The following is a 57671-nucleotide window of genomic DNA, read 5'->3' as shown; positions in this document are numbered from 1 at the left end:
CACACGCGCCCGTGCCGCAGCCGGTTGCCAGCAATGTAATTTTTCCATTTCCCGTTGTGCCATCACCCCAAAGAATACGAACAGACGTTGTTCCCTGTCCGCTTTGAATTGTACCTCCTGCAACTGTCCATAAAATATTCTGACATGTTGCATTCGTTGTATAGGTTTGCTCTGTTCCCGGACAAACAACAGAAACAGTTTCAATAATTGGTGTGTTAACCGTTTTTACTATTATCTGTTTGGATAAAGAATTTGACTGACCGCAAAAGTTTGATGCAGTTAATGTAATCGTATATGTACCTGCCTGCGCATAAGCATAGCTTGGATTGATCAACGTAGACTTCTGGTCGTTGCCATATGTCCATTGATACGTATAGTTAGAAAGGTTTGCTGTAGTATTTACCAGGTTAATTACCTCGTCTTTACAAACGGTTGATGGGACGATAAACGTTGGTGCGGGAATCACATTTGCAAGAGCCGGATCTATGTGCGTCTCGTAAGCGCCTAAATCTATAGTATCGGCAAAAATACGGGCTGTTCCATCCAGGTCAAATAAAGAAACACCTAATGCATTATTTCCTTTATTGATCAATGGTGACTGGCACGACAAGCGATAGTTGCCGCCGATGAAATCAATGAACTTAGGGTTTGCATCATAAATTTTTGTACCGTCTGAAAACCCTCCCTGTACAGATGTATTGGAAATTACCGGAGTTACACTACCCGCGATGATAGGTGCATTTGTTCCGTTGCCCCAGAAGATCGAATTGGCAATGGTTGTAGGTACACTCACAGATAATACACCCGGACCGCCGGTAGTAGTATTTTTTACAAATGTGCTGTTGTATATTTCTGCAGGATACGGACCATACTGTGTGTTGTTTGCTGAGTTATTTATTACACCAAATGTTGCATTTTGTGTTTGGTTATTTTCAAAAAGTGAGTTGCTGACTTTAAACACTACATTTACAGTAGTTATTGCACCGCTTCCATCCCGACATTTGTTATTATTGAAAGAAGATTGATCAACGTACAACGCCGACATGTTACTAGCATAAATGACTGGAGCATCAAATATCGATTCATTTTCACTGAACGAACATTTCTTTATTGTCGTAATGCTTCCCACATATGGGTAAGCAATACCGAACGTTCCTATCACACCACTATTAAAACCGCCGCCCATATATCCCCGGGCCGTTGCGATTGATTTATTCTTTTGGAAAATACAATTTTCAATAATAAGATCTCTTCCGACCCAGTTGATCACACCAAAATTGTAGGCTGAATTATTAATGAATTTTGTGTTGCTAATCTTTGCATCCTCGTTATTATATCCTGTTGAATACAGAACACCCGTACCAACCGTTGAATAACCGAACTGATATTCTGAAACATTATTTTCAAATACACAATTATCGATTTGCAAATTATTCGCTGATGAATAAAATACACCCGCAACATTATTGCTTACATTATCTTTGAAAGTACTGTTTGTTACTTCTAAAGATGTGCTTACAGTAAACAAACCCATACTGTATCCCAGGTTTGATCTTCTGATTTCATTGTTTAAAAATTGCGATTGATCAATAACTACATTTCCTGCCAGGTTAAAAAACATTCCTTTTTGCTCATTAAAGTCCTGTGAATTGTTTTGAAAGATTACATTTTTAATCAGTACATCACTGGTATCTTTATTTTCCATCAACAATGGGCCAACACAATTTTGTATCGTTACATTGTCCAGCTCAACATCAGAATACGCGTCCATGAAGTAATAATTTAGCGTATGGACATTTTCCATTGTTGAGTTTTTTATTTTCAACGGTCCGTTCGCCATTATTCCCTGGTAATTAAAATTGATGTTTGAAAATGTGACATTATCTAATGATAAAGTCTTTAAAATAAAAATCTGACTGCAGGTAGAATTTTTAAAAGTTGTGTTTGAAATATTGAATATGTTAGTATTTGAACTATAAAATATCGGGCCATTATTAAGATTCTCAAACGTACAGTTGTCAATCGTTACCGAAGTGTTATCGTTTGTAAGAATCTGGCTTGAAATATTTTTAAATTCGCAGCCTTTAAATATCACATCCCTGCCGCTCGAGCTGGGGAACATTGTTGAATTAAAATTCGAAAATCTACAATTGATCATATTCAACTGCGCATTCACAGAATACATCAGCGTGTTTGTTCCCTGAACTATTGTGTTTTCAAATGTAACCGTAGAAGGTGCATAAAAATCGTTCAATGAATTGTCTTCCGAGATATAAAAGTTGGATTGGCAATTGTAAATCTGGCTATTAGTAATTTTCAGGTCTACGTGGTGATAAAAAGATGCAGGGGCCTGGCCATTATAGATATTACAATTATTAAGTGTTACCTTAAACCGGTCTCCCGACTGAATATTATAAGCAGTTGCAATTGTATCGTACTGGATAAAAAGAGCAGTACCAAAACTTGTCAGGTCTACCCCATCAATAATAAAATCTTTATTCTGTTTTATATTAAAGATGTTTGAAGTATTTGATGTCTGAATAATCGACTTATTTAAAGCAAGATCTCTGGCAAAAACACTGGTTTCTGTTCCTGCAAAACCGCCATAAATGGTAATGCCATTATTAATGAAGTAACCGGAAGCACTTTTGTAGTTAGGAGTAGTATACGTTCCCTTCGCTACCCAGATCTGGTCACCATCTACCGTTACGGTAAGGGCCTTTTCAATGGTTTTGAATGGCGTAGTCCAGCTGTTACCGTTTTGTGTTGAGCCGGTATAATTTGCATTGACATAATACACTTTAGCCAAAAGTGTATTTGAAAAAATCAATGCTAAAAACAAAATAACGGTTGAAATGAAGTGTCTCATTTTTCTGTGTGTTAAATTTTTCATTCGCTTAAACGCATAGCTAAACTGCGCTTAGGTATTGCCGGTTAGTATTTTACTTTAATGACTGTACTCATTACAGAGATTCTGCCATCAGGCAGTTCTGCAATAATCGCATAGGAATATTCTGTATTGGTAGTTAGCCAGGTATCGTAGTATTCTCTCTTCGTACCTGCAACAAATTCATAGGTTTCAACCTGCGCTCCGTTTTGAGAACGCATGATCTTAAATCCTTTCGCTGGTTTATTAAAGTCCCATGAAAGCTTAACCATTTTATTTTCCCTGCTCATCACCGCGCGCAGATTGGTCACCACAGGAAAGGGATCTTTCTCCGGCTGCTGTATACGCAGGCGCTGTTCATCTTTTGACTGCAGGCCTGAAGAATCTTCCACGACCAGGCGATATTCATACCATACGTTGGATTGTGTAAGCGTATCACGCAATTTTGTCCGCTGCAGTGCATCTGTGCCTGTAAGCTTTGCAACCGGCACCCACTGAAAATCAAATTCGGATTTTTTATAGATATAGGTATACTTCACATCTTTTGAAGGGCTTGGTTTCCACTCCAGCAAAATACCTGAATACGTTGCTTCATAATTGGTGAAGATTCCGTTGATCGGTGGAATTTTATCCGGCAGCGGTACTTCAAAGTAAGGTGAGATATAAGATGCATTATATACCTGATCTACGGCAACTACTGCATAATACATTTTTTTCCAGCCGGCTTTCAAGTCAACGGTTTCTACAAACGTTGTATCAAAGATGGTTGTATCGGTTCTCCGGATCGGCTCATGATGCTTGTAGAATGTGCGGTACACGCGGTAACCGTAGATATCCTTTTCTTTGGATTTTTTCCAATGCAACGTTACCACTCCGTTGGTATCACAAATACCGGTAACAATTGTTGGCGGTGCCGGTGGAATGGAATCGACCAGGAATCCTTCTTTAACCAACGAACAGATGGAATCTTTAAAGTAGCCGTACGAACATACTCTATAGTAATTGAACACTGCTTTGCCCGGTGTCTGGTCAACATATTTATATATCTTTCCGTCTATCGGCTTCGTGTTCACTTTAGTCATCGGTCCAAGCGGTTCGTTTGCGGTCCACACGGAAAATGAAGTAATACTTTCCACATCTGCCGGCGGCACAATCCATTCCAGTTCAATCGCAGAATTATCCGGAGAGAACGAGCTGGTAATCGTAGGCGCTGCCGAAAGAAAGGCGTATGACTTCACCGTTAGCACTTCTGTAAACGGACTCAGTTTTTCAAACCCGTTAATAGCTTGTACTTTGTAGTAGTATGTTTTATTCATTTCCGGAAATGAATCAATATACCGTATGCGTTTTTCATCTGCTGTAATAGCAACCTCACCTATGTATGGGTCTTTGTTTACTTTCTCAAACGTTCCCCCCTTACTTGTTGAACGGTAAATGTTGTAAGCAAAATAACCGGAGTACTTCGGCTGTATCCAGTACAATTCAACAGACTTGTCTGTATTCTTATAATCAAAACCCAGTACCTTGGGTAATACTTCCGGTACACCTGTATTTACTACGGTTCGAGCTTTTATTTTTTTTGCATTGTTTAATGTTACTTCATAAAAATAAATTTTACCTGTTATGGCTGTTTTATCTTCATAGTATAAACCCATTGCTTCAGAAGATTTATTTTTAAGCAAACTCCCCAGCAAGGATATTACGTGCAGGTAATCCTTTTGAGACTGCAGCTCAGATGTAGCAGAGAGAGATGTTGCAGGTTTTGCATTTTCTTCCATGATGCGTGTGGCAATCACAATCTTTGCATTCTCCACATCCCGATTGGTTTTTGCTTCTTCCGTTATTCTTTCAGACGACCATGGTTTCAATGGTTCTGCAGTAAGCGTTTCTTTCTGTACAATTACCCACTTACCGTTTACTGCCTTTACCTCCGTACGCTCAATCATATATCCGTTATTAATACCTTCTACCCAGGTTTTATAATTTGAAGGCAGCCATTTTAATTGAACTTTATCAGCTGAAACATTTGAGATCAAACCAATACTGTCCAAACCCTGCGCAAATGAAGCGGAAGCAAAGACAAGTAATAAAAGTACTCCTATTAATTTTTTCATTTCTATTTATTGAACCGTAACATCATTTGGTAATGTGAAGCTAAGAACTACTTCAGACGTTTTAATATCTTTCCCTGGTAAGAAATATCCTAACCTGTAATAATAAGTTGATCCTTTAGGGAATGTTGAAGAGCCGCCGCCGGCACTGCAATTTGCCTGGCTTTGCTGCACGGTACAAACGATACCCGCAGCTCTGTTTTGATCATTAAGGCGTTTAAGCTCACTGAACACATCGTACTGCACGCGAAGTTTGTTTGAGAAATAACTGTAGTCAATACTATCCGGTAATTGCTGGCCGCTTAAAAAGCCTTGTGATAAGTCAGCACCAATGCCCCGCACCAATTCACGCGAGTAGGTTACGTTTAAAACCTTTTTACCGTTTGTTTCCAGCGTCGAAAGCCCTTCCGCGCTGCCTGCATCAACATCTTTCTGATTCGGGGCAAGTGTATGCACAACATTTAATCCGGATGCTTCTATCAATGGCTGGTTGTAGTAAGCAATCTTTTGTGCGAATGAACTGAATTTACTTGTTGTGAAGTCATACTCCAGAATAATAGTATCTTCCGGAGTCTGCGCATAAGTACCTATTGTTTTCGTATCGTCACCTTCCACTCCGGTATCCCTGGTTTGTTCGGTGTTCCATATTTTTTTCAGCTGGAACGTGTATGATTTGCTGTTCTGGAAAACACCGTTCGGAATCATGTAAGTAAAGTTATCACTCCCGGGCGTCTTATCCATCGTGACATTTGCTACGGATGCGACTTCCTTGCCACTTTCAAGGAATACAATCTTGTATGAAAAATTCGGAGCAAGGCGCATCGGCTTGTTCGGCACAGACAATAATTTTATATATCCATTATTACTTTCGCTTTTGTAATAGTTCTCCATGCCCACCATTGGATAGGCATATTCCACATTGGCTACTTCAATCTTATACGGTTCAAACTTCGTTTTAAAGATTGAAGTATCTACCTCCACTTTAGTTGATGGAGTCCACTGTCCGTTCGCATAGTATTGCAGGTCCACTTTTACGATTACTTCAACCGTAGCATTTTCAGCATAAGTTTTGGAAGGAACAATCGTAAGGTTTGTTTTTGAACTGTTCCATTTAAATGTGAATGGAACGGGTATTCCATTTGATTTCAGGGTTACATTATTCGGCCCAACGAAGCCTCTGTACTGTACCATTTTGGATCCGTCATTTTCATCAGGCAACGAGAACTTGAAGTTCTCAATCGGTTTGACAAAATTTACCACTACATTATCTGTAACCGCAATATTGGATGAGCCGCTGGTTGGGGTTATCGATTCTATGAATACAATGTTTTTATCATTTTCAGGTTTGGTGCATTCGTCACCAAACTTAACTTTGAATGTTGCACTACCGCCAACGATATCCAATAATTCAAATTCGATTGTAACAGAACCAACCATATAACTTGGTTTTGGTAATTGCGCAAATACATATGCAGAAAGAGAAGCCGAAACCAATGTGAAATCACCGGACTTAATCGTACAGTCATATTTACAACCTACATTGATTCCACCCATGATGAATGCCTGTCCGGTCGCATACCAATTGTTTACCCCTCTCGGACCATCCTGGCATTGAACCGGGTTTGATGTTTGTGTCAACAGAATATCAAAGCCGGCCTTTAACCATAGTTCAGCATAAGGTTCTACCGAACAGCCCAAAAAGTCAGCACTACCACCAAATTTACCATCAATGCTTACACGCGCTCCAAAAGAAAGACCTGCTCCGGTTTCCATCGCATTGTAATCGATTGGTGCCGGACCAAACTCGTCTGGCAACGGCATGATCGGTGGTTTTGGCAATACGTTCCCCGCACAGAAATATGCCTGGCATTCGAACAGATCAATTACTTCAATGGAAGCAGGATCTGACGGAGTTCCCATGTATACATACTTTCCTTGAGGAGAGAATAAGACAGCAATATGTGCCGCCCTGTTATCAGGGCCTCCACCTTTAACAACACTTGCTACATCTACAAAAACATCAAAATCCCCGATGAAGGTCTCTGTTCTGAAATCATATTGTGTAAACCATTTTACTCTTACAGAACCGGTCGACTCTGATGGCTTTTCATCTTTAATTGCTTTCTGGTTCGCTGGTGTTGACAGACCACTCAGTTTATCAGGCTGCATTTTCCCTTTCATATCCGCTACTGCAGGGGCCTGTACCGGAGGTGTTAAAATAGTAACTTCCCCGAAGAATGAGAATGTAAGCAAACCACCACTGTTGTTAAATTCCATACCAAGGTTGATCTTACCATTAAATACTGCATCAGTAGGCACAGACTGCAGACCAATACCAGCAAGTAAACCTAGATGGACACCATCATCCGGAAGGTAGTATAATCCCGAAGTTGTTTTACATTCTACGTCCGTATCCGGAGCCGGACTCGTTGGTGTCTGCATAGCCATGTGGTGATACAATCCCCCTGTAAAGCCGTTGATCCCGACAAACGGCCCTACCGGAATCACCGGCAGTGTAACACCCGCATCTACAAACCAGTATCGGTAACTGTCGGTGGCATCAGTCAATGCCGCAGGATTTATGTTTGTATTAATATCCGGTACGGCTTCATTTCCTGTTCTTCCAAAGATAGCGGCCACTTCTACTTTCAGTTTACCTTTCATGATGGTCAGGCTTATATATCCGCAGAAACCTGTTCCATATACTTTAGCGTTTTTGAAGTTTGTTAGCTCTCCATATAGTTTAAAGGCATCGTTGTCAACTTTGATAACGATCTTGTCCAGAGAAAAATCATCATATTCCCACTTACCTGTAGAAGCATTCCGTTTTGTCCATATGGTAAATGTTGCAGTACCGCCAAAACCATCACCGCCGGTTTCACTTGACTGTGCTGCAGGAGCCGCAGGCGGAGGTGAGCTAGGAGCTGTTCCTGTACTGGCTGTAGCTGCAGGTGGTGCCGAGTCTCCGCTGCCGGATTTCTGGAACTGAACAACCAGCGTTATTCTCAAGCCCAAACGTTGACCACCCGGTTCGGTAATAAGTTTTGCAGCGGTAATCTTAACAGGGAAATTAGACAAAGCCTGTCCGGAGGAAGACATCTGGCAATAACCGCCATTGGCTGTATCAATGCTTATATAAGGAGCTTTGGAACCAATCACTAAGTTTGCAAAATCCAATCCAAAGCCTGCCGTAGGTTTGGCACCATCGGATTCACCTTTTTTCTTAGGAGTAAGCCGCAGGTTACCTGTTATGGTTACAGTAGGTGTAAATTGTTTCTGGTAGTAATTAAAATTTATTAGTGTATGATCCAGTCGTATTTTAGCGACGCCGAATGCCTGCGCGTCAATCGTACCAACTCCCACATAACCGGAATAACGGATGTCGCTGTCGGCAATATTCTTTGTCAGTAAAAGTCCGAAGTCTACCTGCGTTTCTTTTTTACTGATCGGCAATGTTATACCTCCATAAAAACCCGCTGAAGAAAGGCTGCTCGCAATTAAATTCAGGCGCAGTGAATCAATCCGGTATTCCCAGCTCTTGATTGTTCCGTCATAAAAAGGTGTGTTGTTTTTTCCTTTCGCACTTGTAAGCGCGGTAAACCCGTTCCCATCAATGATAAGATCTCTTGAATCAATGACTACAACCTCATTCGGACTTTTTTCCTTAAAGGCCTTCGGTATGTCAATGGTAATACTGGGTATATAGATGCCCTGCCACTGCGGACCATCAACGGCATTACTCGTAGATAAGTCTGCAGCAGCGCCGCCGCTGTTTTTATTAATGATCGCTGTTACTGAATCTTTGTACCAGGTTGGTAATGTAAAGGACGGAGCATTTTTCAGATCACTGTGATCAAGTGTAAATTTGGGCACAGAGCATTTAAAACCCGGCAGGTTTGTAAACTCAAATGTCGGTATCTGATCTACCTGAATAATTAAGTTTGAAAACTTGTCTACGTTTACATAATACAAGACAGACAATTTCCCTTTGGTATCCTGATCTGTTACAATGGTTCTCTGATCAAAGTTGATTGCACCTGCCAGTGTAGCTTCTTTAAATCCCTTACAGTTAAATGTTACTGAACAGCTTTTGTCTTCGCCAGCTTTCTCTAATCCGTCAAACTGTACATTATATCCCTTACCAACCTGAAAGGAATCTGTTTTTAATAAATACAATTTCAGGTCACCCGCAAAACCTCCTGTACGGCTATACGGCACACGGTCCGCTAAAAAATATAATTGTTTATCTGATGAAACAGGAACTTTCAAAAATACTTCCGCATACATGCCATCCGGATCCATAAAAACTTTGTTGATCACGATCGCATAGTTCTTATCTCCCGAAGGCGGAATAATCGCTATTGGAAAAGTAAATTCTTTACCGTCGACTAATGCTTTATAAAGATTATTGTCTTTTACTTTCTGAACAGCGCCATCGATGATACCAACATAATCCTGGGCCTTACTTACTACAGTCTGCGCAGAAGAAAGCGTGCGCTGCGTTTTTGCTAATGCATTTATCTGGGCTGAGGAGATGTTTGATGAAAAACAAACAAATAAGATTATTGCAACTTTGAGAATATATTCCGCTTTATTATCAAAAGTAAAAAAACGCAATAACAGCATTGAACCAGTAGTAAAATTCATTCGTGTTTTTGATTAAAATAAGGCACGTTCGAAGGCCTGTATTAAAATTATAGTTTATGAATTAAATACAAATGTATGATATTATACCCAATTTTTTTAGATCTATGAACAAAATATGTTGAAAAATACCATGCCTCTTTATGTAATAAATTATAATTAGTTATTTAACAGTTATTTATTTCTAAAGCACCTATTTCTAAGTATGCTTATAACCTAATAACATATTTTCATGATACATGTAAGTTTGAACATGCTATTTTCACTTTATATGAAGTTCGATCAAAGTGTTCTTTATAAAATCCTATTTAAACAATTAAAAATTCTTTCGCGGTTTCATCATAATATCATTCCTTCTTATTAATTTATCGCTTCCCACTTTTCATAGATTAACCCATCCGGTGCTTAGTTCCCGGCGGCGAAGAGGTATAGCTTTTTGAACTTTTCCTTGCAAAAACATCTTCCGTTTAGCCCTTATTTATTGTATTTTTGTGTTCAAACTAGCATTCCCGTTTTGAAGGTTACTGAGCTGTTGAGTGTTTATGAGAACGACTCTCATTTCCAGCTACTGAAGCAAAAGCTTCAGGAAAGGGGTATTAACAATCTCTTTTTAAAAGGACTATCCGGCAGTCTGGATGCTGTTACTGCTGCTGCGATTTCCAAAACAGACAAGCGGTCGCATCTCTTTATTTTAAATGATAAAGACGAAGCTTATTTTTTCCAAAACGATCTGCAGCAATTATTAGGACAGCCGGTTTTTGTTTTTCCGGCCTCTTATAAAAAGCCATATCACTATGAGCAGGTTGAAAATGCAAATATTTTACAACGTGCCGAAACACTCAACTATATTGTCAACAACCAGGACAAGCCTTGTTTCATTGTTACCTATCCCCTGGCACTTTCTGAAAAAGTAATCAACAAACGCTCGCTGGTTGAAAATACTTTCATTGCAAAAGTTGGCGAAAAGCTTAATCGCGAATTCATGGAAGAGTTTTTACAAAGCTATTCCTTTGAGCGCAACGACTTTGCCTATGAAGCCGGGCAGTATGCCATCCGCGGCGGGATCATCGATATCTTTTCTTATTCGAACGAGCTTCCTTACCGCATCGAATTGTTTGGGGATGAAATCGAAAGCATCCGAACATTCAACCCCGAATCGCAGCTCTCCGTAGATACAATCCCTGTTTTATCTATAACACCTAACGTACAGACACGCCTGCTGAAAGAAGAACGTGAAGCACTCTTTACCTTTCTTCCTTCCGACGCGGCGATCTGGATAAAAGATTACGCACTTACCTGTGAGATCATTGAAGAATCATTTTCAAAAGTTGAAGTTCAATTTGACACGATACTTGCGTCAAGCGGCAGCAGCGCGCTGATCACATCTCCCGACGCCTTGTTTGAAGATAAAACATCTTTTGAAAAAAGTATCGCCGCGTTTTCAATCATAGAATTTGGTTCACAAACCTACTTACCCAATAACGAACGTTTTGAATTCGAGGCAAAACCGCAACCATCCTTCAATAAAGAATTCAACCTATTGTTAGATGATTTGCGCCTGCGTGTAAACCAGGGCTACAAGATCATCATTGCGTCCGAATCGCATCAGCAGATCCAGCGTATCCATTCTATATTAGAAGAGCTTGATCCGTATATCCGTTTCGATGAACTGAATATTTCGCTGCGTGAAGGATTTATAGATCTGCAACGCAACATACTCTGCTATACCGATCACCAGATCTTCGACCGTTTTCATAAATACAAAACGAAAGAACGGTATTCAAAATCAAAATCCATTACCTTAAAAGAATTGCGTACCCTGCAGCCGGGCGATTTTGTTGCCCATGCGGATTTTGGTATTGCACGCTTTGCGGGCCTGGAACGGATTGAAAACAATGGCCATGTGCAGGAAGCCATCCGACTGGTATTCCGCGATGATGACCTGATGGTTGTATCCATTCACGCCTTACACAAAATTTCGAGGTATAGCGGTAAAGACGGACAAATGCCTGTTATGTCCAAGCTTGGTTCAGGTGACTGGGAAAACAAAAAAGGAAAAGTCAAGCGCCAGGTAAAAGACATTGCCAAAGAATTGATCCAGCTGTACGCCAAGCGTAAAGCGGCACCGGGCTTTGCTTACTCTCCTGATTCTTTCCTGCAGGTAGAGCTGGAATCTTCTTTCATGTATGAAGATACACCCGACCAGACCAAGGCTACTGCGGATGTAAAAAAAGACATGGAGTCTCCACACCCTATGGACAGACTGGTGTGCGGAGATGTTGGCTTTGGTAAAACAGAAATTGCTGTACGTGCGGCCTTCAAAGCGGTGTGTGATGGTAAACAGGTTGCTGTTCTGGTACCAACAACCATTCTGGCCATGCAGCATTACAAAACCTTCAGAGACCGCTTGTCGCGCTTCCCTTGTGTGGTTGAATACATCAACCGCTTTAAGACTGCCGGCCAGGTAAAGGAAACACTGAAACGGGTAAAAGAAGGTAAGACCAATATCCTGATCGGTACACAACGCGCGATCAGCAAAGATGTTGAATTCCAAAACGTAGGTTTACTGATCATAGACGAAGAACAGAAGTTTGGCGTGAAGGTAAAGGAAAAGCTACGGGAATTTAAAATCAATATTGATACACTTACGCTTACCGCAACACCAATACCAAGAACACTGCATTTTTCGCTGATGGGTGCTCGTGACCTTTCAATCATCGCTACACCACCACCAAACAGACAGCCCGTTACCACAGAGATTCATGTATTTGATGAAGCCTTTATCCGTGATGCTGTTTCATTTGAATTAAAACGTGGCGGACAGGTATTCTTTGTATACAACCGCGTGAAGGACATTGAAGGCATGGCATTCCTGATCAAGAAACTTGTACCGGATGCGCGTGTTACATTTGCCCACGGACAAATGGAAGGTGATAAGCTGGAAGAAGTGATGCTGAAATTTGTGGAAGGCGAGTACGATGTTCTTGTATCAACAAATATTATCGAGTCTGGTTTGGATATACCAAATGCCAACACCATCATTATCAACGGCGCACATATGTTTGGTTTGTCTGACTTGCACCAGATGCGCGGCCGGGTAGGGCGAAGCAATAAAAAAGCGTTCTGCTATCTGCTGACACCTTCAGTATCCGCTTTAACAGGTGATTCCAGAAAACGCCTGAGTGTGCTGGAAGAATTCTCAGACCTGGGCGACGGCTTTAAGGTTGCCATGCGCGACCTGGATATCCGCGGTGCCGGTAACATGCTGGGCGCTGAACAAAGCGGCTTTATAACCGACCTGGGTTTTGACATGTATCATAAAATTTTAGATGAAGCCATTCAGGAGTTAAAGGAAACTGAATTTGCTGATTTGTTCAAAGATGAACTGGATCAGCAGCGTTTAAAAAATCTTGTTCAGGATTGTGTGATCGAAACCGATCTGTCGATTCTCATTCCTGAAAATTATGTGAACAATATTTCTGAAAGACTTTCATTATATTCTACCATTGATAATATTAAAAATGAAGATGAACTGGCAGGCTTCGTAAGTTCATTAAAAGACCGGTTCGGACCGTTGCCTAAAGAAGTAATTGACCTTACAGAAACCATCAGGCTACGTTGGCTCGCACAGGAATTAGGCTTTGAAAAACTAACCATCAAAAGTGATGTGATGCGTTGTCAGTTTGTACCATCAGAGCGCACAAGCTATTATACTTCAGATGTATTTGGTAATATCTTAACATATGTTCAGTCACACCATAACATTTGTAAAATGAAAGAGATCAACAAAAAGTTAATTCTTATTATCTCTGATATTAAATCTATTGAAAAAGCTTTGCATTTGCTGAAGGAAATGCAAATCCCCGCAATTGTATCACGGTAAAAGGTTGGAGATGTAAAAAAGTTTGTTGAACTTAGAGAACATAATTTTTAATCTGATCTACCTTGGAAACAACTTTCAAAGACCCGATAATAGAGAGTTACAAAAAGCGTCAACGGCTTTTGGATTATCTGATTAAAGGGGCTTCATTCATTGTTTTTGTTGCAACCATTCCTGAAATTATTTATTGGGTTACTGATACTTTATTAATGGTATCGCTTATTCTTGTCATTTTTGCTTTTTGCTTTTTTTTAAATAAAAAAGGACATACCAACATAGCTGCTAATCTAATCGTCCTGACGGTTTCTTTTCTTGTATTCGTGCAGTGCATTCAGACGGGCTTGTCTTCATTGGTATTTTGCTTTTATATGCCCCTGCTGATTGGTATTCCTTTTATTATCGATAACAGAAATATTGTGCTTATTCTGTTTCATATGTTCCTGCCTATTACACTCTGCTCTTATTTGCTTTTTGTAAACCAGCCTGCAACTGAAGCCACCAGGCAATTGGCCGAAGGCTTTACAAACACCAATGGCAAGATCAATTTTTTATGTGCTTTATCACAATGCGGTTTCTTTGCATGGTTCATCATCCGCGATCATTCGATCTCTCAAAAACTGATTTTGATTTCAAAATCAAAAATTGAAAATAAAAACGCTGAGTTGCTGAAAACAAATAGTGAAATGGATCATCTGGTGTACAGCATCAGTCACGACTTGCGTGCACCGATCGCTTCAGCCCTGGGGCTCATTGAGATCAGTAAACTGGAAACGGACCAGGAAAAATTAAGGTATTATGAAATATTGAAAGAAGCCTGCCTGCGCAGGCTTGACAACTTTATTTATGATATTCTGAATTATTTAAAGAACAACCGATTAGGCGTAGAAATCTCACCCCTTTCCATCAAAGACGAGATCTACAATTCCATTGAAATGAATTCCATCTACAATGAGAATGTTAAAGTTGTTGTAGAGTGCGAATACGATGGCGAAATCTATACGGATAAGAATCGCTTACGCATGATCCTGAATAACATTATTTCAAATGCCTTCCGTTATGCCAAGCCGAACATACTGGATAAAACGATTCATATTCGTGTAAAAAATAACTACCCTTCCATAGAAGTATCCATTACCGATAACGGCGTGGGTATCAATAAAGAATACATGGAAAAGATTTTTGACATGTTCTTTAAGACTGATGAAAAGACCAAAGGCAGCGGACTTGGCTTGTACATTACCAAAGAAGCCATTAGTAAAATCAAAGGTTCTATCACCGTTTGGTCTGAAAAAGGGGTCGGTTCTATTTTTACCATTGTCATTCCGGATCTGAAAGATTCCAAAGAATTCCCGCTTGCCGCCGACAGTCCGCTTGATTAATAAATAACCGCTATCGAAGCGTTCGTCAGCCAGTTCAGCACCAGGGTATCATTCGCCGTTAAACTTCCCGTCACATATACGTTCGAATTTTTTAATACCGGAGATGTCTCTGCTCGTTCAGAAATTACACACACATCTCCCACAAACGTTGAATGGATAAACGTTACTTCATTATCCTTTTTTGAAATAAAACCTACGTGATTATCAAGTCCTACAACGTAGAGCTGATCAGGCATGCCTGAAACGTAAGCAATGAGCTCATCAACCGATGTGATCCGCTTTACATCCGAACAAAGCGTTTTAACAATCGAATGCGAATATTGCTGGGCGACTTTATACCGGTTCAGGTTACAGCCTGCATGTTTTAAGGTAGTTGAAACAAAATATCCGCAGGCTATTTGTCCGCGTTGCGGCTCATTGCTGGTACCATTAAAATCCCAGGCGGTGCCATACCAGAATGGAAAAACATTATTTACGAGGGCGGCATGTAAAAATATCCGTGCAGAGTCAAGCGCCTGTTTCCTGGCGGTTTGTGAAGCAGCGGAGAGATAGCATTGATAGAGCTGTGTCCGCTTTGATGTAATTTTCGTTTTTAATTTCTGATATAAAATTAAAAAATTACTGTCAGACGAATCCGGAATATTCTGCTTCAGTATCGGCGCATAAGCGATTGGCTTAGCTGCCAGTGTATCTGCTGCTTTATGCGCAGCTGTATGGTCTGTTTGGGCCGGAGCATTGCAGCTTATGCATAGTACCAGCAGCACGAAAAAGTTTTTCATGAATGTTCTTTTTCTGACATAATGCAGAAAAGAAAAAAAGATACAGGCCATTGGAAAAAATCAAATAACAAATTCCAAAAAAAAATTTCTCACCGTGGTCTGTGGCACACAGACCGCGGAAAGAAGTTCGGTCGTCACTCTCACCGGGGCCCGGAAAAATTACCGGCTATGAACCACCTTCTTTAAAATAGCCGTATTCACTTCCGTAAGATAAGCCGCATTATACGGACCATGCCAGTTCATATCCATGGTTTCGCCGCGCGGCCAGTCGTAACAGGCGTCATCTGTAATGTAACCTATATAGCCGCCGTTAAAACCACTCAGCATAAAATTCATGTGTTGCTTTTCACACAGCTGTTCAAGCGGGGGCATCAGCTCGCCCGAATAATCACAGGGCATGCCCAGGATGATCGTTTCACCTAATTGCAGCAATTGTATATCGGGCTGGTCAGCACCAATCAATGCTCTGAAAACCCATGGCCGGATACGAATATTTTTTTCAAGACGCAGGTGCGGTTCCCGCAGGTACAAGGGAAAACGATGGTAATACAAATTATTTGCTGCTGTATAGGTAATCGTTGCATGCGCCAGTTTTTCCGAAAGTACAACCGCCATGCTATCGGCTTCTTTCTCACCATTATTCACTTCAGCAAACGCAGGGCCATGGCTGCCTACCGCGCCCGCTGCATAACTAACAAAAGAAGCCCATCCCTTTTTCTCCAGTATTTTTGAAATCCTTGCCGGGTAATCACCTGAGATATAATCAATATCCGATTCCAGGCAATTGGCATGTGCCGCAAACGTAAACAGACAAGCTTCTTCACCACGTGCATTGCGGAATTTCAAACCACGAATAAAAGGATCTTCCGGACCAGTCGGTCCTTTAAGTCTGTTGTGTACCGCTTCAGGCGCCGATATGCGGATGTAGGCCTGTTCTACCGGCTGCAGATTGGGCAATGCCTGAGCAATTGATTTTTCAATGGCATTAAAAAGTACTGCTACATACTCTTCCGAATAAGAACCTGCAAGAACTTTGCCTGCGAGTTTGGGCTCCCAGCCGCCCGGTGCGCTGTGCGTGTGTGTAGCTGTTAAGAAAACATGCAGAGCATATTTTTTTTCCAGTTGTTCTCTCACCTGATCTTTAAGATCCGGTGGAAAAATTAACAGATCAAGACAGATATAGGCAACACGTGTTTTGCGATTGTCAAAAACGAATGTACGTACATAGGTGGTATCCTTAACAGAGACGGCCGGTTTGCGCAGGCCATAACCTGCCAGCGGATGCGGAAAAGATGCCGGTGTTAATGCAACCCTCGACCATGCCGCTTTCAGCGAATCTCCTTTTTTTTCTTCCGCTGAAACATGGAACGAATCTATTTGCTGCATCATGGAAGTATAGTAAGGCATTTCCTTATAAGGTGTGCGGTCAACCGTTGTAAAGACACAAAGCGCCAATACACACAAGGCAATCACAATACCCAACATCCATTTTAGAAACTTTTTCAAGGCGGTTATTTCTCTCTGTAAATGATTGTACAAGGTACGTCAATGCACAGACAAACTCAAATTGAAAAAAGCACTTATATAGTTTATTGAATTAATTTGTTTCAGTATTTATTTTTTGTGTATTTGCAAATCAATATGTTACTGGTTTTCTCATGACACATGTACTTGCTTCTGTTATCATTCCCACCTTTAATGGTAAAGATAAAGTAATACAGTTATTGAAATCGCTGGAAAAACAAACGGTCTCCGCCTTTGAAATCATTATTGTGATTGATGGTTCTACGGATGGAAGTCTGCAGTACATTCAATCGTTTGGGTGGAAGCTGAATGAGCTCCGGCTTATTGAGCAAACAAACAAGGGTCGGGCCGGAGCCCGTAATACCGGAGCACGCGAAGCAAAAACACCCCTGTTGATTTTTTTTGATGACGACATGCTTCTTGATCCTGTATGTATAGAGAAGCATATACAATTTCACCAACAACACTCTTCGTGCATTGCCATGGGCAAGATCATTGAGCCTGCCCTTGTGGGTGACAAAGAGATTGTGCAGTATAAAGATTTTCTGAATAAGAACTGGAACCAAAGCCTGGAACCCTACAAACAGCAAGCCCTTCCCGCGGAGTGGGCCATTTTATCTGCGGCAAATTTTTCCATAGCCCGATCAGACTTTGATACACTGAATGGTTTTGATGAACTATTAAAGGATATTGAAGATTATGATTTTGCGCTGCGCGTAAAGCAGCACGGCACAAAGATTTATTACCTCCATGATGCCGAGAGTGTACACAAAGATCCGTTTACTTTTCAGAAATATGCCGCACGATCCCGTTCCTATCTGAAGAACAGAAAGTATGCCGCGCAGTTAAAACCAGACTTGTATGAAAATGATCCTATCCTGAATCATAAAAACAGCCTACTGCAAAAGCTGGTTTATACCATTTTTAAATATCCCTTCTGGCTGCACCTGTTAGATCATTACAATATTTTTATTGTGTTGCCTAAAAAGCTGCGGTATAAAATTTATGGGATCATATTTACAGCATTCATTCATAATCAATAGTAAAGACCTGAATACAAGGAGAGAGCATGGGGAGGCCAGTTTCAGGGATTATTCATTTTTTAAGGTTCTGCTTACTTGATTGTTGGCTTTTTTGTACCTTTGTACCTCAATAAATGAATCCACATGCTTAGTTGTTCTAATATCTCTCTTAAATACGGCAAGAGAACTCTTTTCGAAGAAGTTTCCATCCGCTTTGCCTCAGGCAATTGCTATGGTTTAATTGGTGCGAATGGTGCCGGAAAATCAACGTTCTTAAAAATTCTTTCAGGTGAAATCGATCCTACTACGGGTAAGGTTGAGATGTCGCCGGGAGAACGTATGGCGATATTAAAACAGAACCACTACGAGTTCGATGAATTCCCGATCCTGGAAACAGTGATGATGGGCCACAAGCGTCTGTACCAGATCATGAAAGAGCGTGAGGCGATTTACGCAAATCCTGATTTTTCCGAAGAAGATGGTATTAAGGCTTCTGAGCTGGAATCTGAATTTGCCGATCTGAACGGCTGGAACGCAGAAGCGGAAGCAGCAGAATTGCTGAGCGGTTTGGGCGTGAAAGAAGAGAACCATTACACGCTCATGAAAGATGTGGATGGTAAAATCAAAGTACGTGTATTGCTTGCACAGGCGATCTTCGGTAACCCCGATGTATTATTACTGGATGAACCTACCAACGACCTGGATGTAGACTCTGTATTGTGGCTTGAAAACTTCCTGGCAGATTTTAAAAACACCGTAATTGTAATCTCCCACGACCGTCACTTCCTGGATACGGTTTGTACACACGTAGCAGATATTGACTACGCAAAAATTAAATTATATACCGGTAACTATACCTTCTGGTACGAGTCTTCTCAATTGGCTGCTAAGCAAAAAGCTGATCAGAATAAAAAGGTTGAAGAAAAACGTAAAGAATTACAGGATTTCGTTGAACGTTTCTCTGCCAATGCTTCTAAATCCAAGCAGGCGACTTCACGTAAAAAATTACTGGAGAAATTGGTTATTGATGAGATACAGGCATCCAGCAGAAAGTACCCGGGTATTCAGTTCCGCTCTGAGCGCGAAGCCGGCGACCAACTGTTAACCGTTGAAGGCCTGAGCAAAAAAGGACCCGATGGCAATTACCTTTTCAGGGATCTTACCTTCACCATACATAAAAATGATAAAGTTTCTGTATTAAGCAAAGAACCGTTATCTATCTCGGCATTGTTTGATGTGCTGATGGGTATTGAACAACCGGATACAGGTACGTTCAAATGGGGTGTTACCACTTCACAATCATATTTCCCGAGAGATAACTCTGAATTCTTTTCAGATGGAAATTTAAACCTGGTAGATTGGTTAAGACAATATTCCAAAGATAAAGACGAAAGCTATATCCGTGGTTTCCTTGGCCGTATGTTGTTTACAGGTGAAGAATCGCTTAAAAAGTGTACGGTCCTTTCAGGAGGAGAGAAAGTGCGCTGCATGCTTTCCAAAATGATGATGGAAGCTTCAAACGTACTGATCATGGACGATCCGACCAACCACCTGGATCTTGAATCGATCACGGCATTGAACAATGCGCTGATGGAATTCAAAGGTACCATGTTGTTCTATTCACACGATTATCAATTTATCAATACCATAGCCAACCGCATCATTGAATTAGGACCAAACGGCTTCCTTGACAAGACCATGACGTATGAAGAATATCTGGAAGATGAAAAAGTAAAAACTCAGAAGCTGGCGGTGTATTGATTAGTTGCCAGGTTCTAGTTACTGGTTTCCAGACGAGAGTATAGAGTACGGAGAGTACAAGTATAAAGTACGGAGTATAGAGTACAGAGACTAAAGAAATTACCTATAATAAAAAAACCCAAAGAGATATCTCTTCGGGTTTTTTTATTATTATTCATTGGGTGGTTGGCCGAAAAGGTACAACTATGGCAGGAGTAGCGTTACTTCTTACTGTTCAACTTCCTGCCATTTCTACAAATCGAAATCCTGTTTTCCTGAAATCATTTAATCGTGTCCAGGTATGTATAAAAAAGAGTCCCGCTGAAATGAATCAACAGGACTCTTTTATATTAAGCCTTAGGCTTTAAGCATTTCGCATTCAGCTTCTGATTACTTAACAACCAATGTCGTTGTACCGATCAGGTTGCCATCCTGCCAGATTTTTAATGTATATGTACCAATCTTGTATTCAGATCCTTTAGCATACACAAATGTAACTGACTGGTTTGTATTGTTGAAATCGATGTTTTGTTTTTCAGTGTAAGGAATTTCTTTTCCTTCAGAAGTTTTGAAGAAACCACCACCTAATGAGCTATCGAACAACGGAGCACCACTTGGTTCGATTACCTGAAGGTAAAGAGTCTTCGTATTTTTAGGAGCCACTTTGTTATCAGCAAGGTTGAATGTAAGCTTGATTTTATCAATCGTTTTTGCTTTGTATTCATCACTTGTCAATTCTTTTGCTTTAGCATTGATCACGGTAACTTTGATGTTCTCAGCTTTCAGGATTGAAGCCAGTTCATATTTCTGCTGAAGATCAGAACGTACAGAACGAAGGTTGTTGATTGAATCATTCATTACTGCTTTATCCTGTTTCAATGTATCAATAGAAGAGCTTAAGTTCTTGTTTTCTTCACGCAGTTTGATAATCTCTGCTTCTTTCTCTTCCAGATCCTTTTTGTAAGAAGCGATCTGTGCATTCAATTTGTTGATGTTAACAGCATTTCCTTTTTTCAGGTTTGCAATGGCATTATCCAATTCAGCAATTTTAGCATTCAATGAATCGTTTGACTGACCTAACTGAGCAGCCTGAGCCTGTAAGCTGTGGTACTGTAATTGTAAGCCTTCAAGTTCTTCAACTTTCATTTTTAAAGAATCGTTTGTCAATACGATTTCTTTTTCCTGCTCAACAATTTTCTCAGACTTCTGATTGTTATTGAACAATAAGTATCCGATCACCCCTAACAACGCCAGGATGATAATGATAAAAATCAGATTATTGTTCTTTTTTGTTTCTTCTTGTGCCATAATAGTTGTTGGTTAATTTAAAAGTATAATGGTTATAGTTATAGTATTTAATAAAGTTAGGAAATATTCTCAGATAATAAAGAAAGGCTTTAAATTTTTATCTTATTTTTTACCATCAAAAACGACATTCATCCAATCTTCTGGTACGCTATCCAATGCTTTTTTCAATTGTGTATCCCAGGTGCTCGAAATAATTTCCATGTCTTTTTTCTCAAACCGATGTTCAATCATTTTGAAAGAACCGCTATTATATACAACTACATCCAGCGGAAAATCAACGTCGTTTGCTGAAACACGGGTTGAGTCAAAAGATAAGAATCCAGCTTTCAATACCTCCTGTAAAGTAGATTCATATTTAACGGTTCTGTTTAGAATAGGCTTGCCGTAGCCGCTGTTACCGATGATCATAAATGGTGAAGTCTGGGTCATTTCAATCCAGTTTCCTTCCGGATATAATAAAAATAATTTCGGTTCGGAATCATGTTTTAATTGGCCGCCTACAATTGTATGCAGGTTGAATGCAAAGCCGGCCATGTTTAATGCAGCCCGGTCCTCTTCTGCGACTTTACGCAGCTGCATACCAAAAGCATTTACTGCTTCATACAGCTGGTTGTAAACAACATGTTCATCTTTAAGAACTTCATTAAAATACGTAACTGCTTTATCGCGTACAGAACGTAAGCCGCTTGTCATTAAAAATAAACAGCCTTGCTCGTTTTGGTGTACGAACAATTTCTTTGCTGTTGTAGTATCGGTACCTGAGGTAATTCGTGTGTCGGCGATGGCAACTAAGCCATCTTTTAATTTTACGCCTAAACAATACGTCATATTTAATTTGCATTATAGAAATTCGAGTCGAAATATACGTATTTTATCAGAGCTAAAATACTTTCCGGAACCCTGCTTACGGATATTGTATCAATACTGGAGATATTTCTTCTCCAGCATATCAGCAAGTTTGGCCACCCTGTTCAGCAGATCATGATAAAACGCCAGTGGCTCTTTCTCGATTTCCTGCAGAGAGGTATATTGTATCATGGCCAGCAGTTTACTTGCATAAAACTCCAGTGAGTCTGTCTGGTGCCGCGATACATTTGTGATACGCATCAGACAATTTTCTATATGACGTAAATTGTATACGATGGAATTCGGGAAGTTTCTGTTCAACGTTAGAAACTCAAGGCTATGGCTTATACTCGGTACTTCCCGGTAATAGATCTTGCACATATCATATGCCTGTGTACTTTTCAATAAATTTATATTTTCAAAAAGTTCAAGCATGTTGTAGTATTCCTTTTTAGGAATACGGTTGATATCATTGATCTTGGTAACGATCATGCGGATCACCTGTGTGGCGCGCTCAATGTGCTGACCCAGATGAATGATGGACCAAACTTCATCATGCAGCAATGAATTATCAATATTAGCTTTGATTACAGAGATGTCTTCCAAAACCTTTTTAGAAAATTCATAAATACCGATCTGTGCGAAGGTTGCCTTATCCATGGAGTTCACATAGTGGTAATAGGTATTTACAGATTGCCACAATTCACTGGATATAGAATCTTTCGCACCTCTGGCATTTTCGCGCGCTTTCATGACAGAGTGTTTGATTGACCCTGCGTTAAACTCATTCAGGCCAATAAAATGGGCTACTTCAAGCGTTTCCATCTTGCCATGGCCATCAAGATATTCTACATAGGATCCGGCCATATTCAGAACAGATTCAAGTATGTGATCTTTTTCTACTGACTTCGGTGCATCAATGCTGAAGAAATAATGTGTCTGCGCATATCGGCTGATATGTTCTGTCCGCTCAAGGTAACGACCCATCCAGAACAGATTTCCTGCGATTCTCGATAACATACTCAATTCAATTTAATAATTTTCTATAACCCACGTATCTTTTGATCCTCCGCCCTGCGAAGAGTTAACAATAAGATTACCTTTCTGTAACGCAACCCGGGTCAGGCCGCCGTCCAGTACGTAAGTTTCTTCTTTGCCCATCAACGCAAATGCCCGCAGGTCTATGTGGCGTTGTTCAGACTCTTTGGTTTCTTCAATGAATGTTGATAAAACCGAGAGTGACATGATCGGCTGGGCAATGTATTTACGCGGGTTCGCATGAATCAGCTGTTTGTATTCTTCGATCTCTTCTTTTGTTTTTCTGTTCCCGATGAATACACCATATCCGCCGGATTCGTCTACCGGTTTTACAACCAGGTTATGCATGTTCTCCAGCACATACTTCAGTTCATCCGGACGTTCGCACCGATAAGTCGGTACGTTGTTCAGAATCGGTTCTTCATCCAGGTAATATTTAATGATGTCTGGTACATACGTATACACAGCCTTATCATCGGCCACACCTGTGCCAGGCGCATTGATGATATTAACGTTGCCGGCCTGGTAAGCGGCCATTAAACCCGGAACGCCCAATACTGATTTTGGATTAAATACCAGGGGATCAATAAAGTCATCGTCTACACGGCGGTAGATCACATCTACACGCTTCGGCCCATGGATCGTTTTCATATAAACAAAATTCTTTTCTACAAATAAATCACGGCCTTCCACCAGTTGTATACCCATTTGATGGGCAAGAAAAGAATGTTCGAAATAAGCGGAGTTATAGGTACCCGGTGTAAGTACAACACATATCGGGTTATCAATGCGGTCGGGGGCCACAGAGCGGATCGTTGAAAGAAGCTTCTCTGTATACTGCATCACCGGCTTTACATGGTACCTGCTGAAAAGATTGGAAAAAATCTTCTTCATCGTCTCCCTGTTTGATAAGACATAACTTACACCCGACGGACAACGAAGGTTATCTTCCAGTACATAGTATTTACCATCACTGTGCTTGATGATATCTGTACCGGTAATGTGTATATAAATGCCACCCGGAGGATCAATACCTATCATTTCCTTTTTATAGAACTGCGAACTGAAAAGTAATTCTTTAGGTACGATTTTATCTTTCAGAATTTTTTGCTCATGATAAATATCCCAAAGAAATAAATTAATCGCTTTATTGCGTTGCTTGATTCCCTGTTCAATGGTTTGCCATTCTTCAGCAGGTATCATTCTGGGAAAAAGATCAAAAGGAAACAATCGTTCTACGCCTTCAGCCTTTTCAGAATATACATTGAACGTAACACCCTGGTTGAATAAATTACTTTTTGCAATCTGGTCAACTTTAAGATATTCTTCGTATTCCAGACGTTTAAAGGCTTCCATTAAATGCCTGTAATGTGTTCGAACATCTCCCGACGGAGTCCATGCCTCATCAAAATGGGCAGGGTCTATCTTGTAAGAATTAAATATTCCGCTCTGAAATGTCATAAGATTGCCCTTTCTATTTATATAATTAAATTTATATTAGCCAATATATAGGTATATTCTGTATTCGCAAAATATTTACTATATATATTTATTTTAGAACGTATATAGCATTTTTAACTGGTTATTTTACCCAGATTCTAACATTGTGTCACAACTCAAATAATATAATTAATCTAATATAAATCGTGACAAATTAGGTTTTTATATAAAAAGTATATGAGAAATATCAATTTTATTACAAATTGGTTCATTTTTTAACTTAAAATTGTAATCTATGTATATTTAATGCCTATATGAGGTCATTTTTTAATCGATATTGTTTTTTTAATGTCAAAAACATAAAAATTACCTGTGATTTTTAACTTATTAAAAAAGTACAAAATTAAACCCCTTGAAAAGAAAGATTGGCAACTGTTCATTTTTTTTGCAATTTGTGATGTAAACGAGATGATGCATGAAGTATGATGTTTGTATTATAGGTGCTGGACCAGCAGGATATGCTGCAGCAATAAGGGCTCTGGATTTAGACAAATCTGTTATTTTAATTGAAAAAGATAAAGTAGGCGGCGCCGGCCTATACAATGGTGCCATATCATCCAAGACCTTTTGGGAACTTGCAAAGGATATCCAGACAGCCCGCAAACGTTTAGCCCAATACAGTCCTGACCAACATTTCGCAGTAACCTATCAGCAGGTGTTGCGCCAGGTACGTGAAGGGATCGCTAATCGCCGCTTCCACCTGGAAGGACAGATCGAATCACTTGCCAAGCAACAGACAAACCGTTTCAGATATATTAAAGGTACTGCAAGGTTGCTGAGCCAGCACACGGTTGAAGTACTTACCGGTACGCAGGAGGAGGTTTTTGAAGCAGAGAATTTTGTTATCGCTACCGGTAGCAAGCCGCGCAAACTGCCAAACATACCTATCGATGAAAAGATTATTGTTACCAGCGATGGCGTTGAAAATTTTGAGAACTTCCCCAAAAGCCTCGTAATCCTTGGTGCCGGCGTTATTGGTTGTGAATGGGCAACCATCTTCTCCAACTTTGGTTATACTTCTGTAAATATCATTGATAAAGCTGCCCGCATTCTTCCGTTTGAAGATGATGACGTGACCGATGTGGTGGAAGCCAACATGAAAAAGCAGGGCATCACCGTACATAAAAAATCAAACCTGCTGAGCATGCGTATTGTCGATGGTGAAGTTGAATACATCATCGAATATACCGACGGCAGAAAAGAAATGCACCGCGTTGAAAAAGTTCTGGTATCTGTAGGACGTGTGCCGAATACACAGAACCTGGGCCTTGAGCAGGTTGGTGTAAATGTATTACCAAACGGGCATATTGAAAATAGTGACGGACAAACAAATATCTCCAACATTTATGTTGCCGGTGATATCTCTTCTGATGTAGCATTGGTAAATGTAGCTGAGCTTGAAGGCAGGCATGTGATTGAAAAAATGTTTGGCCTGAGCCACGATGCTATTACCTACAACAACGTATCAACAATTATGTTTGTGCAGCCTGAAGTTGCAGGTGTGGGCATGAATGAACAGCGTGCGCTTGAAAATAAAATTTCCTACAAAGTTGTAAAAATCCGTTACGACATGATACCGCGTGCCATTGCCATGCGCAACAACGACGGGTTCTTTAAAATCCTTGTGACCAACGACTCGGAAATGAAGATCCTGGGCATGCGTGCCGTTGGCGTGCATGCATCCAGCGCCATCCAGGCGGTTGCGCTTTTGATTTCCATGGATAAAGGCGTTGAAGAACTGGCAGACATGATTCATCCGCACCCATCTATTATTGAAGGAATCCAGGAATGTATCCGTATGCTGCTTGGCAAATCAGTACTGAAGCCTGAATTCTTCAAGGGCATGCTTTCCTGCAAGTCCTGTGATGAAAACGGCTGCAGCAGCGATATCATTTACTTAAAGTAAACGGCTTATGAAGTACGTCTCTTCCAGACTTTCTTCGGGTAATAAATTATTCCCGACCGAAATACATATTGAACCAAATGGAATAAAGATCAAAGAGCCGGGCGTATTCAACAGCCGGTCAACGTTCATAAGCTATGTAGATATTGTATCTGTAAGCATTGATAACCCGCTGGTTGGTTTCAGCACACTTACATTCTTTACTAACAGCACTTCTGTTCAGGTAAATGGGTTTACAAAAAAACAATCTGAAGAAATCAACGCCCTGATCATTCAAGGCAAGAATTAATGCTACCTCATGATAAAAGATTTCTTTAATAACATCGGGCTCATAACCTTATTTATATTTACACTCTTTTTTATAAAATTACAGCTGGTTAATAATGCCGCATACGCATCTTTCCAAAGGAGCTTTGCCTTTTTAATTGATGTACTGATTGTTATGGCTTTCCTTTATACCAGCTACCGGCTTTACGTGCATTTTAAGAAAAAAAACAGGCAGGATAAACCTTAAAAATGATCGTTTCATTGGAACTTAATAAGCCTTTTATTAGTTTTGGAAACAGAACATTATTTTGAATTGTCAAATTCTAATTTAAAAATCAGAATATTATTCTTTTATTTGTTGAAAAATTAACCATTAAACACTTACGATCATGAGTTTACGATTAGGCGATATTGCTCCGGATTTTACAGCAGAAACTACCGAAGGGCCAATTTCTTTCCACCAATGGCTGGGCGATAAATGGGGTGTTTTATTTTCACACCCGGCAGATTATACACCGGTTTGTACGACAGAATTAGGTGCAACTGCAAAACTGAAAGAAGAGTTTGAAAAACGTAATGTTAAAGTTGCTGCTTTAAGTGTTGATGGTTTAGAATCACACAAAGGCTGGATCAAAGACATCAACGAAACACAAAACACAACGGTCAACTTTCCGATCATTGCAGATGAAAACAGAAAAGTTGCTGAGCTGTATGATATGATCCACCCAAACGCAAGTGAAAAATTCACTGTACGTTCTTTATTCATTATCGGTAACGATAAAAAAATAAAACTGATCATTACATACCCTGCTTCTACAGGCCGTAATTTTACAGAGATCCTGCGTGTAATTGATTCTCTTCAGTTAACAGCCAACTACAGCGTTGCAACACCTGCAAACTGGAAAGACGGTGAAGATGTTGTGATTACTCCTGCCATCAAAGACGAAGAAATCGCAGCGAAATTTCCTAAAGGTTATACCCGTGTGAAACCTTATTTGAGAACTACGCCACAACCGAATAAGTAATTATTTACTTATTCTAAAATGAAAGAGTCGCCCCGATAGCTATCAGGGCGACTCTTTCATTTTAGAAGAGCGTCGCTATTTAACTTAATTATTCTGATCTTCTTTTTTCAGGATAACAGTTTGAACAGGAAAAGGAATGTCTATTTTTTCAAGTATAAACCGTTTATGAATCGCACGAATCAGTTTGTCTGTTAAAACAAACTGGCGGTTGTAATCCGGCGCTTTGGCAATGATCACAAAGTTGATGCTGCTTGGGTTGAAGGCCGTATACCGGAAGACGGGTTCAAAATATTCTTTTTCACCCAACACTTCGTCCTGCACTTTTACCGCTTCTTCAAGCACCGCCCGTGTTACCAGTTCCAGATCCGAACCATAAGCGATTCCCACAGGCAGCTTCACTAAAATATGCTCTTCTGTTAACGAATAGTTGGTAATAATAGCCGAGGCTATTTTCTGGTTGGGAACAATAATGCGGTTGGCATTTGATTCTCTTAACACCGTACTTCTCCAGCTTATATCTTCTATGATGCCTTCCTGTCCTGATTCCAGTTTTACATAGCTGCCCGGTTTTAATCTTTTACCCGCAATCACGCTGATGCCGGAAAACAAATTGCCCAGTGTATCCTGCAAGGCCAGCGCGACCGCCAGGGAAGCTACACCCAAAGCCGTGAGCATAGGCGTAATGGATATATCCAGCGTGCGCAATATGATCAGCAAACCGATGCAAAAGAAAACGATCCGCACCAGGTTGATGATGATGGAATACGTTTTTACAGCACCCGTGGTGTCTTCATTCGCATTTTTGATGGCGTTGATCACAATTTGCGAAAACACCCGCGTGAACAGCATGATCAAAATAATCACACATACGGATGCAGTATATTTAATAGCAATCGGACTGAGGGGGGATATTTCTAAGGCGATATACAGACCGATAAAAAATACAATGAATGTTACCTTGCCTCTCAATACACAGAGAACAACCTGCGCTATTGAATCCTTCTCTTTAAACCGGTTTAAAAAAATCCGTAATACGAAACGGTCTAAAATAAAACCAAACAACAAACTGCTTCCCAATATTATTAAAAAAGGTATGTACCCTTCATGCAAATAATCGGCGAAGACCATGTGTTGTTTGGTTTTTTATATCAACAAATTTATTTCTTCTTGTATTGGGCATTCAATCCATTAATCACCTGCGTAGAAATATTCAATGAATCTTTCGCATAAACAATATTTGCCGGACCACCTTTGGTATAAGTGAATACATAGGCATAGTTTTTTTCCTTGCTTAATACTTTCAGGTATTCATCCAGTTTGGTTAACAGGTTTTTTGCAAAAGTCTGTTGTTTGTCAGACCATTCTTTATCCAGTTTGTCTGCATATTCTCTTAACTTCTGATCTTCCTCCATCAGCATGCGTTCTCTTTTTTCTCTTACATCAGGCGTTAAACCTCCGGCTACCTGTTGGTAGTTGGCTGCATTCTGCTCTAATGTTTCCTGTCTTTTCATCAGGTCCTGCTGCTTCTTTTTATAATCGCTCTCAAGATTAGCAACGCCATCTTTATAAAACTGATACTTGGTTGTTAATTGCTCATAGTCTATATAGGCAATGGCACCATTACCGGAAACGATGTTCGGCAGGCTGTCAATGATTAATGGAGCTTCTGCTGTTTGTGTAGAATCAGTAGCTTCAACATCCGGACTAGCTTTCTGACCTTTAAAATGCAATACATAAAGAACGATAACGGCAATAGCCAGCACACCGTTTAAAATTAGAGAAATACGTTGATTCACAGTAGTAATTATTTATTTTACTGTCAATATTCGTGAATATTTAATAAAGAAAAAAGGGATTCTTCAGATAACTATCCTAAAAGTAGTGCCTTTATTTATCTCTGTTTCAACCTGAATTCTGCCGCCGATTTTGTTAACTGCTGTTTTAACCAGGTATAAACCAAGGCCGGTGCCACCCGCAATTTCGCTGGCTCTGAAAAACATGTCAAATACTTTATCTTTTAAACCTTTATCTATACCCAATCCGTTGTCAATAAACTCGATCAGCGATTTCTGTTTATCTACTTCTATGCGGATATATAAAGATGACTTGCGCTTATTATTATCGCGGTAGTTGAACGCGTTCTCTATTAAATTCTGAAAAATAGAATAGATCATTTGTTCATCGGAATAAAAATCTCTGTCCTGTTTGATTTCTACATCAATATAGAAATCCGAAAAAGATTCAATGTTTGTAAAGCCTTCTTTTATTTCGTTGATGATTTTATTGAAATCAATCAGCGTAGATTCTATGACAACATTTTTAATTTTTGAAACCTGCAGCAAATCCTGCAACAGCGCGTCGAGACGGGAAGTGCTTTTCTCAATGTGCCTGAAATATTCTTTTGCTCCTTCATCATTTATATCAATTAACCCAAGCTTCGCTAAACCGATAATTGATTTCAACGGACCTTTGATATCGTGCGATGCCTTGTAAACAAAGGCGTCCAGTTGCTGGTTCTTATATTCCAGTTCTTTTGTTCTTTCTTTAACTTTTTCTTCCAGTTCCTGTGTAACCTTATCTTTCAGTGCTTCATTTTCTTTCAACTGGTTAATCAGTTTCAACTGTGCATCGCGGGTCTGGTTATTTACAATGCGCACGCGGTCGGCAAGCGCGAATGAGAACAGAAACAATTGAAAGAACGTGCCAAAATTCATGGCATAAACAGTGAACATATTATTTCTGGCAATGCCCAGTACCATCAGGATATGAGTTGTGAAGCCTATGAATAAAGCAGCATAAGCCAATATGAAAAAACGGGCCGCAATATAATCTTTGAAATAAATATCAATGGCAACATAAAAAATGAATACCAGCACAGCGATATCAATCTGGTACATGCGTAACAATGGTTCATAAAAGAGAAGTCCGGTTACAAACAACAATACACGTGCGATCATGAGTGAGCGCAGTATGATGATATAGGCTCGGGATATTTTTTTGATTTGAAGGAAAGCCGAGGTATAGAGCAGTGATGTTACAGAAAACAATACCACAGAAAAGCATTGAAGATACCCGTTCAATACCATCTGATGCGGCCAGAAATACTGGAAGCCTAATCCATCATTTGATAAGCTGTACAATACAACGCTAACGACATTAAGCGCGAAATAGAAATAAGTTATTTCGAATGTAGCCGCAAAGAGACTTACACAATAAACGAACATCAATAACAGGAAGCCGTAATAAATGGATAGTATCAGATACTCCTTATTGGAATACTCGAGCAGATCCTGGTGAGTACGTATGGCGCCGAATGCCGCAACGGATTCTTTGCTTTGTACACGAATGAAAATCGTATACTGCGTGTTGGGGTTAAACACAACCTCATTCAGAAAATTCTTGTGTGCTATTTTCCGGTGTTCAAACGCAAACGAATCCCCGCCCTGAAAATGATAATAAAGCGAGTCACCGTTCAGCACATAAATATCATATTCATCAATATGAAAGTCATATAATTCGATCAGGTATTTTCTGGTGCTTCTGGCTACGTGCTGGACATCAATGTATGCCCACATTTCATGGTGGTGGGAAAAAAGCCGCTGATCATCCGTTATGGTTCTTGTAAATAATCCTTTACGTTGAATGGCCCGGATTTCATCAAAGGATTTTGAATGGATGGAATCAAAATAAACCGAATAGTAACCAGCGCGCCAGACAAAACGTTCTGTTGAATCTTTTAAAAGCACTGGATCAGGTTCTGCTCCTGCGCCCAAAGCGCTGTAAGCAAATAACAGCAGTATACTTCCTATAAGATTCCTGAGAAATTGGTTCATCTAGTCATTACGAGTAGATGAGGCCTACCCGTTGGTTAGTTATATTTTATCGTTGGATCTGATTTGCCCAGGTACTGACATGCAGCAAGTTTATGCATGGATTCGAAGCGCACAGGTACCTTGTTGTACTTATACGCATCAACAAGCGGCATGGTTAGGTTGTTGTCTCCCATGCTGATATCAATATCAGTCATGGTCATTTGAGCAGGGTGCTCATAACCGCAGGCATGTGTAATTTCCAATACTTCTTTGCGCAGGTTCTTAATGTAATTGTACAGGCGGTCTGCCTTCAATGGCACGTCTATGCCGGATTGCAGCCATTTGTTTTGTGTGGCAACACCCGATGGACATGTATTATTGTGGCATACCTGCGCCTGAATACAGCCAATAGACATCATGGCTTCACGTGCAACGTGAATAACGTCGGCGCCCATGGCAAATGCCATTAATGTGCTTTCCGGAAAGCCTAATTTACCCGATGCTGCAAACACAATGCGATCGGTTAACCCTCTTTCAGCAAAAATTTTATATACGTTACTGAATGCATATACAAATGGCAGTGATACGTGATCGGCAAATGCCGGCGGCGCAGCACCTGTTCCTCCTTCACCTCCGTCAATGGTAATGAAATCGGGACCATAGCCTTTTTTCACCATCAGGTCGGCAAGTTCCACCCACATTTCCATCTTACCTACAGCGGATTTAAAACCAACCGGTAAGCCTGTTTCCTGGGCAATGCTTTCTATAAAATCCATCATCTCAGGCACATTTGAAAATGCGCTGTGGTATGCAGGGGAGATTACATCTTTACCCATAGGCAAGCCGCGGATGTCCGCAATTTCCTGTGTGATCTTGGATGCCGGTAAAACCCCGCCTTTCCCTGGTTTCGCTCCCTGCGACAATTTCAAATCAATGGCACGGATGCATGGGTTGGCCTCAACCAATTCCTTTAATTTAGACATGGAGAAATTTCCATGTTCATCACGTACACCAAAATAACCTGTACCGAAATGGAACATGATATCTGCACCATGTTTGTGATGAGGTGCCAGCGAACCTTCACCTGTATTCTGGTAACAGCCTGCTTTTAACGCACCTTTGTTCAATGATTCAACAGCACGGGCAGACAGCGAGCCGTAGCTCATACCGGAGATATTGACGATGGAGTAGGGCCTGTAAGGTTTTCTTCTTTTATTATATTCACCCATGATCTTTGCACAGGGAACAAAATCAGGTTTCGCTTTATTCGGATGGCCTTCCTTTACAGCATAAGAAAACATGGAAGGTTTTATAAAAACAAAACCCGGACTATTCTGATCCTGATCGGTACCAAAGCCCTGGTAATTGTTTTGCTGCTTGGAAGAAGCATAGATCCAGGAACGTTGTCTGCGGTTGAACGGCAGTTCCTCTCTGTTGTTCGCAACAATATATTGACGCAGTTCAGGACCAATCTTTTCCAGCAGGTAGCGGAAATGACCAACAATCGGGAAGTTGTGCTTGATTGTATGTCTTCTGTTAAAGAATATATCTCTAACCGCTACAAAACCTAAAAATAATATGAAATAAGCCCACCACGGGATCAATGCAACAGCTTCCAGTATCTCCTTCATTTCTATAAATAGTTTTAGGTATTTTTAAATTTGCTGCGCCTGTTTTATTCAGGTGCTACTTCTTCTTCTACGGGTTCTTCAGGAACTTGTTCTTCTTCTGTCTGCTCTCCGTCAATATTTTCATCCGTATTCTCGCCATCACCATCTGTATTTTCAGGAACATATTCTTCCTGCGGACGAGCGTTATTTTGCTGTTCCTCTTTTTTCTTTGTCTTCCATGTATCTGTTCCTTTCGGGCCATCATACTGGGCCGGTGGTGGCAGAGAAAGTTTTTTCTTACGCTTAGGTGCTGAAGGTGCAAACTGAAATTTGCATTGGAACGTGCCATAACCATCGTTACGCGAACCACTGTAAGTCAGATTATCCAGATAGTCTGTTGTTGTAAAACGGTATACATATTCCACGCATAATGAACTTCTTTGCGTAATGGTAAACTGTAAACCGAAACCTGCCGGAATTGCCAGCGCTATTGTAGAAGGGCTTTTTAATTCCACATTGGAAACCGCTGCATTATTAATGGTTGTTGTTGAATTAAACATCATTGCACCCACACCCAAATGAATGTATGGTTTACAGAATGTATAATGAGATTCCTTTTTTCTGTCAGGAGCAATGCGCACAATTTCATCAATGAGATATAATCTGCCATATGCCTGCAACTCATAGCCATGGGCAACAAAAGAAGCATTCCGTTCGGGCTTGAAATCATTAGACTGAAAATTCAGGTAAGACAGTTCGGCGCCAAACACAAGGTGTGGCCAAAGCTTGTAATTTGCACCCACTGACATTCCAAAACTTAACCCGTTTGTACCAAAGCCTTCTGTAAGATCTCCCCTGTAAGTAGTCATACCCGCACCTAATGTAAATGTCAGGGGACCTCTATAATAGTACGTATCAAAAAAACCGGAATATTCTCTCTGTCTTTTAAATTGACCAAATGAAACCGTTGCAGTGATTAGGAATAACGAAAGGACTACAAGAAGCTTTTTCACAAATTATATGTTAATGTTTGGGGTAAATTTACTTAATAATTGCAGTAATGCCAGCCGGATAACCAGATATGGGGCTATTGTTGCTTCATTTATGTCTTAAATATAAATTTTAAAAATATAAATTTTAACATTTTGTGGCGGAATTGATTTGTATATCCTATTTTTGTTTGAGTTGAAATAAAAACATTCACAGGTTTCGTTTCAATCTTCAATAAGACATATCATCTTAACTTATATAATTCTATGGGTGCACTAGGTACTATCTTAATCGTTGTTGGTTTTATTGTTGGTAATTTCAGCGGATACATGCTTTCAAATGGGAATGTGATGAAAGATGCCAGCGGCAATGTTATAAAATCAAAAGAAACTTTATACGCACTTGTTATTGCATTTTCTGCAATAATGATCCTCGTAGGTCAATACATCGTGGTTGCTCCAAACAGCTACGCTCACCCTTATTGATCTGGGCTCAAAAAACATTTTCTTAAACCTGTCCTGATAGCTTCGGGACAGGTTTTTTTTTGCCTTTACTTATTCCGCTTTTATTAAATAACTATTCTTTTTATATTTATCATAATTATAATAAAATTCTATTAATATGAGTGATATAAAATATAATAACAAATGGTTTAAATCAGGACTGGAAATACTGAATGAAGTTCTATATGGCAAATGGAAGTTTATTATTATTTGGAATTTGATTGATAAACCGCTCAGGTTCTCTGATTTAAGAAAAAATATTCCATCAATTACCGATCGTATGCTTTCTCTCCAGTTGAAGGAATTGGAAGAAGAAAGTTTTGTTGAACGTGTTGTTACTGAAGGAAATCCACCAAAAATTGATTACAAATTAACTGATAAAGCCCAGGGGTTGATCCCTGCCTTGCATGCTTTGGATACTTTTGGCCGTGAGTTAGTCCTAACCAAAACTACAACCCAGGTTCAAGCAACAAAAGATACTTCCCTTCCTTTGAGCGAAGATCAGGAATCATTCTTTGATCAATTGTAATTCTTGTCTTATTCCAGATAAAAGCCTTTGGCTTTTGCCTTACTCATAATCACTTCCTGCACCGATTTGCCTTCGATTTTACTTTCCAGCCAGGAGATGATATCAAAATAAATAAAGGCCCGTTTTTCATAATCACTGTTTTCAATAGGCACCAGCTGATTTTTCAGGTTGCTGAACCGGCTGACAAGCTCTGCTACATCCACATCATTATTCAGATCCTTCAGGAATTTCAGGATATATTTCTGGAACATCCGTAAATCGTCCCGCTTCCATAAAAAGCGATAGGTTGAAATAATATAGTATTTGATCACATCAAAATTACCCAGTTCATAGTGACAGATCAGGTTAATGATCCGGGCAAAGCAATGGATATCTTCCCGGATATCCACGTTTGGAATATTGATGATCCGGTTAAGCCATCTCAAACAATGGTTGTATAAACCTGCTCCGAAATACAAACAGGCTATCTTATACATCAGGATCAATGCAGAGTGCGAATCGAGTTTTTTCAGCAAGTCATCGATATCCTCTTTCCGGTCAATAAATAACTTCTTTACACCTGCATTAAACTCGCCCGTGAGGAAAAAAAGGTTCAATTCATGAATAAAATAATATTTTAATAAGCTGATTTTAAGTCGTTCATTAAAATAAACAGTACTATCATTTGTAAAGTTAATCAGCTTATGTTTATGTAAAACAAACTCTTCAAAATAATTCAACTTAAATTGTGCTATCATTAAGTTGTTCAATGCCTTAACATAATTTTCCGGAGAAAATTTGATTCGGTCAGGGTTTTCTTCGTACAAATGTACTAACCTGTTGGCATACAGGTAACCATTGGAAAAATCCTGCAAAAAATAGTAATAACCAATATATAAAAGATACAATGTGATTTTTTCTCCCAAAGAAAGTTCTTCCTCCTTATAATCAGGCAAATTGCTTATAAAATATTCTTTTACCCGTATGGAGTCTTCTTCATCACGAATAAACCCGATCCGGGTATAATAGGAGTTCAATTTAATGCTCAAATTGGAAAACATATTGATGTTATGGATCTGGGAATTGATTTTCCGTACATCTTCAATGATGGTATCAACGGTTTCTTCGATATCCTCGTCGATGGTCAGCATCAGGATGCTTTTTTCCAGCTTGATAATCTCCAGGGTCAGTTCCAGGTTCTCATGTACCTGTGAAAGCCGACGGGCTTTTTTCAGGCAGGATTTCCCCTGCGGGTATAATCGGCGCTCAAATAAAAGCTGGGCAAAATCGATCTGCTCCCGGATCTGCAGATCCAGAATTTTAGGCAAATTATATTGGCGCAGGGAAAGCAGAATTTTTTCATATAAATATGCCTTCAGGTTTGAAAGCTGGGAAGATTTAATGGCCGGAATTACTTCCGACACACGTTCTTCATTAAATGATTTTTGCTTGTTCAGATAATCAAACAAGAGGAGCATTTTCTTATCATCCGGGTCGCCGCTGGCAGAATGATTGATTTTAAAGTGCCTTTTTTCATTCGGACTCAGTGAATGAATAAGATCAAATAAGCTCTTGGATTTAACCCTGGACATAGTAAATATATTTGCCTGAATGATTTAATAATCAGAATCTAGTGCAATATATATATTTACCGGAAAACGTAGGTGTGATTTTTATAATAAAAAATGCAAATACTTGTTTTGTCTAGCCCAGAGTTACTTGGCTGACAAAAACATAATTAAACAATTGAGCTTTTCTCAAGAAGGTCTATCAACCGCGAATTGAAAACCATAATTTGATTCATTTTACGTCTTCTCCTTTCATTTATAAAAAAATATAAGGCAATGCCTCCAATAATGAATACCCATATGAAGAATATTAAATAGAACTGAAATATATAGAGATATAAAAAAAGTGGTAAAATGATCATAAGCTTCCAAAATGGAAATTCTGAGGTTGGAATTTTTGGTGCTTTCTGAATATGTTCCTTAATTTCTTTTGTTTCAAAATGCAGCTCTTTTAAATAACAGAGATAATCGCAGTATTGATCAAAAAAATCAGGATAGCCATTCCTTTTTTCTTTAAGCAAACGTTCTGCTCTGCTTGAAAAGTTATCAAGGTTCGAGATAATCAGGTTTATTGTTTTTATATCGTTTTCAAGCCTGCTCATTTATACAGCTTTCTGTAATTCATTTTTCCTTCTTCCAGAAAATCAATGTATGCATCAACACTTCTTTCAAAATTTATATGTTGAGTAAGCTCCTTTTCAGTATGAGGGTCTAAAATTACATAAAGTGGTTGGCCTATATAATTAAATCGACTCTCCTGAAAGTCATTATTTTGAGCCCCAATATTTTTTTTAACTTTATTGTCCAATTTAGATGTATACCATTCATTTTCAGGAAGCATTGTTCTATCATCAGTATACAAAGCAACAATTACAAAGTCTTCTTTAAGACGTTTAAGAACAGATGAATCAGCCCAAACATTTCGCTCCATTTCTCTACAGTTTACACAACCATGCCCGGTGAAATCGATGAACAATGGTTTACCTTGCTGTTTGGCACAAGCCAATGCTTCTTTGTAATCAAAGTAACCCTGCAAGCCCAATGGCAAATGTAAAAAATTGTTGTATTTAGGTGTACCACAAATTTTGTCTGTTTCTGTTGTATAATCTTCAAGCGGCGGCAAATAACCTGATAGCGGTTTTAAAGGATTTCCAGCAATCCCTACACTTAAATAAGTTGCAAAAACGAAACTCAGAATTGCAAGTGATTTTCTTATTCGGCCAATCGGTCCTTTATCGTGTTCACTTAATTTAATCACACCTAACAAATATAGACCTAAAGAAAACAAAATTAGAATCCATAATAATAAATATGTGTTTCTGTTCAATATATTCCAGTGTTCTACCAGATCAGCCATGCTCAGGAACTTTAGTGCGAGACCTAATTCGATAAAGCCGAGGCTCACTTTTACAGTATTGAGCCATCCTCCGGATTTAGGTAATGATTTTAACCAACTTGGAAATAATGCAAATAAAGTAAAAGGTAATGCAAAGGCGGATGAATAAGCAATCATACCAATAACAGGTTTAATAATTTCGCCTCCTGCAGCAGACAAGAGAATTGTACTCACAATTGGGCCCGTACATGAGAAAGATACGAGTACAATAGTAAAAGCCATAAAAAAGATACCTATATGCCCCCCTTTATCTGATTGTTTATCAACCTTATTAATGAAATTACTCGGTAATGTGATCTCAAACAGACCAAAGAAAGAAAGTGCAAAGACAATAAATATCAATGTAAAAACTATATTCGGAAGCCAATGTGTGCTAATAAAATGTCCGAAATCTTTCCCAAGAGTAGATGCAATTACAACTCCTATTAAAGTATAAATCAAAACAATTGACAGGCCATAGATAATTGCTTTCCGGACAGATTGCTTCTTTGAAGCAGAGGTGTTTGTAAAAAATGAAACCGTCATCGGCACCATTGGAAAAACACAAGGTGTAATAATCGATAAAAATCCGGCCGCAAATGCAAGCAAGGCAAAGATCAACAAAGAAGTATTTTGTGTAACACCGCCACGATCTTTGATTGTAATCTGTTTACTTGAAACAGCGGTGGTCTTTTCCGCTGAATCAGAAATAACGGCTGTTGCTGAGTTACTGTCAATTGGACTTACTACTGCCGGATCTGCGGCAGTTGAAGGATTAACAGGAGTCGTTGCTTTAGCAATTTTTCTTGCCGGCAGAATTATCAAACCGCTAAATGTAAATTCTTCATCGCCCGGAATACAACGGCCGATCACATCATTACATGTCTGGAAGTTAACAGACATTGCTATTTTCATTTCTGCAGACAGGACAACTATTTTCTGTCTGAATTCGGCATGTTCCACAAAGTAGGTAACATCGCCTTCCCAGATATCACTGTATTTTTTCTTCGGTTTGATCGCCTTCGTTTTTCCCAGTAAGGAATATCCTTTGTCGGCAACGAAATCAAATGTTGTTATGGTTGGACCAAGATTGGGATCAAAATCATTGGAATAGAGATACCAGTCAGGAATAATGGCTGCTGTTGCAATGACTTCAATGGTATCGCCAATGTGTATCTCTTTGGAAGACAATGCAAAAGACCATTTTATAGGATCATTATTCTCTGCCTGCACCATGGCAGAAAATAAACAAAAAACAACTGCTATAATCTGTTTTATCATATTATACTATACAAAATCCGAAACCATTAAGTTTCTAACGATAAATTAGTCGTTTGCATATTCATTTCCTGACAGTCTCCGACAGACAAGTTGTAAGACGAATAATAAATTTTCACTGAAGAAAGTGAAAATTAAAACCCCAATTAACAAGACAATTCCCCGCGGCGAACCACGGGTAGAAACTGCGCTGACACAAACATTTATTTATGACGACTTTGAATTTCTTTGAAACCCTGTTTAATCTTTAAATCCGGTAAATCCTGATTCAGACTACTTCCCCGCGAAATACTTATGGAACAGCACAATCGTTTCAATTCCTTTCAGGTAATTAAATACCCTGTAGTGCTCATTAGGTGAGTGGATCGCATCTGAATCCAGTCCAAAACCCATCAATACGGTTTTCAAACCCAAAACTTTTTCAAACAAGGCAACAATCGGAATACTGCCGCCTTCACGCATCGGAATTGGTTTTTTGTTCCAGGCTTCAGCAAATGCTGCTTCAGCTGCCTTATAGCCGGCACTGTCGGTTGGTGTAATTGCCGGTTCACCGCCGTGATGCGGCGTAACTTCTACTTTTACCGATGCCGGTGCGATACTTTTGAAATAGTCCGTAAACAACTGCGTAATCTTTTCCGGTGTCTGGTTCGGTACCAAACGCATGGAAATCTTCGCCTGTGCGATGGATGGCAATACTGTTTTTGCGCCTTCACCAATGTAACCGCCCCAGATGCCGTTAACATCCAGCGTTGGACGGATGGAGGTTCTTTCTAAGGTAGTGAAGCCTTTTTCACCTTCCACATCGGCAATGTCCAATGCTTTTTTATAATTATCTAAATTGAACGGTGCACTGTTCAACGCTTTACGGTCTGCATCACTCAGCTCAAGCACAGCATCATAGAAGCCAGGAATTACAATGTGATTGTTTTCATCTTTCATGCCCGCGATCATTTCACATAAAATATTGATCGGGTTGGCAACCGCACCGCCATATACACCGGAATGCAGGTCTCGGTTGGGACCGGTAACTTTTACTTCCAGGTAACTTAAGCCTCTCAAACCAATCGTTATCGAAGGCGTATCGACAGAGAAGATTGCTGTGTCTGAAACCAGGATCACATCGGCTTTCAACTTTTCTTTATTTTTTTCCAGGAACGGACCAAGGTTATCAGAACCAACTTCTTCTTCGCCTTCAATCATGAATTTGATGTTGCATGGCACATCCTTCATCGCTGTTAAAATCTCCAGCGCTTTGATGTGCATGTATACCTGGCCTTTGTCGTCGCAGGCACCGCGGGCATAAATGTTTCCATCTTTAATAACCGGTTCGAAGGGAGGTGAAGTCCACAGTTCATATGGATCTGCCGGCTGCACATCATAGTGACCATAAACCAGAATTGTCGGTTTTGCCGGATCAACCATTTTCTCTGCATACACAACCGGATTGCCGCCTGTTTCACAAAGCTCTGCTTTATCTGCACCGGCTTTTAAAAATTGTTCTTTCGCAAATTCTGCTGCACGGATCACGTCTGCTTTGAATTTCTTGTCGGCACTGACAGAAGGAATCTTCAGCCAGTCGCACAGTTCACCAATAAAACGATCTTTGTTTTGTTCCACATAAGCAGAAACAGCAGCAGCAGTAAGTTGAGACATAGTATTTGGTTATGAGTGTAGTATGTAAATATAGAAAGCGAAGTGTAAAGTAAAAAGTGTAAAGTGTAAATCGTTTCATATTACCCCCACTTTGCCTTGCGGCGATGCAAGTTAATTTGTTTCAGGTCTTCAGCCTGATGATTTTTCTTTGACTTGTATAGTAGTTTTGTTCGCTGCGAATGCCAACCACTTACTGAATTTATCATCTCAGAACAGTGGGTTGTTGGCCGGTGGCACAACAACGGGTTGAGTCGTGGGTTGGTTAGATTTGTCTCCGTTTGGAATTTGTTTTTTGGAATTTCCCCCAGCTTTAAGTCTTTAGCTCTATGCTTCCAAAGCCTCTCCATGCCTGCACACCACCTGTATGCAGCGCTACTATTACTGAGCCTTTTTTAAAATACCCGTTTGCAATTTTATCCAGCAAGCCGAACATCATTTTTCCATTGTAGACCGGATCAAGTAAAATACCTGTTTGTTGTTCAAAATCTTTTACAAAGTCAACAAGTTCCGGTTTCACCTTTCCATAGCCACCAAAAACATAATCCGAAGTGAACAGCGCTAGCTTGCTGCGGTCAAAATCTTCTTTCAATAAAGCAGCAACTTCATCAATAATATAATCACCATTCTTCAAGGCTGAAAAAACAAGCAGCTTACAATCAAGATCTTTAATGCCTTTCATCAAACCGCCGAATGTTCCGCCCGTGCCGCAAGGGGTTGTGATATAATCAAATGGCACATCAATCTCCTGCACCAGCTCAGCAACTCCTTCAACCGCAAATGCATTTGTTCCTCCTTCGGGAACAAAATAAAATTCTTTACTGCTTGAATCACTTGCTTCAAACGCCAGTTTCGGATTTTCACGAATGCTTCTATATACTTCCCTCGAAACAAAAACGAACTCCATGCCAAGAGCAGCGGCATCTTTCAGTGTCGGGTTTTCAATCAGCAGTTCCTCACCACGAATCAATGCTTTGATTTTCAAACCCTGCTCTTTAGCATACGCCGCCGTTGCAAGTATGTGGTTGGAATACGCACCACCGCAAGTAAGCAATCCGCTTTTCCTTTCCTTCACACATTGCATTACATTGTATTTCAGCTTCCGGATCTTATTTCCACCATATAAGGGATGGATTAAGTCCTCACGTTTCAGGTACAATTGAACGTCTGCTGCTTCAAGAAGTGGTAATTGAATACGCTCAAGGTTACTATGTAATAGCATAATTCGTGTAGAAATTCCAAATTACAAAAAACAAATTCCAAACTACTCAACAAGCCACACAAATAACTTAAACAAATTGCTGGCAAGAAAAGTAAATGCTAATAACTAACTTTACGGCTGTTTGGAATTTGTTTTTTGAATTTTGGAATTTTACCAATAAATGCCCTAAAGCTCAAATCATCAAACATGTCGTTTCTTATCGAAGGTTTCCGTACCTTTACAGTTATGGCAGAAAATCAACTACCGGAAGAATTAGAAGACGGGTTCGCGGAAGACGAATTGTTTGAACACCACCGTGTGGTTTGCGACCCCGGACAAACGTTGCTGCGCATCGATAAATTTCTGATGTCGCGTATTCAAAATGCGACGCGCTCCCGTATTCAATATGGTATTGAAGCAGAAGCTGTTCGTGTAAACGATAAGCCAACCAAAGCCAGTTATAAGGTAAAGCCGGGTGACGTGATTACTATTTCGCTACCGCATCCGCCGCGTGAAAATGTATTGATCCCGGAAAACATTCCGCTGGATATTGTGTATGAAGATGATCAGATACTGATTGTAAATAAAAAACCGGGCATGGTGGTGCACCCCGCACACGGCAACTGGACCGGCACCCTTGTTAACGCACTCGCGTACCATTTTGAAAATCTGCCGACGCACCGCAACGGAGAAATCCGGCCGGGCCTGGTACACCGCATTGATAAAGATACTTCAGGCTTATTGGTAATTGCAAAAACAGATTATGCCATGACCTTCATGGCAAAACAGTTTGCGGACCATACCATAGAACGCACTTATTATGCCATCACCTGGGGTACACCACAACCCAAAGACGGAACCATCCGCAATTACCTGGGAAGAAGTACGAAAGACCGCAAGATTGTTGCTACCTACGACAACGAAGAAGATGGCAAGCTGGCCATCACACATTATAAAACCCTGAACGCCTATCATTATGTTGCATTGGTGCAATGTAATCTGGAGACCGGGCGTACACACCAGATCCGTGCACACATGCGGTCGATCGGCCACCCGTTATTTAATGACATGAGTTATGGAGGTGATGCAGTGGTGAAAGGAACAGTAACAGGTAAGTACAAACAGTTTGTTGAGAATTGTTTCAAACTATTACCACGCCAGGCACTGCATGCCAAAACGCTGGGCTTCGTACATCCCACCACAAAGGAATTTATGCAGTTCGACAGCAAGTTGCCGGATGATATGCAGGCCGTACTCGATAAATGGGAACGCTATGTGGGCGAAGAAGTATAGAGTACAGTATACAAAAAATTCTATTTTGAAACCCTTTCCATTATTATAATTTATTTCTCATACTCTGTACTCCGTACTTAGTACTTTGTACTCATGACGCTCGGTATCCGCTACATGCTTATCTCCATTGTCTCCTTTTCACTCATGCATTTGTGTGTGAAAGCGATTCCGGAGATTCCCGTTGTACAAACAATTTTTATCCGGTCTGTCTTTTCCATTATATTCTGCTACATCGCAATCCGGCAAGCCAGGGTTCCGGTGTGGGGAAACAACAAACCATTTCTGGTGCTGCGTGGTTTGGTCGGCATGTTTTCGCTGATCTGTTTCTTTTATTCCATACAACTGCTGCCACTGGGAACAGCAGTAACCATCGGCAATCTCGTTCCTTTCTTTACCTTATTTCTGGCTTTCTTATTTCTGAAAGAAAAGATCCCGCATTTGAAATGGTTGTTTTTCGGCATCTCTTTTCTGGGTGTGTTTTTAATGAAAGGGTTGGATAAAGACCTGTCAACCGTAGGAATCATCCTTGGTTTGTGTGCAGCCTTCTTTACGGCCACAGCGCACTTCGTTGTACGTACACTGCGCGACACCGACGATACCGCCGTGATCATGTTTTACTTTCCGTTCATTACCATTCCTTGTATGCTGCCCTTTATCTTTACAGAATGGAAAACACCGGATGCACGGGAATGGTTGTTTCTATTGTTGATTGGAATTACCACACATGTGGGACAGCTTTTCCTGACCAAAGCCTATAAACACGAAGAGGTGAAAAATATTTCCTACGTGTATTATCTGGGTATTGTACTTTCTTTTTTCTACGGCATCACGTTCTTCGGCGAGTACATCAGCCTGAAATCCTCGGTTGGCGTGGGTTTGGTGATGCTGGGGATGGTGCTGAATATTATAGCTTAAAGCGAAAAGCTAAGGCCTTAAGCTTATTACAATCTTTCTCGTTCAGCCTTAATTCGCTCCAATTCCAACACATCGATTTTATCCTTTGGCCTGTCGCAGGCTTTTTTGCTTTCAATCAGGTGATTGATATGCAAGAACTTTATTGGTATGTCAAAAATAACAGCTGTTGATGCTGATTGATAGCATGCATCAAATGTTTCCTGTTCGAAGCCTTTTATATAAGACATTAGATCCAGTTCCATGCCTGAGTTAAGTCTAATGGAAGACCAGCCGGGAATAAAATCCATCCGCTCCATTTGCGGCAAATCACCAAGACCCATTTGTGCCAGAGAATCTTTGAGATGTATTCTATTTTGTGGAGTATCTTTTAACCATATATCAATATCTGCAGTTGTTCTTGAAAAGCCATTCAGATTGGTTGCGAAACCTCCAACCATAATATATTGAAATTTGTTTTTGTGAAACGCCTTCCAGAGATTTAAAACCTCTTCATCAAAAATATCCATTATTTCTTTGGTTTATTTTCCGAATGGATAATCGTTGCGTTGCGCAGCATTCGATCAATTTTCATTAATTTCATTAATAACAAAAAACGTTCCTCATAAACATTTAACTGCTTATTGGCCGAAGATTTGCTTTGAGTATTAATAGGTTTCATGTGAAGATTAAAACGATAGTAATACTAAGATAAAGAAAAAAGCTTAATGTGAAAAGCTTTAAGCCTTCGGCGTTCCGCCTTATGCTTTACGTCTACAAAAGATCCTTCTTATATTTAACCTTATAATACAAACCGATACCTAACACGGAAACAAACAGTGATAAAGAAGTCCAGCCGATGATATTCATTTTATGCTGATCTGCTTTACTGACATAATACGTTTTTCCATGGCTCGTAATGGCTTCTGTTTTATCCGGAGTTTTTATATCTGAATAGGTTTCGCCATACTGATACAACGAATAAAAGAAAAAAAGAAACAGTACGATATTCAAATAGAAAGCGGCTTTGTATATTTTTTTAAATGTTTCCATGGGTGTTAAACCTAAGGCGAAATGCTTAAAGCCTAAGGCTTGTCATTTCTTTATTTTTAACTTCAGTACTTTAAAGATGAGAATAAAATTTACAAACTAAAATGATTAATGAAACGCAAAAGCATTAAGCCTTAGGCATTCCGCCTTAAGCCTTCTTCGCTGCATTCCAGTATTCATCCATTTCGGCCAGGCTCATGGTGTTTAATTGCTTGCCATCTTTTCTGGATTCTCTTTCCAGATACTGAAAACGTTTGATGAATTTTTTATTGGTGCGCTCCAGTGCATCTTCGGGGTTGATGTTCAGGAAGCGGGCGTAATTAATCAGGGAGAAAAATAAATCACCGAGTTCGCCTTCGGCTTTAAATGCGTCAATCTTTTTATCGTCTTCTATGTTAAATTCCCGCTTGAATTCTGCAAGTTCTTCTTCCACCTTTTCCCAGACCTGTTTTTTTTCTTCCCAGTCGAAACCGGCGCCACGGGCTTTCTCCTGTATACGGGTAGCTTTGATCATAGCCGGCAGTGATTTGGGAACACCGCTTAAAATAGATTCTTCCTTCGGCTTTTCCGTCATCTTGATCTGCTCCCAGTTTTTCTTTACGGCTTCTTCGTCTTCTGCCTTTACATCGCCATAGATATGCGGGTGGCGGCGGATCATCTTTTCCGAGAGGGCATTCAGTACATCTCCAATATCAAAATCATTAGTCTCTGAAGCGATCCGGGCATAAAAAACCAGATGTAGCATGATATCGCCCAACTCCTTTTTGATCTCATCCATGTTCTTGTCGACAATGGCATCCGAGAGTTCAAACGTTTCTTCAATGGTTAAATAGCGCAAACTTTCAATGGTTTGTTTTTTATCCCACGGACATTGTTCCCGCAATTCATCCATGATCGTCAACAAACGGTCAAATGCTTTTAATTGCTCTGCTCTTGAATTCATAACAAAAAGACGTTTATATAACAAATAACCATATTCTATTTACTAATGCTTGTTTTCATAAAGAAATTTTAGCCGGATGTTGATAAAATATTTGTTTGTATAATTTTAAAAAGAAAAGATTGTATATGGTTTCTGTTTTGTAAATTTGGTTACACAATAAATCTTTTTAACTGTGACTTTAATTAAATCTATTTCCGGAATCCGCGGAACTATCGGCGGTAAACCCGGCGACTCGTTAACACCGATCGATGTGGCGAAATTTGCTGCAGCATACGGAACGTGGGCAAGAAGTGCTTCAAATAATAATAAGATCGTTATCGGCCGTGATGCCCGTTTATCGGGACCATGGATTTCTTCCATCGTTACAGAAACGTTACGGTGCCTTGGATTTGATGTAGTGGATTTAGGTCTATCAACGACACCAACCGTAGAAATGGCTGTTGTGTGGGAGCAGGCAGCCGGCGGTATCATCATTACTGCCAGTCATAACCCGGGCCAATGGAATGCCTTGAAGTTACTGAACGCTAATGGAGAATTTGTTTCAGAGCGCGACGGTAAAAAAATTCTGGTTCTTGCTAAAAAAGAAAATATTGAATTTGTAGATGTAAAACATTTCGGTTCATACCGCAAAGACGACAGCTACATTCAAAAACATATTGACGCTATTTTAAAATTACCATTGGTAGATGTGGCAGCGATCCAGGCAAAGGATTTTTCCGTTGCCATTGACTGTGTAAATTCTACGGGTGGTATTGCACTACCCTTACTGCTGAAAGCATTGGGCGTTAAAAAAGTTTCTGCGTTCTACTGCGAACCCGACGGACACTTCCCGCACAACCCGGAACCGCTGCCGGAAAACCTTTCATTCATTTCCAATGAAATCGAAAAAGGTCATTACGATTTAGGCATCGTGGTAGATCCGGATGTTGACCGTTTGTGTTTTGTGAACGAAGACGGAAGTATGTTCGGCGAAGAGTACACACTGGTTGCCATTGCTGATTATGTATTGAAAAATACACCGGGCAATACGGTTTCAAACCTGTCCTCAACACGGGCATTAAAAGATGTAACGGAGAAACATGGTAAAAACTATATCGCTTCTGCCGTTGGTGAAGTGAACGTAGTTACGGCCATGAAGAAGAATAAAGCTGTGATCGGCGGTGAAGGCAACGGCGGTGTGATCTATCCTGAACTGCATTACGGCAGAGACGCCTTAGTAGGTATTGCCTTGTTCCTTTCTCATCTGGCGAAATACGGAAAGTCTATTTCCATGATGCGTGCCAGCTACCCGAACTATGTTATTTCAAAAAATAAAATTGAATTGACTCCGGAAATTGACGTGGATTGTGTGATCGAAAAAATAAAGGAGCATTACGCAAAAACACCTATGATCACAGTCGACGGAGTACGTTTTGACTTTGAAGCAGGCTGGGTACACTTACGTAAATCCAACACCGAGCCGATCATTCGTATCTATGCGGAAGCAGACACCCATGCAACTGCAGACAATTTGGCTCATAAAATTATCAACGATATAAAAGAAGTGCTTGAAACCAATGCGTGTTTACTTAGATAATGCAGCAACAACGGCTTTAGATCCGCAGGTTCTCGAAGCCATGATGCCTTATTTAACGGACCGCTTTGGCAATGCTTCTTCCATACACGGACATGGCCGTGAAACGCGGTCGGCCATTGAGATTGCGCGCAAGAAAATTGCAGACCTGCTGAACACCACGGCAGCGGAGATCTTTTTTACCTCCGGCGGAACCGAAGCAGATAATACTGCGATCATCGGTGCGGTTGAAAAACACAACATCAAACACATCATTACCAGCCGGCTTGAACACCATGCGGTACTGCATACCGTGCAGTATCTGGAAAAACTGAACCGCGTTACTGTCCACTATGTAGATGTAAATGAGCAGGGTGTTATTAGCCTGGCTCATCTTGAATCGTTGCTCAGGGCAAACACACCGGCGTTGGTCAGTCTGATGCACGGCAACAACGAGATCGGCAATATCCTGGATCTGAAAAAGACCGGTGAACTTTGCCAGCAGTACAGCGCTTTTTTTCACAGCGATACGGTACAGACCATTGGTCATTATCCTTTGCATTTATTATCTCTGCCGGTTGATTTCATTGCCGGCTCTGCGCATAAATTCCACGGACCAAAAGGCATTGGTTTGTTATACTTAAAAGCCGGCTCAACGATCTATCCTTATATGCATGGCGGCGCGCAGGAGCGCAACATGCGCGGCGGAACAGAAAACACGGCCGCCATCGTAGGTATGGCCAAAGCTTTGGAACTTGCCTACCAGCGCATGGATGAAGATCGCATGCATATCATAGAGCTGAAAAAATACATGATTGAAGAGCTGAATAAAATTCCCGGCTTATTATTCAATGGCGAATCTGCTGATATCGATAAAAGCCTGGTGCATGTGCTGAACGTAAGTCTGCCGCCATCAGAAAATAACGAGATGCTGGTGATGAACCTGGACATTGCAAAAATTTCTGCATCTGCCGGCAGCGCCTGCACCAGCGGCACGAATATTGGTTCGCATGTATTGGAAGCCATTGGCGCCAAAGACGATTGGGGCTATGTGCGTTTTTCTTTCGGAAGATATAATACCAAAGACGAAATAGATTATTGCATTCAAACGTTAGTAAAGAGTATCAAGTAACCGTACCACTATGAAAAAAATCATCGTATTCCTTTTATTCACGGCTGTATCAACAGCTTGTGCTGTTGCGCAGACAGGTTCGGCATTCCCGGATATTGCAACGAAAAAATTAAGCGGACAATCATTCCCCGTTCCCGACAGTGTGAAAGGGAAATACAGCATCGTTGGTATTGCTTTTTCTAAAAAAGCGGAAGAAAGCCTGAAGACCTGGTACCAGCCTGCATATCAAACGTTCATTCAAAAAAAGAAAACTGTATTTGCGGCAGAGGTGTATAATGTAAACACCTATTTCGTTGCGGTTGTTACCGGAACAAATAAAGTTGCTGCCGGCGATATTATAAAAGCCATACAAACCCAAACACAAAAAGAATTACAACCTTATGTGTTAACCTATGTGGGTGAATTTGCTTCATACAAAAAAACGTTGGACATCGTAGAAAATGATGAGCCTTATTTCTTTGTACTGGATGATAAAGGCGTGATCACGCATGTAACGAAAGGCGCGTATACAGCACAGAAACTGGCGGAAGTCGAAGCAGCGCTGACTGCGGGTGAATAAATAAATGAATGAAACAATATAGTTATGTCTTTGTTGAAAAGAACTGCTGCTTTTATAGGTATTTTGTCAATTTGGTTTGTTTTCTGCTATTACGTCAATTCATCTTATACAGACGCAATTGAGCAGTCAGAAAATTTGAAATTACTCTGGATCTTATCTACACTATTCGCAGCAGTTCTTGCTAACTTTTGTTTCAGGAAGAAGAAATCATGATTCATCAACAGGCTGCTTTTTCACAATCGTATGAAAAGAATTTTTTCCAATCTTACCTTCTGGGTGCTGACAGCTATTGTGCTTGGTGTGTGGCTCGGACATGTTTATCCGCAGACCGCATTAATGCCCGTATTGGATAAGCCTTTCAAATTAAATCTTTACCTGACCGATATAGAAATTAAAACAACCTTTACCGAATTTCTCAGCAGTCTGTTTATTTCACTGGTTAAAATATTCATCAACCCAATCATCTTCTTAACGATCACGCTGGGCATTGCTTCCATGAGTGATTTGAAAAAGGCAGGTAAGGTAGGTGCGAAAGCCTTGTTGTATTTTGAAATTGTAACAACCTTTGCCTTGCTGATCGGCGTTGGCGCAGCCTGGGTCATTCGTCCGGGTGACGGCGTGGTAACATCTTCCGTTGCGGGCGGAGACATCAGTACCTACACCAAGCGTGCCGAAGATTTCAGCTGGTTCCATTTTTTAAAAGACAATGTAACGCTGCAGGTTGTATTGATCGCCATTGTTTCGGGAATCATGCTCAGCAGATATCATAAGCGACAACAATTAATTGACTGGCTGCAACCCATTTCCAAAAAACTTTTTAAAGCCCTGCATTATGTCATGCTGCTTGCACCCATCGGGGCCTTCGGCGGTATGGCATTCACCATTTCCAAATACGGACTTACAACCTTGCTGCCACTAGGCAAACTCATGCTGACCGTGTACATCACCATGGCACTTTTTATTTTTGTCGTTCTCGGTCTGATCTTGTGGTACTACAAAATCCGTTTGTTGTCGTTGTTGAAATATATTCGTGAAGAACTATTGATCGTATTGGGAACTTCTTCTTCCGAAGCGGCGCTGCCTTCGCTCATGGAAAAGCTTGAACGCATGGGCTGTTCCAAACCGGTTGTTGGTTTGGTTGTGCCTGCCGGTTACTCCTTCAACCTCGATGGTACCACAATCTATCTCTCGATGTCGGTATTATTTCTGGCGCAGGTATTTCATGTACACCTGGCTCTCTCACAGATCCTGTCTATCATCGGCATTTTGCTGATCACCTCTAAAGGCGCGGCCGGCGTAACAGGCAGCGGGTTCATTGTACTCGCATCCACTTTAACAGCGGTTAAAGTTATTCCGGTTGAAGGCCTGGCGCTGCTGCTAGCTGTTGACCGCTTCATGTCGGAGGCCAGAGCAATCACCAATTTTATCGGCAATAGCGTGGCAACCGTTTTTCTGGCAAATAATGAAAACGAATTCGACCGGAGAAAAATGGATGGGGCCTTTAACAAATAAAACCTATAAGGTTTTGATTCATAAAGGTTCGTTGATTAACAAAGAAAATCTTATAGGTTTGGTTCGTTCCGCTAACGAATCCTCCAAGGCCTTGCTCTAATTTAGAATGGCATAAACTTAATTAAGTACTGCACCCTGGTCTGTGACACACAGACCAGCATTTCGTACTGTATGCCATACAGATTTCTTAACAACCGATAATAAAAACTTTGGTTACCATTTAGTAACCTCGCTTAAGGAACTAATAATACTTCTTAGCACTTATATTGTCTCAACACACTTTTACCCACGATATCTTTTTATCCCATGACAACATCTAAATTATTTGAACCTCAAAAGATCGGTTCTATTTCCCTGGCAAACAGTATTATAATGGCACCGATGACACGCAGCCGCGCAATCGGTAACATACCAAACGATTTAATGGCAACGTATTACGGACAGCGCGCCGGCGCCGGACTGATCGTTACCGAAGGAACATCGCCTTCACCAAACGGTTTGGGTTACGCACGCATCCCCGGCATCTTCAGCAAAGAGCAGGTTGAAGGCTGGAAGAAAGTAACGAAAGCCGTGCATGACAAAGGCGGGAAAATCGTGATACAATTAATGCACACCGGCCGCATCTCGCACCCGGCTAACATGGCAGCAGGTACAAAGATTCTTGCGCCTTCAGCCGTGAAGCCCGCCGGACAAATGTGGACGGACTCCTTACAGATGCAGGATTTCCCGGTACCAAACGCCATGACTGCGGAAGAACTTGTTTCTACAAAAGCGGAGTTTGTAACGGCTGCAAAGAATGCAATCGAAGCTGGTTTCGATGGAGTGGAACTGCACAGCGCAAACGGTTACTTGTTAGAGCAGTTCCTTTCTCCGGTAAGCAATGTACGTACCGACGAGTATGGCGGCAGCATTGAGAAGCGTGCTAAGTTTGTGCTGGAAGTGACTGAAGCGGTAGCTGCTGCGATCGGTAAAGACAAAACCGGGATCCGTCTTTCTCCATATGGTGTAGCGAGTGACATGCCGCATTATCCGGAGATCGATGCAGAATATGATTATCTTTCAAAAGAACTGAACAAGTTGGGTATTGCTTACATTCACCTGGTGGACCACTCAGCGATTGGTGCGCCGGCAGTACCAATTGAGATCAAACAAAAGATCCGTAACAATTTCAAAAACACGATTATTCTTTGCGGCGGCTTTACAAAAGAAACCGCTGAAGCAGCGATAGAGAGCGGCTTGACAAATGCTACAGGTTTCGGCCGGCCGTTCATCAACAATCCGGATCTGGTTGAACGTTTCAAAAAGGACCAACCCATTTCACATGATTTGAACATGGAACTGTTCTATACCCCCGGTGAACATGGTTATACGGATTTTGCAGTGTATGGCGCGTAAGTGAATTAAAGAAATTAAAGGTCACGGATTCGTAATCTTTAATTTCTCTTATATTTTTAAACCCGTCGAATCCGACGGGTTTAAACAGAAAGGCTCATCGTTTGATGAGCTTTTTTTGTTTATAGCAGGAATCGTTTTTAAATACTTACTTGATTAGTTTAACTAGTTCATCAATATAATTTATTGTTAAATTAAGTAATTCAGTCGCCATCTCTTGCCTAATAGGCTTTCCCGAATCATGTGATAGTTCATTAGAAAATCTAACTATTTTATTTAAATTTTCCATTTGATCTTTTTGTTTTACAAATTTTAGAATAGAAATTAAGTCTCCTAAATTTAAATCTGAGTAATGTTTTTTAAAAAGAAATTTATTAAACATTTCTTCCAAAGATAAGCTGTAATTAAATTTAGAATGAAAACAACATTCAATCTTTAAAACGTATTCGAAAATTCTCCTAATTGTATTTGCCTTCTCACAAATTTCGTCTTCGCTTAATTTCTTAGTTGACAATGTTGTTTCCACTTTTTCTAACCTTTCTAAGCAATCACTATAATTGTATAAAAAAAGTATTTTTTGAGATAAACTTGAACCTTGCTCTTTATCTTTTGGAATGATTAAAATCGAATAAATTGGAGTATCATGACAAAAACAATCTTCAAAATAATTCCCTCTATCAACTGAATAGAGTGAACAAAAATTTTCATTACGTATTTCCAAAGTAGAATTTGATTGACCTATAGACGTTAAATATTTTAATACCTCCTTTTCTTTTAAAGCAAAACCTCTAATTCCTACAAAAGGTAAATCTTTAATATTATCCATTCTTAATTCTTTGAAATGAATCATCAAAGTATAAATGTTAGGTTTAAATCCAGCATCATCAATATAATTTTCAATTAATGGACCAATTTTATATTGATGCCAATGCAGAAATACATAACCAGTAGAATAATCAATATGATAACTACCTAAACAATCCCAATTCCCTTGATCTAAAAAATCAACTATAATTAGACCTTCTGTTTCAGTAATAAGTTTATTTAAAAAAATATCTAAAGCTGGTAAATCTGTAATAGTATTATTGTTTGAATTTTTAAATAAATTAAAAAATATTTTACTTCCATTATTAATTGGGTCAATTCTTTCCATTTGAAAATATATTAAAATAAGAAAGGCGCATATAAAATGCGCCTTCCAAAATATAATTTATTAATCTTTACACCTTCTCCAATATCGTTCTCCAGCTTGTCTCTTTACGAATCTTCAGGCGTAATTCGCTGATCGCAACTCTTTCCTGTTCCATCGAATCTCGGTGACGGATCGTTACCGTATTATCTTCTAAAGTCTGGTGATCTACTGCAATACAGAATGGTGTTCCGATCAGGTCGTTACGCGTGTAACGTTTACCGATCGAATCTTTATCTTCATACGTTACCTTGATATCGTATTTCAGTTCGTTGTAAATTTCCATTGCTTTCTCAGGCAGGCCGTCTTTCTTCGTGATCGGAAGGATCGCTGCTTTGATCGGCGCCAATGTCGGGTGTAGTTTTAAGTACACACGCTCTTTCTGGCTTTCGCCTTCGCCTGTTACTTCTTCCGTATATGCATTACACAATACGGCAAGGAAACATCTGTCAGCACCAACGGAAGTTTCAACTACATAAGGAACATAGTTCCCATAAGGTTTTCCGGTAGCTTCGTCGATATCGTTATCGAAATACTGTTGTTTCTTTTTCGATAATTCCTGGTGGTTGCCCAAATCGAAATCGGTACGTGAATGGATGCCTTCCATTTCTTTGAAACCAAACGGGAATTCGAATTCAATATCTACAGCAGCATTCGCGTAATGTGCAAGTTTTTCGTGATCGTGGAATCTTAATTTCTCCGCTGGTATACCAAGCGCTTTGTGCCAGTTCAAACGTGTTTCTTTCCATTTCTTATACCATTCCATTTCTGTGCCGGGACGGATAAAGAACTGCATTTCCATTTGTTCGAACTCACGCATACGGAACGTGAATTGTCTTGCAACGATTTCGTTACGGAATGCTTTACCGATCTGCGCAATGCCAAACGGTATTTTCATACGGCCTGTTTTCTGTACGTTCAGGAAGTTTACGAAAATACCCTGTGCCGTTTCCGGTCTTAAATAAATTGTGCTTGCATCTTCTGCAACAGAACCTACCTGTGTAGAGAACATCAGGTTAAACTGACGTACTTCTGTCCAGTTAGCAGTACCGCTAATCGGACAAGTAATTTTTTCATTCGTGATCAGATCCTGTACACCTTTCAGATCATCGGCTTCAAGCAGACGAGCCAGTTTTTTCACCAGTGCATCAGCCTCGTCTTTTTTACCGGCAGCTTCCATTTGTGCCGCGCGCTCCTCAACAAGCACATCTGCTCTGTATCTTTTCTTTGAATCTTTGTTGTCAATCATCGGATCGCTGAAACCATCGATGTGGCCCGAAGCTTTCCAGGTTAAGGGATGCATAAAGATGGCAGCGTCAATCCCAACGATGTTGTCGTTCAGCTGCGTCATTGCTTTATACCAAACCGTTTTGATGTTGTTTTTCAATTCAACACCCATTTGTCCGTAATCGTATACTGCCTGCAACCCGTCATAAATTTCTGATGAAGGAAAAACAAAACCATATTCTTTCGCATGCGAAACGATTTTTTTCATCAGGCCATTTTCGGCCGGGGCAACTACTTTATTTTCCATGATACTCGTTTATACGTATTTAGTGCCTGTTTTCAACTTTTTAATCAGGACCAGATCATGATAAATTTAAATCATTCTGCTGATACAAATCACAACTTTAAAACAGTTATTTGTTAAGTTTGCAAATTAAATATGTTTCTATGGCATTGCCTAATAAAAAATCCAAAACAGCAGTCTTTCTCATCAATCTGGGTACACCGGATAGTCCAAATACACCGGATGTGCGCAAATACCTGCGCCAGTTTTTAATGGACCGCCGGGTGATCGACATTCCATGGTTTAACCGTTGGATGCTGATTAACATGATCATAGCTCCTTTCCGCGCGCCAAAATCTGCACATGAATATAAGAAATTGTGGACCGAAAAGGGTTCACCGTTGATGTTCCATGGCGTAGCTGTTAAAGATTTATTGCAACAGGCGTTGGGCGATAATTACAAAGTTGTGCTGGGCATGCGCTACCAGAATCCTTCCATCGAATCGGCCGCGAAAGAACTGGAAGGCAAAGGTTATAACAAAGTCATTGTTATCCCCCTTTTCCCGCAATATGCATCTGCTTCTACCGGCTCTGCCGTGGAAGAAGCCTTGCGTGTACTGGGCAAATGGGAGATCACGCCACACATAGAAGTAATCTCGAAATTCTTTGATCACCCGCTGTTCATCAAAGCTTTTGCTGAGATTGGCCGCAAATACCTGGAGCAAAGAAACTGGGATCATGTTATTTTCTCGTATCACGGTATTCCTGAAAGACAGATCACCAAAGCCTCTGTCGGCGACCAGTGCAAGCTGGGTACCTGCTGCCAGGTGTACGGTTCGCGCAATGAATACTGCTACCGCGCGCAATGTTATGAAACAACCCGTTTGCTGGTAAAAGAACTTGGTCTGGCCGAAGGTTCGTATTCCGTTTCATTCCAGTCGCGTTTGGGTAAAACACCGTGGATCAAACCATATACCGATCACAACATTGAAGCGCTGGGTAAAGACGGTAAGAAAAGTATTCTGTTTTATTCGCCATCATTCATTGCAGATTGTCTGGAAACAACGGTTGAAGGAGGCGAAGAATATAAATTACTATTTGAAGAACACGGCGGCAAAGACTGGCAGCTGATTGAAAGCTTAAATACTCACCCTACCTGGATAGCATGTCTGAAGGATATAGTATTGAGTAAAGAATAAGCTATTACCGTAAAGACGCAAAAGTATTTTCGCAAGGATCGCAAATTGAGAATTCTTTTGCGTTCTCTGCCGTGCAGTGCAGTTAAAATTTCTTTCAAAAAATAAAACAAAGCTTCGAAGTTTATTCAACCATACTTTTATAGATGCTTTATGACAAAAAAGAAAAACTCAACTATTTATATTTTTTTATTGCTGGCCTTGCTGGCTGACTTTGCATATTCGTACTATCAATATTCATTGGCGCGGCTTGATGGTGACCTTGTTCCCATTGTGGCGCCAAGCGAAGGCTATACAAAAGTATTGACGGAGCCGGTTGGCTGGCCGGCTTTTGCCCATGGTGAAATTTATCCCGCAACAAACCGCTTTACCGCACACGCAACACTATCCGTTTATTTTAAACACATGCCGCTTTTTCTGCAGCATTTTGTAAGTCCGATTGAAAGCGTTTTTATGAGCGCGGCACTTGCGAAAATTTTTATACATATCTCCCTTGTATTTCTGTTGGGATGGTTTATCTCCGGACTGTTTAAATTCAGATGGCAGGAAGGTGTATTAGGAGCTGCGCTTGTCAGTCCGTTTTTATTTACCAGCGGACCATACGAAGAGTATATGTCCATCATTGATTATTCGATCACCTATACCATGTTTTATGCATTACCGTTTGTGTGCATTTTAATGTTGTTTATTCCTTTCTATAAAAAAGCGCTTGATCCCTCCTATCATTTTCCTTTGTGGTTAAAAGCCATTTCTTTGTTGCTGGTTGTGCTGCTGGCATTTTTCGGCGCATTGCCGGCACCTGTCTTAACCATCGGCGTAACCATTACTTTCCTGTATTTCTTTTTCCTGTATTTCAATGCCGATACATCTCCTTCTGTTTCCCTGAAAACATTTCATTCGATAAAAAAAATTAATCTTCAGCTTTTCATTTTTTTAACCTTTACACTGCTGGTGTGTTTGTATTCTATTTATGTAGGAACAAAGAATTTTGAGAATACATGGACACCGTTATCTTTATGGGAAAGGTATTGCCGCTTACCCAAAGGAATTTGGGATTGCTTCTTTACGTTTGAGCGGGGGCCGTTTTATTTAGTAATTGCTCTT

General features: G+C 40.2%; 42 protein-coding genes (1 of these 42 running past the window's edge). 18 read left to right on the top strand and 24 right to left on the bottom strand.

Going from position 1 to position 57671, the window contains the following annotated elements; translation table 11 throughout:
- The 3 genes from ACTHJT_RS06790 to ACTHJT_RS06780 form a co-directional block, all read right to left on the bottom strand.
- The coding region annotated (locus tag ACTHJT_RS06790; protein ID WP_440237245.1) for a right-handed parallel beta-helix repeat-containing protein crosses the window boundary (this coding region is incomplete at its 3' end): on the bottom strand, positions 1 to 2869 show 2869 of its 14933 nt. 12064 nt of the annotated region lie to the left of the window's left edge.
- A 65-nt stretch (positions 2870 to 2934) separates the two neighbouring features.
- Positions 2935 to 5001, bottom strand: coding sequence for a hypothetical protein (locus ACTHJT_RS06785; protein ID WP_440237244.1), 2067 nt, complete (start codon positions 4999 to 5001; stop codon positions 2935 to 2937).
- A gap of 6 nt (positions 5002 to 5007) precedes the next feature.
- The gene (locus ACTHJT_RS06780) at positions 5008 to 9645 is read right to left on the bottom strand and encodes an Ig-like domain-containing protein (protein WP_440237243.1); all 4638 of its coding nucleotides are present in this window, start codon (positions 9643 to 9645) and stop codon (positions 5008 to 5010) included.
- Positions 9646 to 10156: 511 nt separating this feature from the next.
- Here ACTHJT_RS06780 and mfd point away from each other — a divergent pair.
- Positions 10157 to 13525, top strand: coding sequence for a transcription-repair coupling factor (mfd, locus tag ACTHJT_RS06775; protein ID WP_440237242.1), 3369 nt, complete (start codon positions 10157 to 10159; stop codon positions 13523 to 13525).
- Positions 13526 to 13644: 119 nt separating this feature from the next.
- Positions 13645 to 14901, top strand: a complete 1257-nt coding sequence (locus ACTHJT_RS06770; RefSeq protein ID WP_440237241.1) for a sensor histidine kinase — start codon at positions 13645 to 13647, stop codon at positions 14899 to 14901.
- On the opposite strand, the gene ACTHJT_RS06765 is transcribed toward ACTHJT_RS06770, so the two are convergent.
- On the bottom strand, positions 14898 to 15680 hold the full coding sequence (locus ACTHJT_RS06765) for a hypothetical protein (protein WP_440237240.1): 783 nt from the start codon (positions 15678 to 15680) through the stop codon (positions 14898 to 14900). The genes ACTHJT_RS06770 and ACTHJT_RS06765 overlap by 4 nt on opposite strands.
- Positions 15681 to 15839: 159 nt before the next feature.
- A complete protein-coding gene (locus ACTHJT_RS06760; protein ID WP_440237239.1) occupies positions 15840 to 17186 on the bottom strand; it encodes a neutral/alkaline non-lysosomal ceramidase N-terminal domain-containing protein in 1347 nt (448 codons plus the stop codon).
- 152 nt (positions 17187 to 17338) lie between these two features.
- Between ACTHJT_RS06760 and ACTHJT_RS06755 the strand changes: the two genes are divergently transcribed.
- On the top strand, positions 17339 to 18247 hold the full coding sequence (locus tag ACTHJT_RS06755; RefSeq protein WP_440237238.1) for a glycosyltransferase family 2 protein: 909 nt from the start codon (positions 17339 to 17341) through the stop codon (positions 18245 to 18247).
- A 123-nt stretch (positions 18248 to 18370) separates the two neighbouring features.
- Positions 18371 to 19987 carry an ABC-F family ATP-binding cassette domain-containing protein gene (locus tag ACTHJT_RS06750; protein WP_440237237.1) on the top strand — a complete coding sequence of 539 codons (1617 nt, stop codon included), beginning with the start codon at positions 18371 to 18373 and terminating at the stop codon, positions 19985 to 19987.
- Positions 19988 to 20356: 369 nt separating this feature from the next.
- Here ACTHJT_RS06750 and ACTHJT_RS06745 read toward each other — a convergent pair whose 3' ends face one another.
- The 4 genes from ACTHJT_RS06745 to ACTHJT_RS06730 all read right to left on the bottom strand — a co-directional run bounded on the left by ACTHJT_RS06745 (position 20357) and on the right by ACTHJT_RS06730 (position 24619).
- Positions 20357 to 21274 (bottom strand): hypothetical protein, encoded by a 918-nt coding sequence (locus ACTHJT_RS06745; protein ID WP_440237236.1) that lies wholly within the window; start codon positions 21272 to 21274, stop codon positions 20357 to 20359.
- 102 nt (positions 21275 to 21376) lie between these two features.
- The gene (locus tag ACTHJT_RS06740; protein ID WP_440237235.1) at positions 21377 to 22102 is read right to left on the bottom strand and encodes a peptidase; all 726 of its coding nucleotides are present in this window, start codon (positions 22100 to 22102) and stop codon (positions 21377 to 21379) included.
- A 90-nt stretch (positions 22103 to 22192) separates the two neighbouring features.
- Positions 22193 to 23140, bottom strand: a complete 948-nt coding sequence (locus ACTHJT_RS06735) for an alpha-E domain-containing protein (RefSeq protein WP_440237234.1) — start codon at positions 23138 to 23140, stop codon at positions 22193 to 22195.
- A 12-nt stretch (positions 23141 to 23152) separates the two neighbouring features.
- Positions 23153 to 24619, bottom strand: coding sequence for a circularly permuted type 2 ATP-grasp protein (locus ACTHJT_RS06730; protein ID WP_440237233.1), 1467 nt, complete (start codon positions 24617 to 24619; stop codon positions 23153 to 23155).
- A 454-nt stretch (positions 24620 to 25073) separates the two neighbouring features.
- On the opposite strand from ACTHJT_RS06730, the gene ACTHJT_RS06725 reads away from it, so the two are divergent.
- The 3 genes from ACTHJT_RS06725 (at position 25074) to ACTHJT_RS06715 (ending at position 27853) form a co-directional block, all read left to right on the top strand.
- Positions 25074 to 26564, top strand: a complete 1491-nt coding sequence (locus ACTHJT_RS06725) for a dihydrolipoyl dehydrogenase family protein (RefSeq protein ID WP_440237232.1) — start codon at positions 25074 to 25076, stop codon at positions 26562 to 26564.
- A 7-nt stretch (positions 26565 to 26571) separates the two neighbouring features.
- Positions 26572 to 26850 carry a hypothetical protein gene (locus tag ACTHJT_RS06720; RefSeq protein WP_440237231.1) on the top strand — a complete coding sequence of 93 codons (279 nt, stop codon included), beginning with the start codon at positions 26572 to 26574 and terminating at the stop codon, positions 26848 to 26850.
- A 367-nt stretch (positions 26851 to 27217) separates the two neighbouring features.
- Positions 27218 to 27853 (top strand): peroxiredoxin, encoded by a 636-nt coding sequence (locus tag ACTHJT_RS06715; RefSeq protein WP_440237230.1) that lies wholly within the window; start codon positions 27218 to 27220, stop codon positions 27851 to 27853.
- Positions 27854 to 27937: 84 nt separating this feature from the next.
- On the opposite strand, the gene ACTHJT_RS06710 is transcribed toward ACTHJT_RS06715, so the two are convergent.
- The 5 genes from ACTHJT_RS06710 to ACTHJT_RS06690 all read right to left on the bottom strand — a co-directional run bounded on the left by ACTHJT_RS06710 (position 27938) and on the right by ACTHJT_RS06690 (position 34288).
- Entirely contained in the window at positions 27938 to 28981 is a 1044-nt protein-coding gene (locus ACTHJT_RS06710; RefSeq protein WP_440237229.1) for a mechanosensitive ion channel family protein, read from the bottom strand.
- A 29-nt stretch (positions 28982 to 29010) separates the two neighbouring features.
- Entirely contained in the window at positions 29011 to 29649 is a 639-nt protein-coding gene (locus tag ACTHJT_RS06705; protein WP_440237228.1) for an OmpH family outer membrane protein, read from the bottom strand.
- A 63-nt stretch (positions 29650 to 29712) separates the two neighbouring features.
- Positions 29713 to 31686, bottom strand: a complete 1974-nt coding sequence (locus tag ACTHJT_RS06700; protein WP_440237227.1) for a 7TM diverse intracellular signaling domain-containing protein — start codon at positions 31684 to 31686, stop codon at positions 29713 to 29715.
- 35 nt (positions 31687 to 31721) lie between these two features.
- Positions 31722 to 33296, bottom strand: coding sequence for an FMN-binding glutamate synthase family protein (locus tag ACTHJT_RS06695; protein ID WP_440237226.1), 1575 nt, complete (start codon positions 33294 to 33296; stop codon positions 31722 to 31724).
- A gap of 44 nt (positions 33297 to 33340) precedes the next feature.
- A complete protein-coding gene (locus ACTHJT_RS06690; RefSeq protein ID WP_440237225.1) occupies positions 33341 to 34288 on the bottom strand; it encodes a hypothetical protein in 948 nt (315 codons plus the stop codon).
- A gap of 243 nt (positions 34289 to 34531) precedes the next feature.
- Here ACTHJT_RS06690 and ACTHJT_RS06685 point away from each other — a divergent pair, with 243 nt between their 5' ends.
- Positions 34532 to 34750: a hypothetical protein gene (locus ACTHJT_RS06685; protein WP_440237224.1), complete on the top strand. Its 219-nt coding sequence runs from the start codon at positions 34532 to 34534 to the stop codon at positions 34748 to 34750.
- Between the two features lie 136 nt (positions 34751 to 34886).
- A complete protein-coding gene (locus ACTHJT_RS06680) occupies positions 34887 to 35297 on the top strand; it encodes a winged helix-turn-helix transcriptional regulator (protein ID WP_440237223.1) in 411 nt (136 codons plus the stop codon).
- Between the two features lie 8 nt (positions 35298 to 35305).
- Here the strand turns inward: ACTHJT_RS06680 and ACTHJT_RS06675 are convergent, their stop codons facing one another.
- The 5 genes from ACTHJT_RS06675 to ACTHJT_RS06655 all read right to left on the bottom strand — a co-directional run bounded on the left by ACTHJT_RS06675 (position 35306) and on the right by ACTHJT_RS06655 (position 42369).
- A complete protein-coding gene (locus tag ACTHJT_RS06675) occupies positions 35306 to 36868 on the bottom strand; it encodes a hypothetical protein (RefSeq protein WP_440237222.1) in 1563 nt (520 codons plus the stop codon).
- A 146-nt stretch (positions 36869 to 37014) separates the two neighbouring features.
- Positions 37015 to 37446, bottom strand: coding sequence for a hypothetical protein (locus ACTHJT_RS06670; protein ID WP_440237221.1), 432 nt, complete (start codon positions 37444 to 37446; stop codon positions 37015 to 37017).
- The gene (locus ACTHJT_RS06665; RefSeq protein WP_440237220.1) at positions 37443 to 39500 is read right to left on the bottom strand and encodes a cytochrome c biogenesis protein CcdA; all 2058 of its coding nucleotides are present in this window, start codon (positions 39498 to 39500) and stop codon (positions 37443 to 37445) included. The genes ACTHJT_RS06670 and ACTHJT_RS06665 overlap by 4 nt, the downstream gene beginning before the upstream one ends.
- Before the next feature lie 270 nt (positions 39501 to 39770).
- A complete protein-coding gene (locus ACTHJT_RS06660; RefSeq protein WP_440237219.1) occupies positions 39771 to 41150 on the bottom strand; it encodes a dipeptidase in 1380 nt (459 codons plus the stop codon).
- Between the two features lie 310 nt (positions 41151 to 41460).
- Positions 41461 to 42369 (bottom strand): 1-aminocyclopropane-1-carboxylate deaminase/D-cysteine desulfhydrase, encoded by a 909-nt coding sequence (locus ACTHJT_RS06655; protein ID WP_440237218.1) that lies wholly within the window; start codon positions 42367 to 42369, stop codon positions 41461 to 41463.
- 225 nt (positions 42370 to 42594) lie between these two features.
- On the opposite strand from ACTHJT_RS06655, the gene ACTHJT_RS06650 reads away from it, so the two are divergent.
- Complete coding sequence (locus tag ACTHJT_RS06650; RefSeq protein WP_440237246.1) at positions 42595 to 43641, top strand: RluA family pseudouridine synthase; 1047 nt, start codon at positions 42595 to 42597, stop codon at positions 43639 to 43641.
- Between the two features lie 93 nt (positions 43642 to 43734).
- On the top strand, positions 43735 to 44556 hold the full coding sequence (locus tag ACTHJT_RS06645; RefSeq protein WP_440237217.1) for a DMT family transporter: 822 nt from the start codon (positions 43735 to 43737) through the stop codon (positions 44554 to 44556).
- A gap of 26 nt (positions 44557 to 44582) precedes the next feature.
- Here the strand turns inward: ACTHJT_RS06645 and ACTHJT_RS06640 are convergent, their stop codons facing one another.
- From ACTHJT_RS06640 to mazG, 3 genes are all read right to left on the bottom strand, one after another.
- Entirely contained in the window at positions 44583 to 45062 is a 480-nt protein-coding gene (locus ACTHJT_RS06640) for a hypothetical protein (protein WP_440237216.1), read from the bottom strand.
- Positions 45063 to 45306: 244 nt separating this feature from the next.
- On the bottom strand, positions 45307 to 45585 hold the full coding sequence (locus tag ACTHJT_RS06635; protein ID WP_440237215.1) for a hypothetical protein: 279 nt from the start codon (positions 45583 to 45585) through the stop codon (positions 45307 to 45309).
- Positions 45586 to 45730: 145 nt separating this feature from the next.
- On the bottom strand, positions 45731 to 46525 hold the full coding sequence (gene mazG / locus ACTHJT_RS06630; RefSeq protein ID WP_440237214.1) for a nucleoside triphosphate pyrophosphohydrolase: 795 nt from the start codon (positions 46523 to 46525) through the stop codon (positions 45731 to 45733).
- A 172-nt stretch (positions 46526 to 46697) separates the two neighbouring features.
- Here mazG and glmM point away from each other — a divergent pair, with 172 nt between their 5' ends.
- The 5 genes from glmM (at position 46698) to ACTHJT_RS06605 (ending at position 52675) form a co-directional block, all read left to right on the top strand.
- Positions 46698 to 48101 carry a phosphoglucosamine mutase gene (gene glmM / locus ACTHJT_RS06625; protein WP_440237213.1) on the top strand — a complete coding sequence of 468 codons (1404 nt, stop codon included), beginning with the start codon at positions 46698 to 46700 and terminating at the stop codon, positions 48099 to 48101.
- Positions 48082 to 49209 carry a cysteine desulfurase family protein gene (locus ACTHJT_RS06620; protein ID WP_440237212.1) on the top strand — a complete coding sequence of 376 codons (1128 nt, stop codon included), beginning with the start codon at positions 48082 to 48084 and terminating at the stop codon, positions 49207 to 49209. The genes glmM and ACTHJT_RS06620 overlap by 20 nt, the downstream gene beginning before the upstream one ends.
- Before the next feature lie 10 nt (positions 49210 to 49219).
- On the top strand, positions 49220 to 49768 hold the full coding sequence (locus ACTHJT_RS06615; protein ID WP_440237211.1) for a hypothetical protein: 549 nt from the start codon (positions 49220 to 49222) through the stop codon (positions 49766 to 49768).
- Between the two features lie 243 nt (positions 49769 to 50011).
- Positions 50012 to 51280, top strand: coding sequence for a cation:dicarboxylate symporter family transporter (locus ACTHJT_RS06610; protein ID WP_440237210.1), 1269 nt, complete (start codon positions 50012 to 50014; stop codon positions 51278 to 51280).
- 306 nt (positions 51281 to 51586) lie between these two features.
- Entirely contained in the window at positions 51587 to 52675 is a 1089-nt protein-coding gene (locus ACTHJT_RS06605) for an alkene reductase (protein WP_440237209.1), read from the top strand.
- Positions 52676 to 52820: 145 nt separating this feature from the next.
- Here the strand turns inward: ACTHJT_RS06605 and ACTHJT_RS06600 are convergent, their stop codons facing one another.
- Together ACTHJT_RS06600 and ACTHJT_RS06595 are read right to left on the bottom strand one after the other, a co-directional pair.
- Positions 52821 to 53825 carry a hypothetical protein gene (locus ACTHJT_RS06600; protein WP_440237208.1) on the bottom strand — a complete coding sequence of 335 codons (1005 nt, stop codon included), beginning with the start codon at positions 53823 to 53825 and terminating at the stop codon, positions 52821 to 52823.
- A gap of 67 nt (positions 53826 to 53892) precedes the next feature.
- On the bottom strand, positions 53893 to 55395 hold the full coding sequence (locus tag ACTHJT_RS06595; protein WP_440237207.1) for a glycine--tRNA ligase: 1503 nt from the start codon (positions 55393 to 55395) through the stop codon (positions 53893 to 53895).
- A gap of 140 nt (positions 55396 to 55535) precedes the next feature.
- Between ACTHJT_RS06595 and hemH the strand changes: the two genes are divergently transcribed.
- The gene (gene hemH / locus ACTHJT_RS06590) at positions 55536 to 56570 is read left to right on the top strand and encodes a ferrochelatase (RefSeq protein ID WP_440237206.1); all 1035 of its coding nucleotides are present in this window, start codon (positions 55536 to 55538) and stop codon (positions 56568 to 56570) included.
- Between the two features lie 150 nt (positions 56571 to 56720).
- Positions 56721 to 57671, top strand: a 951-nt coding sequence (locus ACTHJT_RS06585; RefSeq protein WP_440237205.1) for a hypothetical protein, incomplete at its 3' end; no start/stop codon positions are given.

The sequence above is a fragment of the Cytophaga sp. genome (genome assembly GCF_051961495.1).
Taxonomy (GTDB): domain Bacteria; phylum Bacteroidota; class Bacteroidia; order Cytophagales; family Cytophagaceae; genus Cytophaga.
The sequence above is the reverse complement of the archived record's forward strand: the minus strand, read 5'-3'. Positions and strand labels throughout refer to the sequence as shown.

Bases quoted from the DNA above. Each gene is read 5' to 3' on its own strand.
- ACTHJT_RS06785 (WP_440237244.1), bottom strand. From the start codon at position 5,001: ATGAAAAAATTAATAGGAGTACTTTTATTACTTGTCTTTGCTTCCGCT.
- ACTHJT_RS06780 (WP_440237243.1), bottom strand. From the start codon at position 9,645: ATGAATTTTACTACTGGTTCAATGCTGTTATTGCGTTTTTTTACTTTT.
- ACTHJT_RS06765 (WP_440237240.1), bottom strand. From the start codon at position 15,680: ATGAAAAACTTTTTCGTGCTGCTGGTACTATGCATAAGCTGCAATGCT.
- ACTHJT_RS06755 (WP_440237238.1), top strand. From the start codon at position 17,339: ATGACACATGTACTTGCTTCTGTTATCATTCCCACCTTTAATGGTAAA.
- ACTHJT_RS06750 (WP_440237237.1), top strand. From the start codon at position 18,371: ATGCTTAGTTGTTCTAATATCTCTCTTAAATACGGCAAGAGAACTCTT.
- ACTHJT_RS06745 (WP_440237236.1), bottom strand. From the start codon at position 21,274: ATGGCACAAGAAGAAACAAAAAAGAACAATAATCTGATTTTTATCATT.
- ACTHJT_RS06740 (WP_440237235.1), bottom strand. From the start codon at position 22,102: ATGACGTATTGTTTAGGCGTAAAATTAAAAGATGGCTTAGTTGCCATC.
- ACTHJT_RS06735 (WP_440237234.1), bottom strand. From the start codon at position 23,140: ATGTTATCGAGAATCGCAGGAAATCTGTTCTGGATGGGTCGTTACCTT.
- ACTHJT_RS06730 (WP_440237233.1), bottom strand. From the start codon at position 24,619: ATGACATTTCAGAGCGGAATATTTAATTCTTACAAGATAGACCCTGCC.
- ACTHJT_RS06725 (WP_440237232.1), top strand. From the start codon at position 25,074: ATGAAGTATGATGTTTGTATTATAGGTGCTGGACCAGCAGGATATGCT.
- ACTHJT_RS06720 (WP_440237231.1), top strand. From the start codon at position 26,572: ATGAAGTACGTCTCTTCCAGACTTTCTTCGGGTAATAAATTATTCCCG.
- ACTHJT_RS06715 (WP_440237230.1), top strand. From the start codon at position 27,218: ATGAGTTTACGATTAGGCGATATTGCTCCGGATTTTACAGCAGAAACT.
- ACTHJT_RS06710 (WP_440237229.1), bottom strand. From the start codon at position 28,981: ATGGTCTTCGCCGATTATTTGCATGAAGGGTACATACCTTTTTTAATA.
- ACTHJT_RS06700 (WP_440237227.1), bottom strand. From the start codon at position 31,686: ATGAACCAATTTCTCAGGAATCTTATAGGAAGTATACTGCTGTTATTT.
- ACTHJT_RS06695 (WP_440237226.1), bottom strand. From the start codon at position 33,296: ATGAAGGAGATACTGGAAGCTGTTGCATTGATCCCGTGGTGGGCTTAT.
- ACTHJT_RS06685 (WP_440237224.1), top strand. From the start codon at position 34,532: ATGGGTGCACTAGGTACTATCTTAATCGTTGTTGGTTTTATTGTTGGT.
- ACTHJT_RS06680 (WP_440237223.1), top strand. From the start codon at position 34,887: ATGAGTGATATAAAATATAATAACAAATGGTTTAAATCAGGACTGGAA.
- ACTHJT_RS06675 (WP_440237222.1), bottom strand. From the start codon at position 36,868: ATGTCCAGGGTTAAATCCAAGAGCTTATTTGATCTTATTCATTCACTG.
- ACTHJT_RS06670 (WP_440237221.1), bottom strand. From the start codon at position 37,446: ATGAGCAGGCTTGAAAACGATATAAAAACAATAAACCTGATTATCTCG.
- ACTHJT_RS06665 (WP_440237220.1), bottom strand. From the start codon at position 39,500: ATGATAAAACAGATTATAGCAGTTGTTTTTTGTTTATTTTCTGCCATG.
- ACTHJT_RS06660 (WP_440237219.1), bottom strand. From the start codon at position 41,150: ATGTCTCAACTTACTGCTGCTGCTGTTTCTGCTTATGTGGAACAAAAC.
- ACTHJT_RS06655 (WP_440237218.1), bottom strand. From the start codon at position 42,369: ATGCTATTACATAGTAACCTTGAGCGTATTCAATTACCACTTCTTGAA.
- ACTHJT_RS06650 (WP_440237246.1), top strand. From the start codon at position 42,595: ATGGCAGAAAATCAACTACCGGAAGAATTAGAAGACGGGTTCGCGGAA.
- ACTHJT_RS06645 (WP_440237217.1), top strand. From the start codon at position 43,735: ATGACGCTCGGTATCCGCTACATGCTTATCTCCATTGTCTCCTTTTCA.
- ACTHJT_RS06640 (WP_440237216.1), bottom strand. From the start codon at position 45,062: ATGGATATTTTTGATGAAGAGGTTTTAAATCTCTGGAAGGCGTTTCAC.
- ACTHJT_RS06635 (WP_440237215.1), bottom strand. From the start codon at position 45,585: ATGGAAACATTTAAAAAAATATACAAAGCCGCTTTCTATTTGAATATC.
- mazG (WP_440237214.1), bottom strand. From the start codon at position 46,525: ATGAATTCAAGAGCAGAGCAATTAAAAGCATTTGACCGTTTGTTGACG.
- ACTHJT_RS06620 (WP_440237212.1), top strand. From the start codon at position 48,082: ATGCGTGTTTACTTAGATAATGCAGCAACAACGGCTTTAGATCCGCAG.
- ACTHJT_RS06615 (WP_440237211.1), top strand. From the start codon at position 49,220: ATGAAAAAAATCATCGTATTCCTTTTATTCACGGCTGTATCAACAGCT.
- ACTHJT_RS06610 (WP_440237210.1), top strand. From the start codon at position 50,012: ATGAAAAGAATTTTTTCCAATCTTACCTTCTGGGTGCTGACAGCTATT.
- ACTHJT_RS06605 (WP_440237209.1), top strand. From the start codon at position 51,587: ATGACAACATCTAAATTATTTGAACCTCAAAAGATCGGTTCTATTTCC.
- ACTHJT_RS06600 (WP_440237208.1), bottom strand. From the start codon at position 53,825: ATGGAAAGAATTGACCCAATTAATAATGGAAGTAAAATATTTTTTAAT.
- ACTHJT_RS06595 (WP_440237207.1), bottom strand. From the start codon at position 55,395: ATGGAAAATAAAGTAGTTGCCCCGGCCGAAAATGGCCTGATGAAAAAA.
- hemH (WP_440237206.1), top strand. From the start codon at position 55,536: ATGGCATTGCCTAATAAAAAATCCAAAACAGCAGTCTTTCTCATCAAT.